Below are 40,733 nucleotides of genomic sequence, written 5' to 3'. Positions count from 1 at the left end.
CGGGCCAGCTACCCGAGCGCCCCAAGGGGGTCATTTTTGGATGCCGATAGGGGGTCAAGATTGCCTGCCGATTGACAGTATGGATGCTCGGTCAAGCTCGCATGACCCATAGTGGCGCAAGTTAGGCGCAGCATTCCCGAAAGGCCTGATGCGGAAGGTTAGACGGATAACTGATGAAGCTCGGATCGGTTCTGATCAGTCGGAAGCGCAGGCAGTAATCTACGGATTGTGCTTTTGGGATACTCCCGCAGCGCAGCGCAGCGGATCGAAACGAATGGTCGCAGGGTTAGTTGCGGAAACGGCCCTGAGCCGCCCTTGAGCGCACAGAGTGGATGCTGCGGGCGCAGCCCGCATTCCGGACCTTCGTGCGGCTCCAAAAACCCAACGCTGGCAAGCTAGGACCTCCGGTGCGAGCGATGCCCGTATTCTAGTTTATTGATCATGGCAATTCAGAAAGAATTCTCTCTAGCGCGCTTTGATTTCCGATCCCGAGTGTCGGCAGGACGGCCTGCAAAATATTGACGACGTTTCGTTCGTTTGAGGCCTGATCGTCTTTCATCACGGCTGTAATGGTTTCCTGATGAAGCGCTGGCCTGTTTAGCAGAAAACGTTGCCGCTCCCAGATGAACGTCCACCTATCCTTTATCCATGGTCGCAATGCCTCTGCCACCAGGCCGTATTTCCCCGTCTGTTGAGCAATTTGGAGAGACTTGAACGCAACCTCCAACACTTGTCGCGGGGAGCCACTTGGTACCTCAGGCGTTCCTTGGGTGCAGGCGAGTAATAGACCGGCAAAGTCTGTGTAGAAGTCTTCGACCGGTCCTTCGCTTTGCAGGCGATCCAATAATTGCGGTCGAATAGAGAAGCCGCTCGCACCGATTAACTCAGTGAGCAGTACAGCAACAGACTCACAATCACTCTTAAAGATGCTAACGGCGACAAACGTAAGAACAAACTGCTCAGTCAGGTCCCTTAGATCTTTTTGTTGCTCCTCGCTAGGCGTCGGAAAATTACCATATGTCACGTTCTTGATGTCCAACCCACCGGTCTGACCGCCGCTAGCTTTTGCAAACGCAAAATACGCTATTGTTTCCCGCAAGGAAGTTACAAAAAGCTTTGCGTCAGACCGAGACAGGGCTTTGTGCATCTTGGCCGAACCCAGCAGAAGCTGCCCCTCAAGAACAGGACCTTTCGGCAGGAAGTGATCTAAATTTTCAGTAATTCCAGCATCAAGAACCAAATGGTTCTCGACTGTCGCCAGCATGTACCATGCCATGTCAATTGGGGTGATGTAGCGCTCGCCAATCTCGGAATGAGGTTCAGGATTACTTACGCAACCAGGATAAATTTTTGTCTCTTCGCCGTCTTCGAGAAGACGCTTCTCGCCAGTGGCTTCTTGATCAAGCCAGAGTAGAACGTGTCGAACGACTGCGTGGCAATGTGCTGTACGCAGTGTTTCATCGGGCTTGAAATGGTTTAGCTCACCCAGAACTGCAACGAAGTCCTGCAAGCAGGTAACCCTATCGCCGACATGCCAACTTGCGAGCGCGGCATCAGCCAACAACCCGACTCTCATGGCTGCCATGTCTGGCAGGTTAGATTTCTTCGCAGCGTCGCTTCCGTAGGAGTAATAACGGCGGGCCAACTTGAAATCGCCTTGCTTTTCGGCGCTGATCGCTGCGTCCCTTCCCAAGAACGCCTTTTCGACCTGGCTTAGAGGTGCATCTCCCTCAATCAGTTTTTTCGAAAGCTCAAGGTTCCCCTCGTGGTCGTCTGAGCGATAAAGGACTTTTGCTTTTGCCCGTACCAATTCAGAATTTGTTTGACCATGTTTCGTCAAGCCGTCGTCGAGAACCGAGAGTGCCCCGTCTTTGTCGTTGCCGTACTCGTCTAGAATTATGGCCTGAAACTTCCTGCAACAAACGGCAAGTTCAGCCTGTCCCCAACTTGTCGCATATTCTTCGAGGCGAGCAAAAATTGGAACATGAGTTGATGCATCGATAGTGTCGGCATCGTGCTCGCGTAGCCAAGCGCTATTCACGAGCATATCGATTTCAAAATCATCGTGATGAAACGCAAGTAGTAGCTTTTCACGCAGTGCTGGCGGACTGCGATCAAGATAGTCGAAAACAGCTAGCAGGTCGTGAATTTTCGATATTTTGTTCGATTGGTTTAGAAACATGAAAGCTATAGCTTCGACGCCATCAGACCCCGGTATAGCCATCTGTTCGACCATGTCAGAAGGAAGTGAACTGTCTTCATTATCCAAAATCTTGTTGAGCTTCGAGATAATGTCTAGGAAGCCAACGCCTAACCCCGCTTTTGAAGTTTGAAGCAAGATTTTTGAGTATACCAACATACTCATAGAGGTTCTTATAGATGGTTCCTCAACCTCCAAGGCCTCTCGTTCAAAACATATCAATGCGTCGGAAAATTGTTGGCCACGATCACTTTCTTGATTCAGTAGGATGAGTTGAGCACCGCGGAACATTTGGTTGATTGCCGGTTCTGACGGATACGCGCTGGTATCTGTCCTGAACAACGTAAACATAGACATGTGTGGTGCAATAATTTCCAACTCATCATGCTCAGCACCAAAGATGGCCATACATATTTTTACGATCACTGCTGTGTTCTGGCTGCTCCAAGCGGCAAGCAGGGCGGCGTTCATGTCGCTTACGTCGAGACTCCGGCCTTTCGTTAGTGAAACGGCAACGGCGCTCTGGATGGTCTCTTTGTCTTCGTTGGATAGCGTCTTTGACGCATAATTTGACAATAATGGTGATAGGTGGAAACGGTCACCTTCTTGTTGGTCAACCCACGATCCGATCAGGCTATCCAACACAATCCCGGCGTCAGTTATGCTTGGTGAAATCTTCGCGAGATCAATCGCAAGTTCTCGTTTAAAGGCCCCCGTTTTAAGAGATAAACGTTCGATGAGGCGACGACTGGATTCTGACAATTCATCAAGAAGGCGTTCGCGAGTCCGCCTTCTTACGTCGTCGACTTCGGGTGATCCTACTAACATGGCGTTGAGCGTCTTAAACTCTTCAGGGTTCCAGCCTGCACCACTGAGACTCTGGATCGCAGCAATTGCTAGTTGAGGATGCCCGCCGCCAGAGATCAAATGGACATAATTCGCCCAGTAAGTTTCCTTTACCCCGAGTTTTTCTAGAATTTCGCCGATGTCTTCCTCGGAGAATTCAGCAATTTTCAAAACAGCTTTCGGCGGTAGGTCAGCAGTAAACAAGAAGTCTGACGGTGGAGCGTTTGGTGCGGTGCAAACTGTAAGAACGTCCAAGCGGTCGGCCGAGTGGAGCAAGTAGTGCAAGCTATCGGATACATTGGGGTCTAGTTTACACTCAAGGTCGTCGAGCAATATCCCCTGAATATCATAGTCGTGCATTGCAGCCGCTGCTTCTGACAAAATTGGCGCGACTTGTTCACTATTCAAACCCTTCAGGTTGATGCTTGCCCAATTGCCTCCAGTGCGTAGTGCCGCTACCCGCGCCGCTACGGTCTTTCCCATACCAGCAGCACCCGAAACCCAGCTCATGCCATAGTGCTCTAAGCTTCGGGCGATATCATCTATTTCGCTTTTTCTTGATGCCAATGCTCGAGGCAACGGTACTTCGGAGACTGGTTTAGGTGTCGCGAAGCGTGTGTTCGAGAGTTCTGAACCAGACGGCACCGCTGCCGAAATCGCTCTGGTCATCAAACGGCTTTGTTCCTCGAAATCTGCACGGTTCAGGACGAGTTGGGTTGCGCGTTCGAGAAGTTCTTCTAGACCGTTCCGGTCGATTACACGCTCGTCGCGGTTCTTGGTTGTTGCTAAACGAAGAAGTGAGAGAACCATGCTTGCTGTACAGCTAGCCGCCTGAGAGTGTACTCCTCCACGCTCCATCACTAGTTTAGAAACTCTTGAATTGAGCTGTTTCGCAAGAAACCGAGAATCTGGCGCGCCACAATCAAAATGAATCTTCTTTAAAAACTGATTCCTGAGCTCAGAATCATCGAGTTTTTTTACAAAGTCTTTTGTGGCTTTGGAAAGTTTGGAATCGCCCAATACTGTCCGAAATTCCGATAGGTCACCTGTCTTCGCGAGACTTCGCCACGCAGTCAGAGTAGGAACGTCATTCACTCTATGTGCTGACTTTTGTTCTTTGCCAATTGTTGATGTCGTCAGATGGCGTAAAGAAATATCCAAGTTGGGATTTCTCTCCTTGAGCTGAACGTAGCTGTCGATAGATGCGACCACGTCATCTGAGTTTATTGTAATACGCCCTGCGGTTTCTTTGACTTGAACCGCCTCAAGTGCATTTGCAGCAGCCACAGAATAGTCTTCTGCGATCTCCAAGAACAGAAAGCCATCTTCTCCCAGCTCTGTCCATGCCAGAGCCGATTGATATATTTGATAAACATAGCCACGCAGGGAATCGATGGCTTCTCTAGTCGTATCCCCAACGGGAAAACTTTCTGGGGGCATCTTCTGCTCAACTCAAATACTTTTGCCGGTCACAGGGTGCATCGTCACAGGTATGTTCGCAAGGGTTGACCGGCGATTGAAATCACGGCGCAGCCTAAAAAGAGTGTCCGCTAGCTGGTCTCAGACTGAGGCGCGCGGCGGCGCAGCGAATTTCCGCTTCCCGCCCGCCCTGACTGTTATTTACGCACGGTACGGACTATTACTCGGAACCGTAGCAATTGCTGGGGCCCTGCTCGAAGCTAGCGCCCAAAGGCACCGGTCAGCACGTCTTACAGCAAGCAGCTTTCCCTTGTCACAGCCTCGCAGGTGCGACACTACAGTGTAACACACGAAGACACGCACACTTATTTACTTAAACTTCTCAATGGCTTGAATTCTTGGTGGAGTGCCCCCTAGGCTCCACCATTTCCTTCACGACCAAAAATTTAGAGACGCTTGAGACGGGTGTGCCACACAGGTGAGGCACGGCGTTGCATTTCGACTCACGCCTGTCGCGCTCGTGGCACGGTATGTTCCACTTCCGTTGGACGGTACCTTCGCAAGCAGACACCCTGCAAAACGGCCGCCGTATTCCGGCAAGTTGCTTGGTCGGCTGGGGAGTGAGGCTGGAACGCCGCGCGACCAGCGCCTCAACCGCTAGCGGCGGCTTGCTGATCTGGCGGCGGGTCCTGTCCAGGCCGGGCACGCAGACCGCAGGACAGGTCTGGGGCGGGCAAACAGCGGCGCGGTCGTCGGGCGGAGTGCACAGCCGAGTCGGCTGAGGCCCTGCCATCCATTGGCCTTCACGCCCTGAACCTCAGGTTCGCGGTGAACCGATCCCTGTCAAAGGCAGCGATCCGGGCCTGTGTCGGCTGTCATGCCGGGTTGCGGCCATCCCGGCCGCAGGGGCCGGGACAGCGTCAGCGTGGGGCAGCTTCAGCCCGCGATCATCTCGGACTGGCGCACGATCACTTCGGCCTGTTTGATGCTGGCGATATCCACCAGGCGCCCCTTGTAGACCGTGGCGCCCTCTCCTTTGGCTTTGGCGGCATCCATGGCGGCGAGGATCTCGCGGGCTTCGGATACGGCTGCCTCCGAGGGGGTGAAGATTTCGTTTGCCAGTGTCACCTGCTTGGGGTGGATCGCCCATTTGCCGACCATGCCCAGCGTCGCCGACCGCAAGGCTTGCGCGCGGAAGCCTTCGTCGTCCGAAAAGTCGCCAAAGGGTCCGTCCACCGGCAACACGCCGTGGGTGCGGCAGGCGGCGACGATGGCGGCCTGGGCCCAGTGCCAGGGGTCAGACCAGAATTTTGCGCCTTCGCGCGCCATGTAGTAGTTTTCCTGCGTGCCGCCGATGCCGGTGGTGGCCATCCCCATGGAGGCGGCAAAATCCGCGGCGCCAAGGCTCATCGCCTGCAGGCGCGGGCTGGCTGCGGCAATCTCTTCGACATGGGAAATGCCGGCGGCGGATTCGATGATCACCTCGAAGGCCAGCGTCTTGGTGCGCCCCTTGGCGCGCTCGATCGCGGTGACAAGGGCGTCGACGGCATAGAGATCAGCGGCGCAGCCGACCTTGGGGATCATGATCTGGTCGAGCCGTTCGGGTGCCTGTTCCATAAGGTCCACCACGTCGCGGTACCAATACGGTGTGTCCAGGCCGTTGATCCGCACGCTCAGCGTCTTGGTGCCCCAGTCGATGTCACCGATGGCCTGGATCACGTTGGCGCGGGCGCTGTCCTTGTCGCTGGGCGCCACCGAATCCTCGAGATCAAGGTTGATGACATCCGCGGCGCTGGCTGCCATCTTCTCGAAGATCGCCGGGCGTGAACCCGGGCCGAACAGCTGGCAGCGGTTTGGCCGGGCGACGGGGGCAGGCTGAATGCGGAAGGACATGTCTCGTCTCCTTGAAAGGATGTTTCGTATTCCGTTGCATACCGGTTATTAAATTACGCAAAGGGTCGCAAGTGGAATTTGCAAGTGCAGCATTGCGCTGCGGCGCGGCATCGTGACGGGCGGCCGCTTGCACGTTTCTTCGGCAACACGGCCCGATTGCGAAGGGATCTTGCGGAGGTCTCTGGAAATGCCACGCAAAAGCAACTTAGTTGCGCGCAAAGACGGCTAGCGTGCCGCAAATCCTTACCTCCGGGAGACGACCATGATCGAGACGCCATATCTTCTGTTTCTGGGCGACGCGCCTGACGGCCTGTCAGCCAAGGTGGCCCAGGGGATCAAGGACTGGCGGCCCGAAAACTGCGTGGGTCAACTGCGCATGGACGGTTGCCGGGCCGACATGAAGCTGACCGACATGACCCTGGCCGAGGCCAGGGCGGCGGGCGCCAGGACCCTGGTGATTGGCGTGGCGAATCGGGGCGGGGTCATTTCCCCGGCCTGGAAACAGGTGCTGCTGGACGCGCTTGAGGCCGGGTTCGACATCGCGTCAGGCCTGCACAACCTGCTGCGCAACGAGGCGGATCTGGTGGCCAGGGCCGCGACGCTGGGCCGGGCACTGCACGACGTGCGCATCCCTTCGGTGGCCTATCCGATTGCAAATGGCGAAAAACGCAGCGGCAAACGGGTGCTGGCGGTGGGCACCGACTGTTCGGTCGGCAAGATGTACACCGCGCTGGCGCTGGACCGGGACATGCGCAAGGCCGGGATGAAGTCGACATTCCGCGCCACCGGCCAGACCGGTATCCTGATCACCGGCGACGGTGTGCCGCTGGATGCGGTGATCGCGGATTTCATGGCCGGCGCGATCGAATGGCTGACGCCCGACAACGATGCCGATCACTGGGACATCATCGAGGGGCAGGGATCGCTGTTTCATGTTTCGTTTTCCGGGGTGACGCTGGCGCTGATTCACGGCGGTCAGCCCGATGCGCTGATCCTGTGCCACGAGCCGACGCGCACCCACATGCGCGGGCTGCCGGGTTATGACCTGCCGACACTGGAGGCGGTGCGCGACCTGTCGTTGCAACTGGCCCGGGTGGCAAACCCGGCGTGTCAGGTGGCAGGGGTTTCGATCAACACCCAGCACCTGCCCGAGGCCGAGGCCTCGGCCTATCTGACCGAGGTCGAGGCGCGGCTGGGCCTGCCGGCGGTGGATCCCTATCGCCACGGTGCCGAGCGTCTGGTCGCGGCGCTGGCGGCGCTGTGAGCCCCGGGGCCGGTCGTGGCCCGGATCCGTGACCCCGCGCGTTCGGTTCGCAAACTGCGGAGCCTGTGCGGGGTCGGGTGTCGAAGATGAGTATTTGGAAAGAGAAGAAGGGGTAGGCACGTGCAGATAGAGGTGACGCGGGACGTTTTCAGTCTGGCGGAGGTTTTCACCATCAGCCGCGGGTCGCGGACCGAGGCCAGGGTCCTGACCGTGCGCCTCACCGCGGGCGGGGTGACCGGCCGGGGCGAATGTGTGCCCTATGCGCGGTATGGCGAGACGCTCGAGTCGGTCCGTGACCAGATTGCCGGGCTGCCGTCGGATCTGACGCGGCAGGGGCTGCATGAGCTGTTGCCTGCCGGTGCGGCGCGCAATGCGGTGGATTGCGCGCTTTGGGATCTCGAGGCCAAGCAGGCGGGCCGACGGGTCTGGGAGCTGGCCGGACTGGCCGCCCCGGGGCCGGAGATCACCGCCTACACCCTGTCGCTGGACACCCCCGACAAGATGCGCGCGCAGGCGGCGAAACATGCGTTTCGTCCGCTGCTGAAGATCAAGCTTGGCACCGCCGACGACATGCCGCGGCTGGAAGCGGTGCGCGCCGGTGCGCCCAGATCCCGCATCATCGTCGATGCAAACGAGGGCTGGTCGGCCGAAATTTACGCCGATCTCGCGCCGCACCTGGTCCGGCTGGGGGTTGCGCTGGTGGAACAGCCGCTGCCTGCGGCGGCGGATGCGGCGCTGATCGGCATGGCGCGGCCGGTGCCGGTCTGTGCCGATGAGTCCTGCCATGACCGCGCCAGCCTTGCGCATCTCGAAGGCAAATATGACGTGGTGAACATCAAGCTCGACAAGACCGGCGGATTGACCGAGGCGCTGGCGCTGCGGGCGGCGGCACGCGCGCAGGGCTACCGGGTCATGGTCGGCTGCATGGTCGGCTCGTCGCTGGCAATGGCGCCGGCAACGCTTGTCGCGCAGGGCGCTTTCGTGACGGATCTTGACGGCCCGCTGCTGTTGGCCGAAGACCGTCCCGAACCGCTGCTCTTTGACGACAAGGGCGTGCACCCGCCCACCGCAGCCCTCTGGGGCTGAGAATGCCAGACCACGAAGGATTCCACGCCATGACCCGCACCGTCTATGTGAACGGAGACTACCTGCCCGAGACCGAGGCCCGGATTTCGATTTTTGACCGCGCCTTTCTGATGGCCGATGGTGTCTATGAGGTCACCAGTGTGCTTGACGGCAAGCTGATCGACTTTGCCGGTCACGCCGTCCGCCTGCAGCGCTCGTTGGCCGAGCTGGAGATGCGGGCGCCCTGCACCATGGATGAACTGCTCGAGATTCACCGCGAACTGGTGCGTGAAAACGGCATCAACGAGGGGCTGGTCTATCTGCAGATCACCCGTGGCGCGCCCGGGGACCGGGATTTTGCCTTTCCCGACCCCGAGACGACCGAACCGACCATTGTGCTGTTCACCCAGAACAAGCCCGGATTGGCGGCCAGCCCGATGGCCGAGACCGGCATGAAGATCATCAGCATCGAGGATCAGCGCTGGGGCCGCCGCGACATCAAGACGGTGCAGCTGCTTTATCCCTCGATGGGCAAGATGATGGCGAAAAAGGCCGGGGCCGACGATGCCTGGATGGTCGAGGATGGCTTTGTCACCGAAGGCACCAGCAACAACGCCTATATCGTCAAGGGCAACCGCATCATCACCCGGGCCCTGTCCACCGACATCCTGCACGGCATCACCCGCGCCGCCGTGCTGCGTTTTGCCGCCGAGGCACAGATGGAAGTGGAAGAGCGCAACTTTTCCGTTGCCGAAGCGCAGGCGGCGGACGAGGCGTTCATCACCTCGGCGAGCTCGTTCGTGATGCCGGTGGTCGAGATCGACGGTGTTGTGCTGGGGCGTGGCACGCCGGGCGAGCGCACCAGGCGGCTGCGGGAAATCTATCTCGAAGAAAGCCGGAAGACAGCGGTCTGAGAGTCGAGCCCCCCTGCCGGAACGCGAGGGGGCGCACCGGCGCTAGCCTGAAAGCGGCAGGCCCAGTTCGATCCAGATCGGGCGGTGGTCGCTGGGCCGGTCCTCGCGCTTGCCGTTCATCCGCAGGGTCTCGGCATCAAAGGCGGGGTGCGCGATGCCGCCGTCCCGCACTTCGGGAGCCAGGGCGGGTGAAATCACGAAGTGATCCAGCAGCAGCGGCCGGTCCAGTACGCCATCGACAAAATCGTCGAACCGCGCGGTGAACAGGGCCGCCGCCGACACCCGCGACAGGAACCCGTGGGTATAGATCAGATCCGGGTAGAACGTGCTGCCCAGCAGGATGTCGGTGACATTGTGCGTGAGGTAGGAGCGTTCGAAAAAGTCCTGCCCCGGCCCGTCGTTGAAATCCCCGGTCACGACAACACGGGCACCGCTGTCTTCGGCGACCAGCGCATCCAGATAGCTGCGCAGCCGGAAAGCCTCGGCCGAGATCCGGCGTCGTGCCAGCATGGCGTCGGCGATGAATTCGGGCCGGGTCGCCGGATTGTCGAACAGCTGCCGGCCGCGGTGCACATATTTTGACTTGGTGTGCAGAACCACGATCCGTACCGGCTGCCCGGCGACCGGATCGGCGCTGATCACCAGCGGCGCGCGGGTGAACTCGTAACTCTCCAGCAGCAGATCGCCGTTCACATCCGCCAGCCAGACGTCGCGCAGCGCTTCGGTCAGCGGGTCGGTGGACAGCCCGAAACTTTCGCACAACCCGCCGACCCGGCGCAGGGCGAACAGCTTTTGCGCTCCGCCGTCGTTGCCCATGATCATCTCGAATTCGGGTCCGCCGTCCGCGGCAAGCAGCTCCAGAAACAGCGCCATCTCGGCGCGCGCGCTGGGCCCCTCCTGGAGAGTCAGCAGATCCGGGTTCAGGGCGCGGATCACCCGTGCGACCCGCCCGGCGGTCTGTCGCGCCGCAGGCGCACTCAGCGCATTGCTGCCCCAGACGGGCAGATCATTGCCCGAAAACCAGTTGTTCATCCATTCGATGTTCCAGTTCACGATTTTCATACGGCAGGCCCCTTGGCAGCTATGGACAGCGGGTCAATGACGCCATCGTACAACCAATTCGCCCACAGGTTGCATGACCTTTTCTGATCGTATCGCGCGCCAACCATCGCGGGACAGGGCTGGCGGCTGCGTGATTGACTGGAGCGCGCATCACGGCCGCGTGGGGGTCGCGACGCCGGTCGAATGCCCGGACAGAACCGCGGACTGCGCCGAACCGGCGCGCCCGGTTTTCAGTCCGTCTTGCCGACGTTCTTTGCAAAGGCGGTTTCAAAGGCCGCCTGCTTGTCATCCGACGCCTCGGTCTGGTGCCGGGATTTCCACTCTGCCATCGTCATGCCGTAGAAAAGCTCGCGGCTTGTGTCCTTGTCCATCTCGATGCCGCGTTCGTTGGCCGCTTCCTGATACCAGCGGGACAGGCAGTTGCGGCAGAATCCTGTCAGGTTCATCATGTCGATATTCTGCACGTCGGGGCGGTCCTGCATCAGGTGCTGGCGCAGGCGGCGGAAGGCTGCGGCCTCCAGTTCGATACGGGTCTGGTCATCCATGTCGTTCTCTCCCTTGGACATCATGGTTCTGCACGTTTCAGCGCCTCTGCGAGCAGTGGCGCGAGCCGGGCGCCCCAGGCGGCCTGCGAGTCCGGCGTTGTGATCAGGTCGTTGCGCAGTTCGATCAGCGTGTTCTGCCGCCCGTGTTTCAGCCCGTGCCGGTCAACCGCGTCGCCGGGCAGGTGGCCGGGATAGGGCTGATTGCGTCCCACCGCAAGATCCGGCTCTGCATCGAGCAGTGCGATCAGCGGGTCCGACAGGCGCCGGTCCCAGGCATGCAGAATGCCGATGTGCCAGGGCCGCTCGGGCCGACCACGCAACTGTCGGGTAAATGTGTGCACCGCCACGATCACGGTGTCGTCTCGCCGCGCGGCCAGAGACTCGAGCGCGGCGTGGTAGGGGCGGTGACAGGCGGCGAGGCGCCGTTCCCTTTCTGCCGCGTCGGCGTGGCGGTTGGCGGGAATCACCGACCCGTCATAGAGCCGCATCAGCAGTGTCGGATCATCCTCGCCGCGGTTCGGATCAATCACCAGCCGCGAGAAGTTGGACAGGATCACCGGCGCCCCCAGGGCGGCCCCCAGCGCGCGCGCAACCCCGGCCGCCCCGATATCATAGGCGATGTGACGTGCCATATCTTCGGGCGGAAGGCCCAGAGATGCGCCTATTGCAGGCGGCACGGTGTTTGCCGCATGGTCGCAGGTGATCAGCCAGCGGCTGTTTCGCTCGGCGCCGTCTATATGATATGGGGTGTAGGTCATGGCGGTGTCATCTCTTTGGCGCATGACATAGAGGAGTTGCGCGAGATTGGGAAATACGCAATAAGGCTGATGATTTGTTAGCGGTAACGACGACCAGACGGACGTCGCAGGAGCAAGGGCTTCGAAAGACCGCCAGAATTCCGAACGGGACAGTGAACATGAGACGTCTGCGCAATGTAAAGATCGTGGCCACGCTTGGGCCGGCATCCTCCGATTACGAGATGATCCGCAAGCTGCACGAGGCCGGGGCGGATGTGTTCCGTCTGAACATGAGCCACGGGAGCCATGACGAAATTCGCGAGCGTCACGCGATCATCCGTCAGGTCGAAGTGGATCTGAACAGCCCGATCGGCATTCTGGCTGACCTTCAGGGACCGAAACTGCGGGTTGGTGTCTTTGCCAACGGCGAGGAAGAACTGGTCGCGGACGCCGATTTCCGGCTTGACCTCGACAAGACCGAGGGCGACGCCAAGCGGGTGAACCTGCCGCACCCGGAAATTTTCCAAGCTCTCGAGCCCGGTGCGCATCTGCTGGTGAACGACGGCAAGATCCGCCTCAAGGTCAAGGAGTGCGGCGCCGACTTTGCCGATTGCACCGTGATCATTGGGGGCACGATTTCCAACCGTAAGGGCGTGAACGTGCCCGACGTGGTGCTGCCGCTTGCCGCCCTGTCGGACAAGGACCGCAAGGATCTGGAGTTTGTCTGCCAGCTCGGAGTCGACTGGCTCGCCCTCAGCTTCGTGCAGCGTCCCGAGGATGTTCTTGAGGCGCGCGAACTGTGTCGCGGACGTGCTGCGATCCTGTCCAAGATCGAAAAGCCGGCCGGCGTCAAAGCCTTCAACGAGATACTCGAGGTGTCCGATGGCATCATGGTGGCGCGCGGCGATCTGGGCGTCGAACTGCCGGTGCAGAACGTGCCGCCGATCCAGAAACGTCTGATTCGCAAATGCCGCGCAGCCGCCAAGCCGGTGATCGTTGCGACGCAGATGCTTGAATCGATGATCGAATCGCCGATGCCGACGCGCGCCGAAGTCTCGGACGTGGCCACGGCGATCTACGAGGGCACCGATGCGATCATGTTGTCGGCTGAATCCGCGGCCGGCAGTTATCCGGTCGAAGCGGTACAGACCATGCACAACGTGGCGATGGAGGTCGAGAACGATCCCACCTACCGCGAAGTGATAGATGCCAGTCGCATCGCCAAGCGCGCCTCGATCGCCGATGGCATCGTCGCCGCCGCGCGCGAGATTGCCGAGACGACGGACATCAAGGCGATCTGCTGCTTTACGCAAAGCGGCACCACGGCGCTGCTGGTGGCGCGCGAACGCCCCCGGGTGCCGATCCTGGCCCTGACCTCGTCGCTGTCCACGGCGCGGCGGCTGGCGCTGCTCTGGGGGACCAACACGGTGCAGGTCGGTGTGCTCGAACGCTTCAAGGAAGCGGTTGTCGGCGCCGCGCGCGCGGCGCGTGAAGGCGGCTATGCCACAACCACGGATCAGATCGTGGTCACGGCCGGTGTGCCGTTCAACACTTCGGGCACAACCAATATTCTGCGCGTCGCACCCTGTGACGAGCGGCTCATCTACGCCACCGATCCGGGTTGACCGGAACGCCGGGCAGGGAGAACAGGCACAATGGATCCGGATCTGACCCTCTGCATCGGATTAATTGTGGTTCTGCTGTCGCTGCCCGCGGTGCTGTCAGCCTGGTCCGACAACCGCCCGCCCCGGTCCGCCGCACTGGCGCTGGTGATCGGCGGCGGTCTGGTGGTCTATGCCATCCGCACCAAACCCGGCGGCTATGCCTGGGAAGACCTGCCGTCCGTGATCTATGGGGTCATCGGTCAGCTGATCGGCTAGCGGCAGGGGCCTCGGGTCGGCAACGCAGGCCCTGCCAGCGGCGGGCCCCGGTTTGATGGTCCCCGGTCCACCCTCGGCAGGCAGTCGAACCGACGGCTGTGAAACCCCTTGCAACACCCCGCGTCCCCGCCTATACGGCGCCCTCAATCCCGTGCGTCCGGCCTACGTGGCATGCCGAGTCGCACGTCCGACCGACCCAGAAGACAAGGAGACGGAAATGCCCAAGATGAAGACCAAGTCGAGCGCCAAAAAGCGCTTCAAGGTGACTGCCACCGGCAAGGTGATGGCAGGCCAGGCCGGCAAGCGGCACGGCATGATCAAACGGACCACCAAGTTCATCCGCGACGCGCGCGGGACGACAGCTCTGTCGGCTCCCGACGCCAAAATCGTCAAGGGCTACATGCCCTACGACCGCTGATAGACCTGCAGATATAAGGAGCCTGGATCATGGCACGAGTCAAAGGTGGGACAGTTACCCACGCCCGTCACAAGAAAATCACCGACCAAGCCAAAGGATACTATGGCCGTCGCAAGAACACCTTCAAGGTGGCCGCACAGGCCGTCGACAAGGCAAACCAGTACGCCACGCGTGACCGTCGCGCCCGCAAGCGGAGCTTCCGCGCGCTGTGGATCCAGCGGATCAACGCCGCCGTGCGGATGTTTGACGAATCGCTGACCTATTCGCGTTTCATCAACGGCCTGGCGCTGGCCGGGATCGAAGTCGACCGCAAGGTTCTCGCAGATCTCGCCGTGCACGAGCCCGAAGCGTTCAACGCCATCGCCGCTCAGGCCAAGGCGGCTCTGCCCGCCTGAGAACGCCTGACAGCGTAAAATTCAAAACGCCGCGTGCATCCGTACGCGGCGTTTTCTTGTGGGTGCGAGGCCGGTGCCGCGGTCCGCTGCCCGGCGAAAGCCAGCCGGTGATCAAGCGGGCGGCAAGCCACGACGAATTCCCGACGGTGCAAGAATTTTCGTAGAAAATTCTCACCAGGAAAATCTTCGGAGGAAGATTTTCCTGGGCGCCGCTAGAGCCGCACCTCGGCGCGCCAGCCAAAGCGTGCCACATCCCCCGCACCCAGGACCAGGCTGAAGGGTCGCTCGGCAATCTGAGGCGATCCGCCGACTTCGGCCGCCATGCCGTGCCAGGGCTCGATACACAGGAACGGTGCGCCCGGCTTGCTCCACAATGCGAGGTTGGGCAAATTGTCGAACCGGAACAGCAGCTGCGCCCCGCCGGCCACTCCATAGCGCAGCCCCGTGCCCGCGCCCCGGGGAAAGACCAGCGCGCCGTCGTCGAACATGCCCGGCGTTATCCCGATCCGCCCCTTGTCAAAGGGAGAGGCTTCGCGGGTTGGTGTCAGCAGACCATCCTCCAGACATGCCCGGTCCGGTTCGGCCCCATTGTCCAGAACCACTTCATGAGGATCGCCCTCACAGCGCGGCAGGGGCCAGCGGAACGCCGGGTGAAAGCCGAAGCCGAAGGGCATGTCGCGTGCGTCGCAATTCCGGACTTCGGCACAGACCTCTACTGCCGCCCCGTCGAGCCGATGGGTCAGGCTGAGGGCAAAGCCAAAGGGATAGACCGCCCGTGTTGCCGCGTTGTCCCGAAGCACATGCCGACACAGGTCCGGGCCGGACTCTTCCAGTTCGAACACCGACCGCCGGGCAAAGCCATGCTGGGCCATGTCAGCCGCAAAATCTCCGACCGCAATGCGGTCCTCCGGCGCACGTCCGACGATGGGAAACAGCACGGGCGCCCGCCCGCTCCAATGCGCGGCATCGCCGTTCCACAACAGTTCCCGTCCGTCCGCCAGGCGAAGGCTCTGCATCTCGGCGCCAAGATCCGCGACTGTCAGGCTGAGGTGAGCGTTTTCAAGTTGCGTGAGGGAAGGGGGCATTGCGCGGTCCTGATCCGGGTTTCCCGGACCCTGCCGTATCCGGTCGCGCAGGACCAGCACCCGCATCCGGAAATCGTGGTCCTCTGGCCTCCTGGCCGAATGGCTGCCCAATGTGTGGGATGCTGGCTGTCAGATGCCCCCGAAGCTTGCAATCCCGGGATGCTGTGCTAGCAGGACGCCAGGACTTCCGGAGGCCCCCATGACCGATCTGCGTGACAAATACATCCAGGCCATTGCGGCTGCTGCCGACGAAAACGTGCTCGAAGACCTGCGGGTGCAGGCCGTTGGCAAAAAGGGCGAGATCAGCCTGCAGATGCGCGAACTGGGGCGCATGACACCCGAGGAACGCCAGACCGCCGGCCCGGCGCTGAACGCGCTCAAGGACGAAATCAACTCGGCCCTTGCCGCCCGCAAGGAAGCGCTCGCCGATGCGGCACTTGACGAACGGCTGCGCGCCGAATGGCTGGACGTGACGTTGCCGGTCCGGGCGCAGCGCACCGGCTCGATCCATCCGATCAGCCAGGTGACCGAAGAGGTCACCGCGATCTTCGCCGATATGGGGTTTGCCGTGGCCGAAGGCCCGCAGGTCGACACCGACTGGTATAATTTCGACGCGCTGAACATTCCCGGCCACCACCCCGCGCGGGCCGAGATGGATACTTTCTACATGCATCGCGCAGCCGAAGACGACCGCCCGCCGCATGTGCTGCGCACCCACACCAGCCCGGTGCAGATCCGTCACATGGAACAGCACGGCGCGCCCTGCCGCATCATTGCCCCGGGCCGCGTTTACCGTGCCGACTATGATCAGACCCACACGCCGATGTTCAACCAGGTCGAGGGTCTCGCCATCGACAAGGACATCTCGATGGCCAACCTGAAATGGGTGCTCGAGGAATTTTTTGCGGCCTTCTTCGAAGTCGACGGCATCAAGACCCGGTTCCGCGCCTCGCATTTCCCCTTCACCGAACCCTCGGCGGAAGTGGACATCCAATGTTCGTGGGTCGACGGGCAGCTGAAAATCGGTGAGGGGGACGGTTGGCTCGAAGTGCTCGGTTCGGGCATGGTCCACCCGCATGTGCTGCGCTCTGCCGGGGTCGATCCCGAGCTGTGGCAGGGTTTTGCGTTCGGCATGGGCATCGACCGCATCGCCATGCTGAAATACGGCATTCCCGATCTGCGGGCGTTCTTTGATTCCGACCTGCGCTGGCTGCGCCACTACGGTTTTGCCGCGCTGGACGTGCCGACGCTGCATGGCGGCCTCAGCCGCTGATCGCCCTGGCGGCGCGGGCCGCGGCGCCACACGACCGCCCGACTCTCAGGCTGCGGGTCGGGCTGCCGGACCGGACGCAGACGGCAGGCGTGGGCCGGTCTGCCCGGGCCCGGCGGCGGGGGTCTGATTGACGGCGCCACGATTGCTCTGTTATCCATCTGGAATGTGTTTTTTCGTTTAGATTGGTGCTTATGTTCCGGACCAAGAATTTCCAGTGACACATCTCAGGCTCATCTACGTGTCCCGCCCGGTCGGGTACAGGCGCGAGACGCTGGACGCCATTCTTGCGACCGCCCGCCACTACAACGAACGCAACGACATCACAGGCGCCCTGATCACCCGCGAGGATATGTATCTGCAACTGCTCGAGGGGCCACCGGCCGCCGTTGACACAACCTATGCGCAGATTGTCAGGGACACCCGCCACGCGGCCGTGCGGACGCTGGTGCACCGACAGACCAGCTGGCGGCTGTTCCCGGACTGGACGATGCGTCAGGCTCCGGCCGCCGACTGGATGTGGAGCCCGGAAGAGATTGCAGCCGGCCGGGCTTACAAGGCGCCGCGTCCCGAGGTCGAGGGGCTGTTTCTGCGGCTCTGGCGCGAAGGGATCAAGGTACCGGCGCGGGGCTTCGCGTTCCTCCGCCGGAGCGATCCATGAGGCTGTTGGACGGCTTGGGCCGCAATTGAACTGGCAACAGGTGTCGGATCCAGGCGCGTTGTGAGGTCGTGACCCATTGATCGCTGTCACCGCCGCCATCTGCTTGTCGACAGGTTCGTTGCCGTGCCTGTTGCGGCAGTGGCAACCGGCGGCGATCCGGCTGATTATCGTCAGAGCGGAGTTCCTCACCGCAAGGCCGCCCCGCGTCCGCTGCGCGACTGGCAGCCGTATCATCCGGGCGCAATCGAGCGTGTGGCGGAACGGGCTCCATGCTGACCGCAGGCGCGGGGTTGTTTTGGCCCGTGGTATCCAACCGGGCGGTTTCCCGGGCGCGCCCTGCTTTGCGACACCGCCCCCTTTCCCCCCGGACCCCGATCCGCTAAGGGATGGCAACACGCAATTAACGGGTTGAGACCGATGAAATTCACCTTTTCCTGGCTCAGGGATCACCTCGACACCACCGCCACGCTGGACGAGATCACCGAGGCGCTGACCGACCTCGGGCTTGAGGTCGAAGGCGTTGAAAACCCGCTGGAAAAACTGTCGGGTTTCACCATCGGCAAAGTGCTCGAGGCGGAAAAACACCCCGATGCGGACAAGCTGAAGGTCTGCCGCGTCGCCATCGACGACGGCGAGACGCAGATCATCTGCGGCGCCCACAACGCCCGGGCCGGGATCACGGTAGTCGTCGCCAAACCCGGCACCTATGTGCCCGGCATCGACACCACCATCGGTGTCGGCAAGATCCGCGGCATCGACAGCTTCGGCATGATGTGCTCCGAGCGCGAGATGGAACTGTCGGACGAACATGACGGCATCATCGAACTGCCCTCGGGCGAGGTCGGCCAAAGCTTTGCCGACTGGCTGGCACAGAACGATCCGTCCAAGGTGGACCCGGTGATCGACATTGCGATCACGCCCAACCGCCCCGACGCGCTGGGTGTGCGCGGTGTTGCACGTGACCTTGCCGCCCGCGGCCTTGGTACGCTGAAGCCGCGTGACATGGATGCCGTGCCGGGCTCCTTTGCCTGCCCGATCGGGGTCAGCATCGACGCCGACACGCTGGACGCCGCCCCGGTGTTCTACGGCCGTGTCATCAAGGGCGTAAAGAACGGCGCCAGCCCGCAGTGGCTGCAGGCGCGTCTGCGTGCCATCGGGCTGCGCCCGATCTCGTTCCTGGTCGATGTGACCAACTTCTTCACCTACGACCGCAACCGGCCGCTGCATGTCTTTGACGCCGACAAGGTGACCGGAAACCTGCGCGTGCACCGCGCTGCGGGGGGCGAGACGATGACTGGTCTGGATGACAAATCCTACACCTTTGCGCCCGACATGACGCTGATTTCCGACGACGCGGGCGTGCAAAGCGTCGCCGGCGTGATGGGCGGCCTGCCCACGGGCGTGACGGCCGACACCACAAATGTGTTCATCGAGGCGGCCTATTTCGACACCGTCCGCACCGCCTACACCGGTCGCGCGCTGAAGATCAATTCCGACGCGCGCTACCGTTTCGAACGCGGCATCGACCCGGCCTGGACCCCGCACGGTCTGGAACACGCCACCCGGATGATCCTGGACGTGGCGGGTGGCGAAGCCTCCGAAGTCGTGGTGGCGGGGACCATCCCGGACACGTCGCGCGCCTACCGTCTGAATCCTGCGCGGGTGATCTCGCTGGTCGGCATGGACATCCCCGAAGCACAGCAACGCGAGACCTTGACGCGGCTTGGCTTTGAGCTGAATGGCGACATGGCGGCAGTGCCAAGCTGGCGCCCCGACGTGCTGGGCGAGGCTGACCTGGTCGAAGAGGTTGCGCGCATCGCCTCGCTTACCAGGTTGCAGGGCAAGCCGCTGCCACGGGTACAGGCAGGGGTGCCGAAACCGATTCTGTCGCCGTTGCAAAAGCGCGAACAGGCCGGACGGCGCACCACTGCGGCGCTGGGCTACAACGAATGCGTGACCTACAGCTTTATCGACAGGGCTGCCGCCACGCTGTTCGGCGGCGGCGATGACGCAACCATGCTGGCCAACCCGATCAGCGCCGATCTCAGCCATCTGCGTCCGTCACTGCTGCCCGGCCTGTTGCAGGCCGCGGCGCGCAATCAGGCTCGCGGTTTTCCGGATCAGGCGCTGTTCGAAATCGGCGCGACCTTTTCCGGCGGCGAGCCCGGGGAGCAACGGTTGCAGATCTCGGGTCTGCTGATCGGCCGCACCGGTCCCAAGGATGTTCACGGCGCATCCCGCAGTGTCGATGTGTTCGACGCCAAGGCCGATGCCGAAGCGGTGCTGGCCGCGATGGGCGCGCCCGCCAAGGTGCAGATCCTGCGCGGCGGCGAGGGCTGGTGGCATCCGGGCCGTCATGGCCGTATCTGCCTCGGACCCAAGAAGACCCTTGGCGTATTTGGTGAGGTTCATCCAAAGGTGCTGAAAGCGCTGGACGTCAAAGGCCCTGCCGTCGCCTTTACGATCTGGCCTGCCGAAATTCCGCTGCCGCGCAACAGCGTTTCGACCCGGCCCGCGCTGGCGCTGAACGACCTGCAGGCGGTCGAACGGGACTTTGCCTTTGTCGTCGATGCTGCGATCGAGGCGCAGACCCTCGTCAATGCTGCCGCCGGCGCGGACAAGGTGATGATTGCCGCGGTGCGGGTCTTTGACGAATTCATCGGTGGCGCGCTGGGCGAGGGCAAGAAATCCATCGCCCTGACAGTCCGGCTGCAACCCACCGAGGCGACGCTGAAGGAAAAGGACATCGAGGCGATCTCGTCCAGGATCGTCGAGAAGGTCCAGCAGGCAACTGGCGGCACGCTGCGCGGCTAGAACGGTCGGTCATACCGGCATCACGGCGCGATGGCGGCCGTGGTGCCGAGGCCGACGGGTTGGCGGCGTCCTTCGTCACATCGGGAAACCGCGACTGGCAACCCTGAACCCCGATGTTTAGACTTTCGGTCATTCTCTGACTGTTGAAACCAAAGCGAGGCTTCCATGGGACTGAATGTTTACCTGTCCGGCGAAATTCACACTGACTGGCGCGATCAGATCATCGACGGGGCGCAGGGGCTGGACGTGACCTTTTCCGGCCCTGTGACCGATCATGCCGCTTCGGACGACTGCGGCGTCGAGATTCTCGGCCAAGAACCGGACAAGTTCTGGCACGATCGCAAGGGCGCGATGGTGAACGCCATCCGTACCCGCAAGGGCATTGCCGATGCCGATGTGGTGGTTGTGCGCTTTGGCGAAAAATATCGCCAATGGAACGCTGCCTTCGATGCAGGCTATGCCGCTGCCTTGGGAAAGTCGCTGATCATCCTGCAACAGCCCGACCATGACCACGCCTTGAAAGAAGTCGATGCGGCGGCGCTTGCCGTGTGCCGCACCCCTGACGAGGTGGTCAGGATCCTGCGGTATGTCCTGACAGGCACGTTGCCCGGCTGATCCCGATCCCCCGATCCGTATTTCGGAACGTGAGGTCACGTCGGGTGCACAGACGGATGTCTGGCGTGTATAAACGCCAATAGCGCATCCGCGGGTGTGCCGAGATCCACAGGGGGACAACGTTATGATTCAGGAATTCAAGGATTTCATTGCCAAGGGCAATGTCATGGACATGGCCGTCGGCATCATCGTCGGCGCGGCCTTCACCGCCATTGTGACTTCGCTGGTGGGCGATATCATCAATCCGATCATTGCCCTTTTCACCGGTGGCATCGACTTTTCCGGTTGGTTCTATGCACTGGACGGCGAAACCTACGCGTCGCTGACAACCGCCATCGAGGCCGGCGCGCCGGTGTTTGCGATTGGCAAGTTCATCATGGCCGTGATCAATTTCCTGATCATTGCCTTTGTGGTCTTCATGCTGGTCAAAATGGTGAACAGGATCAAATCCGCCGCTGAAAAACCCGACGAGATCGCTCCGGAGGTCAAGACCGGACCCTCGCAGCTTGACGTGCTGCTGGAGATCCGTGACGCCCTGCGCAAATAGACGGCCTGCGCCCCCGGGCAGACCGGTCCGGGGCCTTGGAACACAAAAAGCGCGCCTTCCCGACGGGACGGCGCGCTTTTTTGATGCGTGGACGCCTAGTAGTCTTTCTCGAAAAAGATCCCCAGACTGGTGTTGCCGTCGGACGAAGCAGTGCCGCGCGCGGTAATGGAGCGGGTGATATCGAGGTTCAGGTTGATCTCGCTCTGCCCGTTGGCGCCCACGGTCACGTCGGTGTACACGTTGTCGGTCAGATATTTGCCGACGCGCAGCTCGGTGGTGCCGTCTTCGGCGGTCGCCACGTCCAGATCATCGACCCCAAAGCCCATCCGCAGCCGGTCGACGATCCCGTCGCCGCCCTTGCCCACCAGGGTGTTGATCGCCGAGGCGATACGCAAGGCCTGAAACGCCGAGATCTCTGTGACATTGCGCCCGAACAGCAGCAGCGCCAGCACCTCCTCTTCGGGGCGGTCCGGGCTAGAACTGATCGACACATCCGGGTCCGAGACGATGCCGCGGATCTCGAACCGGATCGAGGTGTCGTCACGCTGCGTGGTTGCAACCACCAGAATGGTCGGCACCAGCGAGCCCCGCATCACGATTGACGCCCGGTCAAGTTCGATGCGCTGCCCCAGGATGTCGAGCCGCCCGCGGATCAGGTCGAACTGACCGTCCGGAATGATGTTGGACAGGGTGCCGCGAAGCCGCAGCTCTCCGCCCAATTCGGCGTCCAGTCCGCGCCCGCGGATAAAGATCTGACTTGGCGCCTGCACCAGCACATTCAACCGGTAATTCAGGCCGCCGCCGCCGCCACCACTGCCCTGGGCCTCGAGCCGCCCGGCTCGGGCCCGGGTCTGGCGCGATGCGGCGGATTCATTGATATGGCGCAGCTGGAAAGAGCTGCCAGTGGCGCCCAGCCCGGTGTCCGGCACCCGGACCTCGACCTTGGCCAGCTGCAAGGTGCCCTCAAGCGCTGCCGTCGAGGCCAGCGGCCCGCGCAGCGACAGGGCGCCGCTGACCTCGGTTTCGTACAGCCCCGGATCCGCCACCGCGACATTGCTCAGCACCACCGCCAGATCGCCGTTTAACGGAGCAGACAGCGTGACCGGTCCGCGCACCGCCAGCGTGCCCCCGGTCGACGCCTGAGAGGTCAGGTCGATGTTGGCCCGCCCTCCGGTCAGCGCGACGGTTCCATTGATGTCGGTCAGGTTCAGGGGCGCCGACGGCAGAACCAGGCTGGCCCCGGCCGTCCGTACCGTGCCCGACAGCGCCGCAAGCCCCGGGGTGCCGTTCAGGCGCAGGTCGAAATTCGCGGTGCCGTTCAGGATGTTGGGCTCGAGGAACTGGTTCACCAGGGCTAGGGGCGCGCTGCCAGTGGCAGCGATGTTGGCGCGGCTGGCATCGGGGGCCAGGGTGCCGCTCACCTGCGCATTGGTGCCGCCGGGGCCGGTGACATCGGCATCGACGCGATAGTCGCCGCCCTGCGTGCTGGCGGTGCCTGTCGCGGTGGCCGGTCCGTCGAAACCCGGTGCGAACAGGCCCAGATCGCGCAGCCGCACGTCATACCGCAGATTGCTCGACGTGGTGCCAAGCGCCCCGCTGACATTTGCGGTGATCTGCCCGGTCTCGACATCCAGAGTGCGCACCGTGATCACGCCGCCTGCATCCCGCGCCGCATCCACGGCGATGGTTGTCTGGCCCGCGACGAGCTTGTCCACCGCGGCAATGCCGCTGCGCAGGTTCTGCGCGGTGCCGGTCACATCGGCGGCAAAGGTGGCGTCCCGGGGGTCATAGCTGCCGGATCCGGACAGGTTCAGGCTGCCGCCGAGGGGGCGGCCGACAAGCCCGGCATAGGGCGCCAGTGAATCAGCCTGCACGCGCCCCGAGCCGCGGATCTGCCCCAGAACCTCATTGGCATAGAAGGCGACAATCCGGGCATCCAGATCGACGCCGCCGGGGCCGGTGGCGGTGGCGTCCAGCGTCCATTCATCGCCCGCCTGGTCCAGCGCGCCCGTGATCCGTGCCGAGCCGTTCAGCCCGGGAACAGCGCGCGAGGCTTCGGGCAGGCGGATGTCGAAGCGTGCGGCGCTGGCGGCGTCGCGCAGCACACCTTCGGCGGTGGCGATCAACCCGCTGGCATCCAGATCCAGATTGCGCAGCAGGATACCGCCGCTGTCCCGGGTGACATCCAGCATCAGGGTGCTGCGTCCGGTCAGCAGACCGTCGAGCTGTGCAATGTCGGTCTTCAGGTCGGTGACGGCGCCGTTGACATCCGCCGAAAAGAACTGCGTCGCGGGGTCGTAGCTGCCGGTTCCGGTCAGATCCACCGCGCCGCCGATGTCGCGACCGGTGAAGACACCGTAGGGGGACAGATCCGCCGCCCTGACCGTGCCGCTGCCCTGAATCCTGCCGAGGACATTGTCGGCATACTCGGCCATCACCTCGGCGTCGATATCCATGCCGCCCGGGCCGGTTGCCGTGGCGTCCAGCGCATAGGAGGTGCCGCTCTGATTGAGGGTGCCACGGACCCGCGCCGGGCCGCGCAGGCGCGGTTCCACCCGCGAGGCGTCGGGCAGGTCGATGTCGAATTCGGCCGTGCTGCCTTCGGGGGTCTGCCGTCCGGTGGCTGTGGCGCGCAGCCCGTCCGCATCGACGTTGAGGTTGCGCAGAACCAGACCGTCGGCGTCGCGTTTGGCGTCGAGGGCAAGCGTTGTGCGTCCGCTCAGCAACCCGTCAACCTGCGGCACCGAGGTTTTCAGGTCCGTCGCGGTGCCGGCCAGATCGGCGGCAAAGTACAGCGTTGCCGGGTCGAAACTGCCGGACCCGCCCAGATCCACCGATCCGGCGATGTCACGCTGCGCAATCGCGCTGTACGGAGAAAGATCCGCAGCCTTGATCGTGCCGCGGCCTTCGACCTTGCCCAGCACCGCATTTGCATATTGCGCAATGATTTCGGCGTCGATGTCCACGCCGCCCGGGCCGGTCGCCCGGGTGTCCAGCGTGTAGGTGGTGTTGACCTGCCTTAGCGTGCCCTGCACCCGTGCAGCCCCCTTCAGCCGGGGCTCGACCTTCGAGGCATCGGGCAGGTGGATGTCGAACTGTGACAGGCTGCCGTCGTCGGTCTGCTGCCCGCTTGCCACTGCCGTCAGACCGGTGGCCTTGAGGTCGAGGTTGCGCACCACAAGGCCATCGGCATCCCGCGCCGCGTCCAGTTCGACCGATGCCCGCCCGCTCAGCAATCCGTCGACCTGCGGCACATCCGCCCTGAGGTCGGTGGCGCTGCCGGTCAGATTGACCGAGAAATACTGCGTCAGCGGGTTGTAGGCGCCCGAGCCGGCCAGATCGACCGCGCCGCCAAGGTCACGTTTGGCGATCACGCCGTAGGCCGCGATATCCTTGGCACGGACGGTGCCGGTGCCGGTGATGTCGCTGACAGTGCCCTCGTCATAGGTGGCCTGAACACGGGCGCGGATATCGGCGCCGCCGGGACCAGAGGCTGTGGTGTCCAGCGTCCAGAGTGTGTTGACCTGATCCAGCTGACCCTGCACCCGTGCCGGGCCGCTCAATTCGGCCAGAACGAGGCTGGTGTCCTTCAGGGCCACATCAAAGCGCGCGGCGCTGGCACCCGTGCGCAGACGTCCCTCGGCGGAAATCGTGCCGCCGGTCGCGTCGATTTTCAGAGTGCGGAGCAGAACGCCATTCTCGTCCCGCAGGGCGTCGATGGCAAGAGACGCCTCGCCGGCAAGGATGCGGTCCGCTTCGGGTACGCCGGTCACCAGATCGCGGGCGGTGCCGGTGATGGTGGCGTCAAAGGCACCGTCCAGCGGCTTCGCCTGTCCGGTCAAGGTGACGTTGACACCGCCGCCCAGTTCACGCCCCGCAAGGCCGGAAAAGCGCGACAGGTTGACGGCCGCCACCTGGGCATTGCCGGTGATCTGCGGCGCAAAGGTGTCGCGCAGCCCGGTGATGCGCAGTGAACCGTTCAGGTCGATGCCGGCGCCGGACAGCCTGATCGGCGCCAGATCCAGCGGTGAATCCTCTTTCCAGTCAAAGATGATTTCGCCGTTGATCGCCTCGCCCAGGGCCGTGGCCATGGCGGCGTCCGCCGGGGACAGGCCGGTGAGGTCGATACCGAAGCGACCCGCCACGTTGCCCAGCGATGCGCCTTCGCCCCGGCTGATCCGGCCAAGGCCATTGATCCGCGCCTGTGCCAGATCCACATCCGCGCGGTCCAGACCGTTGAGCAGCAGGTCGGCGCTCCAGCTGTCGCTGTCCGCCGCGTCGAATTTCACATCCAGATCCAGGCTGTCGATCCGCGTCTCGACCCCCGGCAGCGGCAGCAGCAATGCACCGCCCGCCGCGTTTGCGACACGACCGGTCAACGCAATCTCTTCGGGCCATTTGTCAGGTCCCAGCGCGAGATTGCCGGTCAGGGTCAGGGCCTCGGTGGTGAGGTCGAGGGTGTTCAGGCGCAGCCGCCCGTCGGCCAGCGTCTGGCCAGCCACGTCCAGAGACAGGTTCGGGCCAAAGAAGGCGCGGTTGGCCGCAGGCAGCATCGGTCGGATGTCACCTGCCAAGGTCGCGGTAAAGGCGTTGCCTTCGGGTCCAGCTTCGGGCAGGGCGGCCAGAGTCACGCGACCGGTCAGCCGATCCTCGCCGTCCGTGGCCAGCGACAGGTCGGCGGCGAAGTCGTCCAGCGGTCCCTCACCCTGGATCTTCAGCGCAATCGCCGGGCTGTCGGGCAGGTTGATCAGCTTGGCGACGATGCCGTCGCGGCCTTCCACCAGGCTGAGATCCACCGAGAGGTTCCCGGTCTCGTTGGCATAGGTTGCCGCCAGCGCCAGCTCGCCGGTCTTGCCGTCGATCCGGTTGATTTGCAGATCCGCGTCCAGCGCGCCGTCGACCAGGCTGGCCGCACCGACCACCGACACTTCGGCCGCGACACCCAGAATCGGAGCCCCCAGCACCGCGCTGGCGATGTTCAACTCTTCGATTTCGACAGATACCGGCAGTTCCGGCAGGCTGAAGGGCTTGGCCTCGGGGTCAGGCAGCGCGTCACCGGGAAGGGGTTTGCGTGGCAACAGCACTTCTTCGGCGGACAGCTCGGCGATTTCGATCCGACCGCGCAGGATGGCCAGCCGGTTCCACGACAGGCCGACGTTGTTCAGGGTGATCCAGACACCTTCGGCATCCGCAATGGTCAGCTGTTCGATCGTCGCCCGCGACGACAGGGCGCCGGCAAAGCCGACAATGCGGATCTGCCTGCCCTCGGCGGACAGGTTGTCCTCGAGCAGGGCCTGGATATAGCCACGGTCGTCGTCAGACGTCGATTGCGACAGCACGGGCTGCGTGACGAACAGCGCGAAGATGACGAGGAGGCAGAACTTAATACGCTTCAAAATGCCTGTCCTATGCCGATGTAGAATTGAACGCCGTTCCCGGTGTCGCCGCTGACCGGGCCGGCGACATCAAACCGGATCGGTCCGATACCGGTATTGTAGCGGATGCCAAGACCCGCACCGGAATGCCAGTTGCCGGTCCCGTCGTAAAAGCCGCTTTCGCCGATATAGCCCGCATCATAGAAGGCCACGGCGGCCAGATTGCCGCTCAGGTTGGTGCGGTATTCGGTCGAGACGCCGACAAAGCTGCGCCCGCCGGTGCTGTCACCGTTGCCCAGATCGACGTCGAGCGACTGGTAGGGTTGGCCGCGTACCGAGCCGCCACCGCCAGAGGTGAACAGGTATTCGGGCAACGTCTGGTCCAGATCCGATCCCACGACCGACCCCAGTTGCAGCCGGGCGGCCAGAACCTGGCTCCTGTCTTCGACAACCGGGAAATAATAGCGCGCATCGCCGGTGAAACGTGCACCGGACTGGCTGCCGTTCAGGCCGACATAGGGCGTGGTGGTGGCGTCCAGATAGTAACCGCTGCCCGGGTTGAGTTCGTTGTCCCGCTTGTCCAGCGTGACCGAAAACGGAAACGTCAGCAGGGTAAAGGTGCGGTCGCCCAGATCGTCCGACGTTTCGGAATAGACAAAGCTCACGCCGCCTTCTGCGGTCAGGTCGTCGGAATAGATCCGGCTCAGGCCCAGACCCAGCTCGACCCGGTCGGAGAGGTACGTGGGTTCGTCCATGTGCGACAATTCGGAATAGACGAAACCGTTGGTGTCCGGTCCCAGAACCGCCGGAATTTCCAGCCGGGCGCCCAGAGAATAGTCCATGCCCGAGTCGGTCGATCCGATGTTGGACACCTTGCCCTCGACCCGGAACCGCTCGGCACCGCCAAACAGGTTGCGGTGCAGCCAGAAGCTGGTCAATTCAACACCCTGCAACGACGAGATCTGGGCGCCAAAGCCAAAGCGGCGCGGCTTGGCGTCCACCACGTTCACACCGATGTCCATGCTGCCGTCGGCGGCCACGGTTTCGCCTTCGACCAGCGCCACAGAGGAAAATGCCCCGGTGCGGCGCAGGCGCAGTTCCGCGTCCCGCAACTCCTTTGGCGAAAACTGCATCCCGGTGGGGATCGCGGCAACCCGGCGGATCACCGACCCGCGCACGGCACTGGGCTGGGTGCGGCGCAGGTTGCCGAATTTGACCAGCGGACCGGGGGCGATGCGCATCGACACGTCCAGCACGTTGCGGGCGTGATCGGCGACGACGCTCTGGTCGGCCAGTTTCGCCTTGGCATAGCCGGCATCGCGCCAGGACACGATGGCCGAGGTCAGCGCTTCGCCGACGGCACCGCTGCGGGCGCGTTCGGTTGCGCTGAAATCCTCGGGCAGTTCGGTGCCCGGTGGCAGGGGGCTAACATCGGTGCGGGCAAAACGGTAGACCGGACCCTGATTGATCAGCACGCGGACGTCGCTGATCTGCGAGGGAACCGACAGCAGCGGGATGTCAGAGGCCTGGCGGCCGTCAATGAGGATGTCGATGGTCGGGCTGTAAAAGCCGTTCGCATACAGCGCATCCAGCAACCGGCCATAATCCGACAGAGCGGCGGCGAACAGGTCCTGAGCGGTGACACGCTCGTCCTCGAACGCGGTTTGCAGCGCCGAAGCATTGCGCAGTTCGGTGCGCAATTCGTCGTTTTCGGTGCTCAGCCGGAAAATGACCTTGTCGAGCGCATCCGCAGGTAGGGGGGCCACAATGGCGCAGGCAGAGGCCAACATCAGCCCGTACGACAGGCCTTTCCAACGATACATTTCCCCGGGTCCCCCTGCTCGTCCCTCTTGTGGGCAATCTTAGTGCCAACAAGGCGGCGCGGCTACTGTTGTGGCATCACATTTTTCCACGGCGCCCGCCGAGGCGCCCTGCCATCGGGGTTTTGCAACCCCTTGCATATGCCGTCGGTAGCCCGGCGAGGATCACAGTTTCCTGGGGTGGGCATCGGGACCGCAGTCGCTGTGATGCTGACAGGGCCGCCGGATTCCCGCGCGCCCCTGAATGCTGCCTGCGGCCCGGTCAGAGTGCCGAAGTCAAGTGTCTGAAATGGCCAGAATTTGCGAAATTCTCCTGCCGATTTTTCGCGCTGGTCTGATCGGACTGGCGTCGCGGGGCCGCTGCGGACGTGCAGTTATCGGGCGCGCTCCGGGGCGCGGGCAGCGCCGCGTGACCGGCAGGACTGTCGGTCACGCGGCGGTCGTTGGCGCTGCCGCAGCTGTTGCATTTTCGCACGGATTTCGGCCGTGGGACGCGCGGCTGTGCCCGGAAACCGGGATACAGGGCCCTTCGGGTCGGACCTGTTGATGGGCATGGACGGCGTTTCAGGAAGACGCGTTCCCGCAACCGCCGGTCCGGACCGCTGAGCGGCAGTCACACCAGCGGGATCAGGTGCCGGTGAACAGCGCGCCAAAGCGGTCGCGCAACTCCTTTTTCTGGACCTTGCCCATGGTGTTGCGCGGCAGTTCCGGCAGGATCACCAGTTTGCGTGGGTGCTTGAAGCGGGCAAGCGAGGCCTTCATCTGCGCGCCGATGGCCTCCAGGTCGGGGCCTTGGCCGGGGGCAGGCACCAGAACGCCGACCACGGTTTCCCCGAAATCGGGATGAGGCACGCCGATCACCGCCGATTCCAGCACGCCTGCCTGAGCATCCAGCAACAGTTCTATTTCCTTGGGATAGATATTGTAGCCGCCCGAGATGATCAGATCCTTGTTGCGCCCGACAATCGAGACATAGCCGTCAGCGTCGATTTCACCCAGATCGCCGGTGATGAAGAACCCGTCGGCCCGCAGCTCCTCGGCAGTTTTTTCCGGCATCTGCCAGTACCCTTTGAACACATTTGGCCCGCGCACTTCGATCTGGCCAATTTCGCCCTGCGGCAAGGTCGCGCCGGTGGCGGGATCGGTGATTTTCAGTTCGACACCGGGCAGGGGAAATCCCACCGTGCCGGCCCGCCGCTCGCCCTCGTAGGGGTTCGAGGTGTTCATATTGGTTTCGGTCATGCCATAGCGTTCGAGAATGCGGTGGCCGGTGCGGGCGTGGAACTGCACGTGCGTTTCCGCCAGCAGCGGTGCCGAACCAGAGATGAACAACCGCATGTGTTGTGCCAGGGAGCGGTCCAGGCGCGGATCCTCAAGCAGGCGGGTGTAGAACGTCGGCACGCCCATCATCGTGGTCGCCGCCGGCATCCGGGCGATCATCCGGTCGAGATCGAACCTCGGCTCAAAGATCATCGACCCGCCGGCAACCAGCGTCACGTTGCTGGCCACGAAAAGCCCGTGCGTGTGAAAGATTGGCAACGCATGCAGCAGCACGTCATCCGCCGTGAACCGCCAGTAGTCCGCCAGCGTCTGCGCATTGCTCAGCAGGTTGGTCTGGGTCAGCATCGCGCCCTTGGACCGCCCGGTGGTGCCCGAAGTGTAGAGAAACGCGGCAAGGTCATCGCCGTCGCGCGCCACGGTGTCAAAGGTGTCGGGTTGCACTGCCGCAGCATCGGTGAGCGTACCGGTGCCATCCGCGTTCAGCGTCTGGATCTGCGCACCACACGCCTTGGCGACAGGGGGCAGGGCCTTTGCCCTTGACGCATCACAAATCAGCAGTTTCGCCCCCGAGTTTTCCACGAAATAGCGGATTTCCTCGCCCATGTAGCCGGTGTTCAGCGGCAGGAAGACCACGCCGGTTTGGGTGCAGGCGGCATACAGGGCCAGAGCTTCGGGAGATTTTTCGATCTGCGCCGCCAGCCGGTCACCGGGCTTTAGCCCCAGAGCGCTCAGTGCATGCGCGAGTCGGGCCGCCAGTCGCAGGAACGCGGCGTGCGACAGGGTTCCGCCATCCGGCAGGTGCAGAAAGACCGTGTCGCACCCGGCGTGGCGGCCGAAAAGAGTGTCATAAAGCGGGTTGGCCATTCATCGGTCCTTCATGCGTCTTGCAGTGCCACGGCTCCGGCCAGCGCACGGACCTCGGGTGAGGCGGCGATGGTGCCGCTGGTGGCAAATCCTTCGTGGTTCTGGGTGATCTGCGCCAGATCGTACAGATAGTTCACCATGACTCCGCCCGACTGGCGCAACCCGTTGTCAGATGTGTCGGCCCCGGCGTGGACCGCATGCACCAGTGCCCCGTTGCCAAGGTGAAACCGGGCCACGGGGTCGACCGGGCCACCGGTGTCGCGCCTGGCCTTTGTCAGGTAATGCGCCGCTGTCTGGCGCTGGGCCAGAGGGTCATCGGGCAGGCTGCGGCCCTGTTTTTCGAGCCAGCGGTTCAGTCCGGGGATCGGCGACAGGGTGATAAAGGTCTTGAGGCCGGGCAATTCGCGCGACAGATCCGCGACCACCTGCTTGATCAGCGAGTTGCCGAACGAGATGCCCGCAAGACCGGCCTGACAGTTCGAGATGGAATAGAACACGGCGGTGTCGGCATCCTGCGCCGCCAGCGGCGCGCGCCCGTCCGCCAGCAGTGACTGGACCGATTTCGGCACGCCACGGGTCAGTGCAACTTCGACAAAGATCAGCGGTTCGCTGGGCATCGACGGATGGAAATAGGCGAAACAGCGCCGGTCGGCGGGCTGAAGACGGCGCCGCAGATCGTCCCAGCTGTGGATTGCGTGGACCGCTTCATAGGCAATGATCTTTTCCAGGATCTCGGCCGGACTTTCCCAGCTGATCGGGCGCAGCACCAGGAAACCGCGGTTGAACCAGGAGGCAAAGAGGTGCCGAAGGTCCAGATCCAGCATGGCAAAGTCGGGATTCTGATCGCTCATCCGCAGCAGGTCCGCCCGCATGTCCACCAGCTGCCCGGTGGCGCCCGGCACCTGGTTGAGCCTGCGCGCAAGTTCCTGACGGGGCGGTTCGGAGATCGCCATCAAGGCACGGTAGCTGGCCTTGCCGGGGTCGGCCTCGTACCGATCCAGGGCACCGCGCATCGCAGCGATGTCCAGACCCAGAGCGTCGGTGAGATAGGTGAAAAAGGCGCGCTTTTCCGGCCATTCCATCGCCGCGTAGCGGTCGAGCACCAGCCGGGCCAGGGCCATGCCCGACACCTCTCCGGCGTTGCTGATCAGGTCGGCGCACAGTTCTTCGATGCTGCGGCCCTTGCGGTCGGGTTCCGTGGCTCCGCGGTAACGGCGGTCAAAAACCGTCGACAGCAGATCTGCAAAAATGCTCATAATCCTTGTCCCATCACTTGATCGGGCAGCCAGGTGGCGATGCCCGGAAAGAGGCAGAGCAGCACGATGCCCAGCACCATGCAGGCGACGTAGGGCAACGATCCGAGCAGAATGGTCTTGAGCGAAATGTCCGGCGCGATACCGTTGATGACGTAGAGGTTGAGCCCGACAGGCGGCGAGATCAAGCCGATCTCCATGTTGATGGTCAGTACGACCGCAAACCAGATCGGATCAAAGCCGGCGGTGGTGATGATCGGCAACAAAATGGGCGCTGCCATCAGGATGACGGCGACCGGCGGCAGGAAAAACCCGGCAACCAGCAGGAACAGGTTGATCATGGCCATCAGCACCCAGCGGTTGACGTCGAGGGTGCCGATCCATTCAGCGATGCTCTGGGTGATGAAAAGCGACGACAGCATGTAGGAAAACACGCCGGCCGCGGCGATGATGAACAGGATCATCACCGATTCCCGGGTGGAATCGCGAAGCACGACCCACAGGTCGCGCGGATGCCACATCCGGTAGATCAGCACCGCAATGACAAGGCAGAGCAGGGCGCCGACCGCGGCGGTTTCCGACGGCGTCGCGATGCCGCCGTACATGGCATACAGCACACCCAGGATGATGAGCAGGAAAGGCAGGACCTTGGGCAGGATCTCGAACTTCTGCTTCCAGGAGTAGTGCGTGGCGCTCAGCACGCGGGTGTCACCCGAGCGCCAGGTGGCATAGATCGACCACGCCATGAACAGCGCGACCAGCAGCAGCCCGGGGAAGACGCCGGCCAAAAACAGCCGCCCGATCGAGGATTCCGTGGCGATGCCATAGACGATCATCGTGACCGAGGGCGGGATCAGGATACCCAGCGTGCCGCCCGCGGCGATCGATCCCGCGGCAACGCCGTCGGGATAGCCGCGCTTGCGCATCTCGGGGATGCCCATCTTGCCGATGGCCGCACAGGTTGCGGGGCTCGAACCGGACATCGCCGCGAACAGGGCACAGGCCCCCAGGTTCGAGATGACGAGACCGCCGGGAATACGGGTCAGCCAGCGTTCCAGCGCCTCGTAGAGGTCGGCGCCCGCGCGGGTCGAGGCGATGGACGAGCCCATGATGATGAACATCGGGATCGACAGCAGGGCAAAGTTGTCCAGCTTGCCGAACAGGATCTCGGGCATGAGTTCGAGCGAGCGCAGGCCGTCGAACACCATCAGGAACCCCGCCGACACGATCAGCAGGCCAATGGCCACCGATACCCCGGAAAACAGGACAAAGATTGTCACAAAGGCGACAAGTGCGCCCAGAACCAGCGGGTCCATTCAGAGATCTCCCGATGCGCGGGCGGTCAGGCCTTCGGCCTGGATCCCGAAGGGTTTGTCGATATTGGCAATCACGGCGTACAGATCGGCCAGCAACTGCATCAGCAGCAGCGCAAGGCCGATGGGCAGCGACAGGTAGGGCTTCCACAGCATGACCCCCCAGACCGTGTCCGACCGCCAGCCGCGCATCCAGGCAAAGTGCCAGAATTCATAGGCATACCACAGCATCACCGCGATGATCGCCGAGGATACGCCGAGTGTGACTATGGCGAGCAGCTTGCGCGCGCCCATGGGCAAGGCCAGCGGCACAAGGTCGACGTTCACATGGCCGCGCAGCCGCTGCACATAACACAGCCCGATGAGGGTGGCCGCGATCATCAGGTAGATCACCGCCTCGGTCTGCCACACGGTCGAGCCGTTGAGCACGAACCGGACAAAGATCATCTGGCAGGTGATGGCCACGGCCACCACGATCATGCCCGCGGACACCCAGCCTGCGAAGGTCGAGACCGCGGCGACTGCTTTGAGAAAGGGGTTGTCGCCAGTGCGCGCGGCACTGACAGGGGTTGCGCCGGACATCGGTGCTCCTTGCCTTGATAAAAAGGGGCGCCCGGATCGGGCGCCCCGGGAAGGTGTCAGATCACTCGACGGCAAGTGCCATGTCGAGCAGTGCCTGACCGTCCGGCGTCTCGTCGACGAACGCCTTGTAGGAGGTTTCCGCGGCGAGCTTGCGCCATTCTTCGAATTCCTCGGCTGTCATGTCGTCGATCTGCACGCCATTGTCGGCAAAGACCTTGCGGCTTTCGGCGTCTTCCTTCTTGGCCTCTTCGAGGTAGAAAGCCTGGGCCTTGGCCGAGGCGGCAGTCAGAGCTGCCTGCTGTTCGGCGGACAGCCCGTCAAAGGTTGTCTTGTTCATCAGCAGGGGCTGGTACATGAACCACAGCGCGTAATCGCCCGGCGGGGTGTAGCAGGCGACCTGTTCGTAGATCCGGTAGCTGACAAAGCTCGAGGACGAGGTATTGGCAGCATCCAGAACGCCGGTCTGCATGGCATTGTAGATCTCGGAGCTGGCCATCGAGGCGATCGAGGCTCCGGCACCGGCCAGCATCTGCTCGAACGCCTTGCCGGCCGCGCGGGTCTGTTTGCCCGGCATGTCGTCGACAGAGGTGATGCAGCTGTCCTTGCCCGCAAAGCCGCCGGCGAGATATCCGTGCACCAGCACGATCACGTCATCTTCGGCCATCTTTTCCTCAAGCGCGGCCATGAAGGGGCTCGCGGTCAGGCGTGCCGCATGATCGTGGTTCTTGACCAGGCCCGGCATCAGCGTGAGGTTGTAGGCCGGTTGCTGGCCGCCGGCGTAGGACAGCGGCAGCACTGTCATGTCAAGCTGACCGCGTGACAGCGGCGTATATTGCTCACGCGCCTTGAACAGCGACTGCGAGCCGAAAATCTTGATGTCGAGGTCGACATTCGCTGCCGCGACTTCGTCGGCGACGATCTGTGCGACCTGGTGGCGAACGTCCGAGTTCGACCACTGGTGCGACAGGCGCAGCTCGGCGGCCTGCGCAGTCGACCCGAGCGCAGCCAGCGTCAGTGCGGCCACAGTGCTGTGTAGAATGTGCTTCATCTGTTTCTCCCCAAACATCCGACCCTCCCCGGTCGGATTTGATGTGCCAAGGGTGGGGGAGAGAGCACACAGAGTCAATGATCTTGTATACAAGAAATTCAATCTTGCCGACAAGCCATCGCCGAAGTAGCATGCTGCTATGGAAAAACTGCGCCCGAACGAAATTGCTGACGCGCTGGAAGAGCTTGTCTTTACCGGCGAATTCCGCGATGGCGACCGACTTGACGAGATCACGCTCGCCGCCCGGTTCGGGGTGTCGCGCACGCCAATCCGCGAGGCTTTGCAGCGGCTTGTTGTTTCGGGACTGGCCGAACAACTGCCGCGACGCGGGGTGTTCATCCGCCAGCCCGGACCGGTGGAACTGATGCAGATGTTCGAGACGATGGCTGAAATCGAGGCCGCCTGCGGTCGGTTGGCGGCGGTGCGGATTTCCGAGTCGGCGCTGGATGGACTGGAAGAGACCAACGCCCGTTGCCAGGCTGCGGTGACGGCGGGCGACGTTGACGGCTATTACCGCGAAAACCAGAGGTTTCATCAGGTGATCTACCACGAGACCGGCAACAGCTTTCTGGAAAACGAGGCATTGCGGCTGAACCGTCGCCTGAGCCCGTTTCGTCGGGTCCAACTGCGCTGGCGCGGGCGCATGTCCCAGTCGATGGCGGAACATGAAACGGTTGTCCGGGCGCTGCGCGATGGGGATGCCGTGCTGGCGGCCGATACCCTGCGCAGCCATGTGGCGGTGCAGGGCGAGAAGTTCCACCAACTGGTGTCCAGCCTGCGGATGGCGGCGCAGTAGCACACGGCTGCCGAACCGGGCTGATCAATTTTGGGGCGTTGGCATCTCCCGGGCGGCCCGAATTCCAGGGGTCCTCGCCGGGATGCAGGCTTGTCCGTTGCGGTGTGCGCCTTTGCATGGATGATGCACCCGCAAAGGAGAAAGCCATGCCCCTGACCGATCACGGCCGATATGCCTTCAGCCCGATCCCTGCACGCCCCGATTTCGACTGGCCGGGCAAGGCGCGTCTGGCCGTGTATCTCGGCATGAACCTCGAATGTTTTGACTTCGGGAGCGGCCTCGGCGCCGAGCTTGCGCCCGGCGGGCCGCAGCCCGATGTGCTGAATTACGCCTGGCGGGACTACGGCAACCGGGTCGGCGTCTGGCGGATGCTGGAGCTGTTCGATCGTCTGGGTCTGCCCTGCACGGCACTGGTCAACAGCGCAATGTACGACGCCGCCCCGGGCGTGGTCGAGGCGTTCCGCGGTCGCGGCGACGAGATTGCCGGCCATGGCCGCAGCAATTCCGAACGGCAGGGCAGTCTGGATGCGCGCGGCGAGGCGGCGCTGATCGTGGACGCCACACAGCGCCTGCACCGCGAGGAGGGCCGCAGGCCGAAGGGCTGGCTGGGGCCCTGGATTTCGCAAAGCAGGGTGACACCCGATTTGCTGGACGAAGCGGGGTATGACTATCTGCTTGACTGGTGCCACGACGATCAGCCGGTCTGGATGAACACCCGGGCCGGGCGCATCCTGTCGGTGCCCTATCCGCAAGAGCTGAACGACATTCCCCAGATCATCGGACGCAAGCGCGAAGCCGCGGAGTTTGCAGACATGATCCTCGACAGCTTTGACGTGATGCTGGCGGAAAGCGCACGGCGCCCGCTTGTCATGGGAATCGCCTTGCATCCCTATATCATGGGGCAGCCGCACCGGCTGAAGCATCTCGACAGGGCGCTGCGCGCCCTGACGGCACGATCAAACGATCAGGTCTGGTTCACCACTGCCGGTGCGATCAATGACCACTACCGTCAACTCGGGCTTTAGCCGATCACCAGCCTGATGCCATAGGCCACCAATCCCAGTGCGCCGACACTGGCCAGCCATATCGCGACAAACCACGCCAGACGCCTGCCCACTGCGCCCCCGGACATCAGTGATACCCCTGATCCGGGTCGATCTTGCCGCGGAACACCCAGTAGGCATAGGCGGTATAGGCCAGGATCAGCGGCACCAGCACCGCCGCGCCGACCAGCGTGAATTTCAGGCTGCTCTCGGGCGCGGCGGCCTGCCAGATGGTCAGGTCAGGTGGCACGATGTGAGGGTAAAAGCTGATGCCGATGCCGACAAAGCTGATCCCGAACAGCGACAGCGCCGAAAGGAACGGGGTGACGTCGCGGCGGTCGCGCAACCCGGTGAACAGTTTCCATGTGGTCAGTGCCAGCAGCCCGGGCATGATCACGCTGAACAGGCTGCCCGGAAGGTTGAACCAGCGCTGAAAGTAGACGACATCCTGCAACGGGGTCAGGACGCTCACCACCCCGATCGCTGCAAGTGTGGCGATGGCCAGCGGTCTGGCATAACCGCGCATCTGCGCCTGCACCGGGCCGTCCAGCTTCATGTTGAGCCAGGTGGCACCCAGCAGTGCATAGCCCACCACCACGGCCCCTCCGGTCAGCAGGGAAAACGGCGTCAGCCAGTCCCACCAGCCGCCGCCATAGGCGCGGTCGACCACCTTGATCCCCTGCACCAGCGCCCCCAGCGCGATGCCCTGCATCAAGGCCGCCAGCGTCGAGCCACCGCAGAATGCGATGTCCCAGACCGATTTCCAGCGTCGGGTGCGCCATCGGTATTCAAAGGCGACACCGCGGAACACCAGCGCCAGCAGCATCAGGATGATCGGCATGTACAACGCCGGCATCACCACGGCGTAGGCCAGTGGAAACACCGCGAACAGCCCGCCGCCGCCCAGCACCAGCCAGGTCTCGTTGCCGTCCCAGATCGGCGCGACCGAGTTCATCATCAGGTCGCGGTCACTTTCCGAGCGCCCGAACGGGAACAGGATACCGACGCCAAGGTCAAACCCGTCGAGCACGACATAGGTGAGCACGGCAAAAGCGATGATCCCGGCCCAGATGAATGCGTAATCAATGATCATGGCGTGCTCCTATTCCGCAAGGCGGGTTTTCTGCTCGGTCTGTTGCGCCGGCGTGACTCCGGCCGAGCGGATCGGTCCGTCGTTGAGGCCCAGCCGCAATGTCCCCGGGGGTTTGCTCATCATCCGCAGGATGTAGAAGGTGCCCGCGCCAAAGACGAAGAAGTAGACAATGACAAATGCTATCAGCGATGCGGCAACAGCGGGGGCCGCGATCGGGGCAAGACTGTCGGTCGTGCGCAGCAGGCCGTAGACAGTGAACGGCTGGCGGCCGACCTCGGTGGTGATCCAGCCGGCCAGAACGGCGACAAATCCGGCGGGGCCCATGACCAGGGTGACCCGATGCAGCCACCGGTCGGAGAAAAGCTGCCCGCGCAGACGCTGGACCAGACCCCAGATGCCAACCGCGAGCATTGCAAACCCCAGCGTGATCATGATCCGGAAGCTGAAGAACACGATCTCGACCGGCGGCTGATCCGCCTCGGGTATGCTATCCAGTCCCGCCAGTGGGGCGTTCAGGTCATGTTTCAGGATCAGGCTCGACAGTCTGGGGATCTGAAGCGCGTAGTCGATCCGCTTTTCCGCCGGATTCGGGATGCCGAACAGGATCAGCGGTGCGCCGTCCGGATGGCTGTCATAGTGCCCCTCCATCGCCATGACCTTGGCAGGCTGATGCTGCAGGGTGTTGAGCCCGTGGGCGTCCCCGGCCAGGATCTGCAGCGGCGTGACGGCCACCGCCATCCACATCGCCATCGAAAACATCCGCCGCGTCGGGGCGCCGGCGGTGCCGCGCAGAAAGTGCCATCCCGCGACACCGGCCACGACAAAGGCGGTGGTGAGATAGGCCGCCAGCACCATATGAACCAGCCGGTAGGGGAAGGAGGGGTTGAACACCACCGCCCACCAGTCTTCCGGTACGAACTGGCCGACATCGTTGACGCCAAATCCTGCCGGTGTGTGCATCCAGGAGTTCACCGACAGGATCCATGTCGCGGACATGAGCGTGCCGAAGGCAACCATGCCGGTCGCGAACATGTGCAGACCGTCCCCGACCTTTTCACGTCCAAAGAGCATGATGCCAAGGAAGCCCGCTTCGAGAAAGAACGCCGAAAGCACTTCGTAGGCCATCAACGGCCCCAGAACCGGGCCGGTCCTGTCGGAGAACACGCTCCAGTTCGTGCCGAACTGATAGGACATGACGATTCCGGAAACGACTCCCATGCCAAAGGCCACGGCAAAAATTTTCTTCCAATAGTCAAACAGGTGCCGGTATGTCTCGTCCGCGGTACGCAGCCACTGGGCATTCAGCACCGCCAGAAAGCTCGCCAGACCGATCGAAAATGCCGGAAAGATGATGTGGAATGACACGGTGAAAGCGAACTGCGCTCGCGCGAGGATCTCAGCTGTGAAACCATCCGGCATGGCTTGCTCCTGTCTCTGATGTCCGCGCCGGAGGGCACGTCCCGTGCGTAGATCTAGTTTCGTGATACTGTCAGGCGATGGAGGGGAGCACAAATCTGCGCATTTGTCGCGTCGAAGTGCGGCCCTGAGCCTTTCGCAGCCTTGTCCTGTTCAGTTCCAGCAGTGGCCCGGATGCCAGACTCCGCGCCATCGCCCTGACCTCGGACGGGGTCATTCCGTTGGCGTGATAGTACGAACAATCAACGCAGATCGGTAAGGGGCCACCGTCGTGCCGGAGTGCCTGTGCCAGAAATGCTCCGGAAACCGGAAGCGGATCTGTCGGCGGGACAGGTGCGTCCAGCGAGGATCGGTACGTCTGATCAAACTGGCACCCGTGAAGCCTCGGAAGCTGGCGGGCTGACAGCGCGGGTGGAAAAGACAGCAAGCAAGGGGGGCTGGTGGACGGACGGTCGCAAGGCAGCTTGATTCTCAAGCGTTCGGTCACGGCATCTGATGGGTCAGACAGCGGATGAAACGATCGGGATTCGATGTCCGGATTTTGCGGATACGGTCGCAAACCGTAAGAGCGCCGAGGGTATTCACCCTGCCGACGAAGCTACGGGTGCCGGGACCTCGGTGAGATGGCTCCGCAACTGGTCACGGCAGCCGAAACGGAGGTGTTTGCGGTTCGGCGGTCAAGCGACCATCAGGGCAATTGCCCTGTAGTTGCGAACTGATGCGCCGGACAGCGACGCCCTCCGCCTCCCCTTCACCGTGAGCACTATGGACCAGGGCTAGCTCCGCCGGGTTCTCATGTCCCTGACCGCTCCCCGTTTCGGCCACTTCGATCTCGTCATGCGAGCGATGCCCACTTGCCTGCTCCGCGGCATGGGCAAAGCTCGCGATCAATGTCGTACGACTTTGCCGACCTGCATGCCTTCTTGGCAGATTTGCGATGCACATTGTCTGCACGGGAACTTACGTGGCACTGCCGAGACGAAGCTGTCCCAAAGGGCTTTTGCATTTTCCAAAGAAAGGTTCCCACCACTAGGGTCCAGACTCATTGAGTTTCAAAGCCAGAAGAGGATCGTCGCTGCGAGAGCTGTTGCGGAGAGGAAGGTCTCGGGGCATCGGTCATATCGTGTTGCGACGCGTCTCCGGTCCTTGAGGCGGCCGAACATGATCTCGATCACTGCCCGGCAGTGCATTGCGCAGCAATGTCACGAGAGGGGCGGTT

31 protein-coding genes are annotated in these 40,733 nt (G+C 62.7%); 14 read left to right on the top strand and 17 right to left on the bottom strand.

What is annotated here, in order from left to right; genetic code table 11:
- Positions 1-439: 439 nt before the first annotated feature.
- Together FOY53_RS19375 and FOY53_RS19370 are read right to left on the bottom strand one after the other, a co-directional pair.
- Complete coding sequence (locus FOY53_RS19375) at positions 440-4,486, bottom strand: hypothetical protein (RefSeq protein WP_146591970.1); 4,047 nt, start codon at positions 4,484-4,486, stop codon at positions 440-442.
- 915 nt (positions 4,487-5,401) lie between these two features.
- Entirely contained in the window at positions 5,402-6,358 is a 957-nt protein-coding gene (locus FOY53_RS19370) for an L-malyl-CoA/beta-methylmalyl-CoA lyase (protein WP_146591968.1), read from the bottom strand.
- 262 nt (positions 6,359-6,620) lie between these two features.
- Here FOY53_RS19370 and dgcN point away from each other — a divergent pair, with 262 nt between their 5' ends.
- The 3 genes from dgcN to FOY53_RS19355 all read left to right on the top strand — a co-directional run bounded on the left by dgcN (position 6,621) and on the right by FOY53_RS19355 (position 9,601).
- On the top strand, positions 6,621-7,622 hold the full coding sequence (gene dgcN, locus FOY53_RS19365; protein WP_146591966.1) for an N-acetyltransferase DgcN: 1,002 nt from the start codon (positions 6,621-6,623) through the stop codon (positions 7,620-7,622).
- Between the two features lie 120 nt (positions 7,623-7,742).
- Positions 7,743-8,708 carry an N-acetyl-D-Glu racemase DgcA gene (gene dgcA / locus FOY53_RS19360; RefSeq protein ID WP_146591964.1) on the top strand — a complete coding sequence of 322 codons (966 nt, stop codon included), beginning with the start codon at positions 7,743-7,745 and terminating at the stop codon, positions 8,706-8,708.
- 29 nt (positions 8,709-8,737) lie between these two features.
- Complete coding sequence (locus tag FOY53_RS19355) at positions 8,738-9,601, top strand: D-amino-acid transaminase (protein ID WP_146591962.1); 864 nt, start codon at positions 8,738-8,740, stop codon at positions 9,599-9,601.
- Between the two features lie 42 nt (positions 9,602-9,643).
- Here the strand turns inward: FOY53_RS19355 and FOY53_RS19350 are convergent, their stop codons facing one another.
- The 3 genes from FOY53_RS19350 to FOY53_RS19340 all read right to left on the bottom strand — a co-directional run bounded on the left by FOY53_RS19350 (position 9,644) and on the right by FOY53_RS19340 (position 11,966).
- Positions 9,644-10,663 (bottom strand): endonuclease/exonuclease/phosphatase family protein, encoded by a 1,020-nt coding sequence (locus tag FOY53_RS19350; protein WP_146591960.1) that lies wholly within the window; start codon positions 10,661-10,663, stop codon positions 9,644-9,646.
- A 230-nt stretch (positions 10,664-10,893) separates the two neighbouring features.
- Positions 10,894-11,208: a DUF1244 domain-containing protein gene (locus FOY53_RS19345; RefSeq protein WP_146591958.1), complete on the bottom strand. Its 315-nt coding sequence runs from the start codon at positions 11,206-11,208 to the stop codon at positions 10,894-10,896.
- 20 nt (positions 11,209-11,228) lie between these two features.
- Positions 11,229-11,966, bottom strand: coding sequence for an N-formylglutamate amidohydrolase (locus FOY53_RS19340; RefSeq protein ID WP_146591956.1), 738 nt, complete (start codon positions 11,964-11,966; stop codon positions 11,229-11,231).
- Positions 11,967-12,124: 158 nt separating this feature from the next.
- Between FOY53_RS19340 and pyk the strand changes: the two genes are divergently transcribed.
- From pyk to rplT, 4 genes are all read left to right on the top strand, one after another.
- Positions 12,125-13,570 (top strand): pyruvate kinase, encoded by a 1,446-nt coding sequence (gene pyk, locus FOY53_RS19335; RefSeq protein WP_146591954.1) that lies wholly within the window; start codon positions 12,125-12,127, stop codon positions 13,568-13,570.
- Positions 13,571-13,600: 30 nt separating this feature from the next.
- Positions 13,601-13,825, top strand: a complete 225-nt coding sequence (locus tag FOY53_RS19330) for a hypothetical protein (RefSeq protein WP_146591952.1) — start codon at positions 13,601-13,603, stop codon at positions 13,823-13,825.
- 217 nt (positions 13,826-14,042) lie between these two features.
- A complete protein-coding gene (rpmI, locus tag FOY53_RS19325) occupies positions 14,043-14,243 on the top strand; it encodes a 50S ribosomal protein L35 (protein ID WP_146591950.1) in 201 nt (66 codons plus the stop codon).
- A gap of 29 nt (positions 14,244-14,272) precedes the next feature.
- Entirely contained in the window at positions 14,273-14,638 is a 366-nt protein-coding gene (gene rplT / locus FOY53_RS19320; RefSeq protein WP_146591948.1) for a 50S ribosomal protein L20, read from the top strand.
- A gap of 212 nt (positions 14,639-14,850) precedes the next feature.
- Here rplT and FOY53_RS19315 read toward each other — a convergent pair whose 3' ends face one another.
- On the bottom strand, positions 14,851-15,723 hold the full coding sequence (locus FOY53_RS19315) for an aldose 1-epimerase family protein (protein WP_146591946.1): 873 nt from the start codon (positions 15,721-15,723) through the stop codon (positions 14,851-14,853).
- 199 nt (positions 15,724-15,922) lie between these two features.
- On the opposite strand from FOY53_RS19315, the gene pheS reads away from it, so the two are divergent.
- The 5 genes from pheS to mscL all read left to right on the top strand — a co-directional run bounded on the left by pheS (position 15,923) and on the right by mscL (position 21,630).
- The gene (gene pheS / locus FOY53_RS19310) at positions 15,923-16,996 is read left to right on the top strand and encodes a phenylalanine--tRNA ligase subunit alpha (RefSeq protein ID WP_146591944.1); all 1,074 of its coding nucleotides are present in this window, start codon (positions 15,923-15,925) and stop codon (positions 16,994-16,996) included.
- A gap of 214 nt (positions 16,997-17,210) precedes the next feature.
- Entirely contained in the window at positions 17,211-17,654 is a 444-nt protein-coding gene (locus FOY53_RS19305) for a BLUF domain-containing protein (protein WP_186766674.1), read from the top strand.
- 417 nt (positions 17,655-18,071) lie between these two features.
- The gene (gene pheT / locus FOY53_RS19300; RefSeq protein WP_146591940.1) at positions 18,072-20,468 is read left to right on the top strand and encodes a phenylalanine--tRNA ligase subunit beta; all 2,397 of its coding nucleotides are present in this window, start codon (positions 18,072-18,074) and stop codon (positions 20,466-20,468) included.
- A 165-nt stretch (positions 20,469-20,633) separates the two neighbouring features.
- Complete coding sequence (locus FOY53_RS19295) at positions 20,634-21,083, top strand: YtoQ family protein (RefSeq protein ID WP_146591938.1); 450 nt, start codon at positions 20,634-20,636, stop codon at positions 21,081-21,083.
- A 124-nt stretch (positions 21,084-21,207) separates the two neighbouring features.
- Positions 21,208-21,630 carry a large conductance mechanosensitive channel protein MscL gene (gene mscL / locus FOY53_RS19290; protein ID WP_146591936.1) on the top strand — a complete coding sequence of 141 codons (423 nt, stop codon included), beginning with the start codon at positions 21,208-21,210 and terminating at the stop codon, positions 21,628-21,630.
- Positions 21,631-21,725: 95 nt separating this feature from the next.
- On the opposite strand, the gene FOY53_RS19285 is transcribed toward mscL, so the two are convergent.
- The 7 genes from FOY53_RS19285 to dctP form a co-directional block, all read right to left on the bottom strand.
- On the bottom strand, positions 21,726-27,026 hold the full coding sequence (locus tag FOY53_RS19285; RefSeq protein WP_146591934.1) for a translocation/assembly module TamB domain-containing protein: 5,301 nt from the start codon (positions 27,024-27,026) through the stop codon (positions 21,726-21,728).
- Positions 27,023-28,828 (bottom strand): autotransporter assembly complex protein TamA, encoded by a 1,806-nt coding sequence (locus FOY53_RS19280; protein ID WP_186766673.1) that lies wholly within the window; start codon positions 28,826-28,828, stop codon positions 27,023-27,025. Before FOY53_RS19280 ends, FOY53_RS19285 begins: the two co-directional genes overlap by 4 nt.
- Before the next feature lie 624 nt (positions 28,829-29,452).
- Positions 29,453-30,970: a malonate--CoA ligase gene (locus FOY53_RS19275; protein WP_146591932.1), complete on the bottom strand. Its 1,518-nt coding sequence runs from the start codon at positions 30,968-30,970 to the stop codon at positions 29,453-29,455.
- A gap of 11 nt (positions 30,971-30,981) precedes the next feature.
- Positions 30,982-32,226, bottom strand: a complete 1,245-nt coding sequence (locus FOY53_RS19270) for a malonyl-CoA decarboxylase (protein WP_146591930.1) — start codon at positions 32,224-32,226, stop codon at positions 30,982-30,984.
- The gene (locus FOY53_RS19265; RefSeq protein ID WP_146591928.1) at positions 32,223-33,539 is read right to left on the bottom strand and encodes a TRAP transporter large permease; all 1,317 of its coding nucleotides are present in this window, start codon (positions 33,537-33,539) and stop codon (positions 32,223-32,225) included. The genes FOY53_RS19270 and FOY53_RS19265 overlap by 4 nt, the downstream gene beginning before the upstream one ends.
- Positions 33,540-34,118, bottom strand: a complete 579-nt coding sequence (locus FOY53_RS19260) for a TRAP transporter small permease (RefSeq protein ID WP_146591927.1) — start codon at positions 34,116-34,118, stop codon at positions 33,540-33,542.
- 61 nt (positions 34,119-34,179) lie between these two features.
- Positions 34,180-35,166 (bottom strand): TRAP transporter substrate-binding protein DctP, encoded by a 987-nt coding sequence (dctP, locus tag FOY53_RS19255; protein ID WP_146591925.1) that lies wholly within the window; start codon positions 35,164-35,166, stop codon positions 34,180-34,182.
- Between the two features lie 139 nt (positions 35,167-35,305).
- Between dctP and FOY53_RS19250 the strand changes: the two genes are divergently transcribed.
- Both FOY53_RS19250 and FOY53_RS19245 read left to right on the top strand, forming a co-directional pair.
- A complete protein-coding gene (locus FOY53_RS19250) occupies positions 35,306-35,962 on the top strand; it encodes a GntR family transcriptional regulator (protein ID WP_146591923.1) in 657 nt (218 codons plus the stop codon).
- Between the two features lie 146 nt (positions 35,963-36,108).
- Positions 36,109-36,987, top strand: a complete 879-nt coding sequence (locus tag FOY53_RS19245) for a polysaccharide deacetylase family protein (protein WP_146591921.1) — start codon at positions 36,109-36,111, stop codon at positions 36,985-36,987.
- Here FOY53_RS19245 and FOY53_RS19240 read toward each other — a convergent pair.
- The 4 genes from FOY53_RS19240 to FOY53_RS19225 form a co-directional block, all read right to left on the bottom strand.
- On the bottom strand, positions 36,984-37,094 hold the full coding sequence (locus tag FOY53_RS19240; RefSeq protein ID WP_146591919.1) for a DUF2474 family protein: 111 nt from the start codon (positions 37,092-37,094) through the stop codon (positions 36,984-36,986). The genes FOY53_RS19245 and FOY53_RS19240 overlap by 4 nt on opposite strands.
- Positions 37,094-38,098, bottom strand: a complete 1,005-nt coding sequence (gene cydB, locus FOY53_RS19235; RefSeq protein ID WP_146591917.1) for a cytochrome d ubiquinol oxidase subunit II — start codon at positions 38,096-38,098, stop codon at positions 37,094-37,096. The genes FOY53_RS19240 and cydB overlap by 1 nt, the downstream gene beginning before the upstream one ends.
- A 9-nt stretch (positions 38,099-38,107) precedes the next feature.
- Positions 38,108-39,517 carry a cytochrome ubiquinol oxidase subunit I gene (locus tag FOY53_RS19230; RefSeq protein WP_146591915.1) on the bottom strand — a complete coding sequence of 470 codons (1,410 nt, stop codon included), beginning with the start codon at positions 39,515-39,517 and terminating at the stop codon, positions 38,108-38,110.
- Between the two features lie 1,049 nt (positions 39,518-40,566).
- The gene (locus FOY53_RS19225; RefSeq protein ID WP_281289597.1) at positions 40,567-40,704 is read right to left on the bottom strand and encodes a transposase; all 138 of its coding nucleotides are present in this window, start codon (positions 40,702-40,704) and stop codon (positions 40,567-40,569) included.
- Positions 40,705-40,733: the final 29 nt, after the last annotated feature.

The organism is Puniceibacterium confluentis, from assembly GCF_007923445.1.
Taxonomy (GTDB): Bacteria; Pseudomonadota; Alphaproteobacteria; order Rhodobacterales; family Rhodobacteraceae; genus Puniceibacterium; species Puniceibacterium confluentis.
The sequence above is the reverse complement of the archived record's forward strand: the minus strand, read 5'-3'. Positions and strand labels throughout refer to the sequence as shown.

Coding starts and splice junctions, on each gene's coding strand:
- FOY53_RS19230 (WP_146591915.1), bottom strand. CDS start 39,517: ATGCCGGATGGTTTCACAGCTGAGATCCTCGCGCGAGCGCAGTTCGCT.
- rpmI (WP_146591950.1), top strand. CDS start 14,043: ATGCCCAAGATGAAGACCAAGTCGAGCGCCAAAAAGCGCTTCAAGGTG.
- FOY53_RS19345 (WP_146591958.1), bottom strand. CDS start 11,208: ATGGATGACCAGACCCGTATCGAACTGGAGGCCGCAGCCTTCCGCCGC.
- FOY53_RS19270 (WP_146591930.1), bottom strand. CDS start 32,226: ATGAGCATTTTTGCAGATCTGCTGTCGACGGTTTTTGACCGCCGTTAC.
- FOY53_RS19295 (WP_146591938.1), top strand. CDS start 20,634: ATGGGACTGAATGTTTACCTGTCCGGCGAAATTCACACTGACTGGCGC.
- FOY53_RS19225 (WP_281289597.1), bottom strand. CDS start 40,704: ATGCACTGCCGGGCAGTGATCGAGATCATGTTCGGCCGCCTCAAGGAC.
- FOY53_RS19275 (WP_146591932.1), bottom strand. CDS start 30,970: ATGGCCAACCCGCTTTATGACACTCTTTTCGGCCGCCACGCCGGGTGC.
- FOY53_RS19260 (WP_146591927.1), bottom strand. CDS start 34,118: ATGTCCGGCGCAACCCCTGTCAGTGCCGCGCGCACTGGCGACAACCCC.
- mscL (WP_146591936.1), top strand. CDS start 21,208: ATGATTCAGGAATTCAAGGATTTCATTGCCAAGGGCAATGTCATGGAC.
- FOY53_RS19280 (WP_186766673.1), bottom strand. CDS start 28,828: ATGTATCGTTGGAAAGGCCTGTCGTACGGGCTGATGTTGGCCTCTGCC.
- FOY53_RS19350 (WP_146591960.1), bottom strand. CDS start 10,663: ATGAAAATCGTGAACTGGAACATCGAATGGATGAACAACTGGTTTTCG.
- cydB (WP_146591917.1), bottom strand. CDS start 38,098: ATGATCATTGATTACGCATTCATCTGGGCCGGGATCATCGCTTTTGCC.
- FOY53_RS19240 (WP_146591919.1), bottom strand. CDS start 37,094: ATGTCCGGGGGCGCAGTGGGCAGGCGTCTGGCGTGGTTTGTCGCGATA.
- FOY53_RS19250 (WP_146591923.1), top strand. CDS start 35,306: ATGGAAAAACTGCGCCCGAACGAAATTGCTGACGCGCTGGAAGAGCTT.
- rplT (WP_146591948.1), top strand. CDS start 14,273: ATGGCACGAGTCAAAGGTGGGACAGTTACCCACGCCCGTCACAAGAAA.
- FOY53_RS19315 (WP_146591946.1), bottom strand. CDS start 15,723: ATGCCCCCTTCCCTCACGCAACTTGAAAACGCTCACCTCAGCCTGACA.
- FOY53_RS19330 (WP_146591952.1), top strand. CDS start 13,601: ATGGATCCGGATCTGACCCTCTGCATCGGATTAATTGTGGTTCTGCTG.
- FOY53_RS19265 (WP_146591928.1), bottom strand. CDS start 33,539: ATGGACCCGCTGGTTCTGGGCGCACTTGTCGCCTTTGTGACAATCTTT.
- FOY53_RS19340 (WP_146591956.1), bottom strand. CDS start 11,966: ATGACCTACACCCCATATCATATAGACGGCGCCGAGCGAAACAGCCGC.
- pheT (WP_146591940.1), top strand. CDS start 18,072: ATGAAATTCACCTTTTCCTGGCTCAGGGATCACCTCGACACCACCGCC.
- pheS (WP_146591944.1), top strand. CDS start 15,923: ATGACCGATCTGCGTGACAAATACATCCAGGCCATTGCGGCTGCTGCC.
- FOY53_RS19245 (WP_146591921.1), top strand. CDS start 36,109: ATGCCCCTGACCGATCACGGCCGATATGCCTTCAGCCCGATCCCTGCA.
- FOY53_RS19375 (WP_146591970.1), bottom strand. CDS start 4,486: ATGCCCCCAGAAAGTTTTCCCGTTGGGGATACGACTAGAGAAGCCATC.
- FOY53_RS19370 (WP_146591968.1), bottom strand. CDS start 6,358: ATGTCCTTCCGCATTCAGCCTGCCCCCGTCGCCCGGCCAAACCGCTGC.
- dgcN (WP_146591966.1), top strand. CDS start 6,621: ATGATCGAGACGCCATATCTTCTGTTTCTGGGCGACGCGCCTGACGGC.
- dctP (WP_146591925.1), bottom strand. CDS start 35,166: ATGAAGCACATTCTACACAGCACTGTGGCCGCACTGACGCTGGCTGCG.
- FOY53_RS19355 (WP_146591962.1), top strand. CDS start 8,738: ATGACCCGCACCGTCTATGTGAACGGAGACTACCTGCCCGAGACCGAG.
- pyk (WP_146591954.1), top strand. CDS start 12,125: ATGAGACGTCTGCGCAATGTAAAGATCGTGGCCACGCTTGGGCCGGCA.